Origin of the sequence: Neobacillus drentensis NBRC 102427, assembly GCF_001591445.1 — a bacterium.
Classification (GTDB): domain Bacteria; phylum Bacillota; class Bacilli; order Bacillales; family Cytobacillaceae; genus Neobacillus; species Neobacillus drentensis.
Map to the genome: position 1 here is coordinate 57672 of NZ_BCUX01000009.1, position 57671 is coordinate 115342.

General features: G+C 40.1%; 55 protein-coding genes, 1 other RNA gene and 2 other annotated features (2 of these 58 cut by a window edge). Of the genes, 7 read left to right on the top strand and 49 right to left on the bottom strand.

What is annotated here, in order from left to right; all coding sequences use genetic code 11:
- The 3 genes in view from BDR01S_RS05330 to mtnN are tightly spaced (at most 17 nt apart) and all read right to left on the bottom strand, a layout consistent with a single transcriptional unit that may run on beyond the window.
- A protein-coding gene (locus BDR01S_RS05330; protein WP_066257758.1) for a bifunctional cystathionine gamma-lyase/homocysteine desulfhydrase crosses the window boundary here: on the bottom strand, positions 1–156 show its beginning. It extends 981 nt beyond the left edge of the window; 156 of the gene's 1137 nt are visible here — the first part of the coding sequence; its start codon is at positions 154–156; its stop codon lies off the left edge, out of view.
- A gap of 1 nt (position 157) precedes the next feature.
- Positions 158–1081, bottom strand: a complete 924-nt coding sequence (locus tag BDR01S_RS05335) for a PLP-dependent cysteine synthase family protein (RefSeq protein WP_066257760.1) — start codon at positions 1079–1081, stop codon at positions 158–160.
- Between the two features lie 17 nt (positions 1082–1098).
- The gene (mtnN, locus tag BDR01S_RS05340) at positions 1099–1794 is read right to left on the bottom strand and encodes a 5'-methylthioadenosine/S-adenosylhomocysteine nucleosidase (RefSeq protein ID WP_066257762.1); all 696 of its coding nucleotides are present in this window, start codon (positions 1792–1794) and stop codon (positions 1099–1101) included.
- Positions 1795–2088: 294 nt separating this feature from the next.
- Here mtnN and BDR01S_RS05345 point away from each other — a divergent pair, with 294 nt between their 5' ends.
- The gene (locus BDR01S_RS05345; RefSeq protein WP_066257764.1) at positions 2089–2292 is read left to right on the top strand and encodes a DUF2536 family protein; all 204 of its coding nucleotides are present in this window, start codon (positions 2089–2091) and stop codon (positions 2290–2292) included.
- 60 nt (positions 2293–2352) lie between these two features.
- Here the strand turns inward: BDR01S_RS05345 and BDR01S_RS05350 are convergent, their stop codons facing one another.
- From BDR01S_RS05350 to cymR, 21 genes are all read right to left on the bottom strand, one after another.
- A complete protein-coding gene (locus tag BDR01S_RS05350; RefSeq protein ID WP_066363046.1) occupies positions 2353–3075 on the bottom strand; it encodes a YrrS family protein in 723 nt (240 codons plus the stop codon).
- Between the two features lie 116 nt (positions 3076–3191).
- Positions 3192–4952 (bottom strand): peptidoglycan D,D-transpeptidase FtsI family protein, encoded by a 1761-nt coding sequence (locus tag BDR01S_RS05355; protein WP_066257766.1) that lies wholly within the window; start codon positions 4950–4952, stop codon positions 3192–3194.
- 87 nt (positions 4953–5039) lie between these two features.
- The gene (gene greA / locus BDR01S_RS05360) at positions 5040–5516 is read right to left on the bottom strand and encodes a transcription elongation factor GreA (protein ID WP_066257768.1); all 477 of its coding nucleotides are present in this window, start codon (positions 5514–5516) and stop codon (positions 5040–5042) included.
- Between the two features lie 161 nt (positions 5517–5677).
- Positions 5678–6313, bottom strand: a complete 636-nt coding sequence (gene udk, locus BDR01S_RS05365) for a uridine kinase (protein ID WP_066257772.1) — start codon at positions 6311–6313, stop codon at positions 5678–5680.
- Between the two features lies 1 nt (position 6314).
- Complete coding sequence (locus tag BDR01S_RS05370) at positions 6315–7586, bottom strand: peptidase U32 family protein (protein WP_066257773.1); 1272 nt, start codon at positions 7584–7586, stop codon at positions 6315–6317.
- A 17-nt stretch (positions 7587–7603) separates the two neighbouring features.
- On the bottom strand, positions 7604–8533 hold the full coding sequence (locus BDR01S_RS05375; RefSeq protein WP_066257775.1) for a peptidase U32 family protein: 930 nt from the start codon (positions 8531–8533) through the stop codon (positions 7604–7606).
- Entirely contained in the window at positions 8530–9180 is a 651-nt protein-coding gene (locus BDR01S_RS05380) for an O-methyltransferase (RefSeq protein WP_066257777.1), read from the bottom strand. Before BDR01S_RS05380 ends, BDR01S_RS05375 begins: the two co-directional genes overlap by 4 nt.
- A 300-nt stretch (positions 9181–9480) precedes the next feature.
- Complete coding sequence (mltG, locus tag BDR01S_RS05385) at positions 9481–10605, bottom strand: endolytic transglycosylase MltG (protein WP_066257781.1); 1125 nt, start codon at positions 10603–10605, stop codon at positions 9481–9483.
- A 194-nt stretch (positions 10606–10799) separates the two neighbouring features.
- Positions 10800–11114, bottom strand: a complete 315-nt coding sequence (locus BDR01S_RS05390; protein ID WP_066257783.1) for a DUF1292 domain-containing protein — start codon at positions 11112–11114, stop codon at positions 10800–10802.
- A gap of 12 nt (positions 11115–11126) precedes the next feature.
- Positions 11127–11543, bottom strand: a complete 417-nt coding sequence (gene ruvX, locus BDR01S_RS05395) for a Holliday junction resolvase RuvX (RefSeq protein WP_066257785.1) — start codon at positions 11541–11543, stop codon at positions 11127–11129.
- Positions 11544–11546: 3 nt separating this feature from the next.
- On the bottom strand, positions 11547–11813 hold the full coding sequence (locus BDR01S_RS05400; protein WP_066257787.1) for an IreB family regulatory phosphoprotein: 267 nt from the start codon (positions 11811–11813) through the stop codon (positions 11547–11549).
- Positions 11814–11885: 72 nt separating this feature from the next.
- The gene (gene alaS / locus BDR01S_RS05405) at positions 11886–14522 is read right to left on the bottom strand and encodes an alanine--tRNA ligase (RefSeq protein ID WP_066257789.1); all 2637 of its coding nucleotides are present in this window, start codon (positions 14520–14522) and stop codon (positions 11886–11888) included.
- 88 nt (positions 14523–14610) lie between these two features.
- Positions 14611–14837: a binding site (T-box leader), on the bottom strand.
- Positions 14838–14886: 49 nt separating this feature from the next.
- Positions 14887–15978, bottom strand: a complete 1092-nt coding sequence (locus tag BDR01S_RS05410; protein WP_066257791.1) for an AI-2E family transporter — start codon at positions 15976–15978, stop codon at positions 14887–14889.
- 103 nt (positions 15979–16081) lie between these two features.
- Positions 16082–16216 (bottom strand): YrzQ family protein, encoded by a 135-nt coding sequence (locus tag BDR01S_RS24775; RefSeq protein WP_082797309.1) that lies wholly within the window; start codon positions 16214–16216, stop codon positions 16082–16084.
- A gap of 85 nt (positions 16217–16301) precedes the next feature.
- Positions 16302–16493: a YrzR-like zinc ribbon domain gene (locus tag BDR01S_RS05415; protein WP_066257793.1), complete on the bottom strand. Its 192-nt coding sequence runs from the start codon at positions 16491–16493 to the stop codon at positions 16302–16304.
- 11 nt (positions 16494–16504) lie between these two features.
- Positions 16505–16981, bottom strand: coding sequence for a PRC-barrel domain-containing protein (locus tag BDR01S_RS05420; protein ID WP_066257797.1), 477 nt, complete (start codon positions 16979–16981; stop codon positions 16505–16507).
- A gap of 33 nt (positions 16982–17014) precedes the next feature.
- The gene (gene recD2, locus BDR01S_RS05425) at positions 17015–19462 is read right to left on the bottom strand and encodes an SF1B family DNA helicase RecD2 (protein ID WP_066257799.1); all 2448 of its coding nucleotides are present in this window, start codon (positions 19460–19462) and stop codon (positions 17015–17017) included.
- 33 nt (positions 19463–19495) lie between these two features.
- Complete coding sequence (locus tag BDR01S_RS05430; RefSeq protein ID WP_066257802.1) at positions 19496–20149, bottom strand: tetratricopeptide repeat protein; 654 nt, start codon at positions 20147–20149, stop codon at positions 19496–19498.
- 99 nt (positions 20150–20248) lie between these two features.
- On the bottom strand, positions 20249–21367 hold the full coding sequence (mnmA, locus tag BDR01S_RS05435; RefSeq protein WP_066257805.1) for a tRNA 2-thiouridine(34) synthase MnmA: 1119 nt from the start codon (positions 21365–21367) through the stop codon (positions 20249–20251).
- Positions 21368–21407: 40 nt separating this feature from the next.
- Positions 21408–22550: a cysteine desulfurase family protein gene (locus BDR01S_RS05440; RefSeq protein ID WP_066257807.1), complete on the bottom strand. Its 1143-nt coding sequence runs from the start codon at positions 22548–22550 to the stop codon at positions 21408–21410.
- Positions 22551–22594: 44 nt separating this feature from the next.
- Positions 22595–23014 (bottom strand): cysteine metabolism transcriptional regulator CymR, encoded by a 420-nt coding sequence (cymR, locus tag BDR01S_RS05445; protein WP_066257809.1) that lies wholly within the window; start codon positions 23012–23014, stop codon positions 22595–22597.
- Positions 23015–23181: 167 nt separating this feature from the next.
- Between cymR and BDR01S_RS05450 the strand changes: the two genes are divergently transcribed.
- The gene (locus BDR01S_RS05450) at positions 23182–24453 is read left to right on the top strand and encodes a replication-associated recombination protein A (protein WP_066257810.1); all 1272 of its coding nucleotides are present in this window, start codon (positions 23182–23184) and stop codon (positions 24451–24453) included.
- Between the two features lie 54 nt (positions 24454–24507).
- Here BDR01S_RS05450 and BDR01S_RS05455 read toward each other — a convergent pair whose 3' ends face one another.
- The 7 genes from BDR01S_RS05455 to BDR01S_RS25680 all read right to left on the bottom strand — a co-directional run bounded on the left by BDR01S_RS05455 (position 24508) and on the right by BDR01S_RS25680 (position 31569).
- Positions 24508–25449, bottom strand: coding sequence for an ABC transporter permease (locus BDR01S_RS05455; RefSeq protein ID WP_066257811.1), 942 nt, complete (start codon positions 25447–25449; stop codon positions 24508–24510).
- A complete protein-coding gene (locus BDR01S_RS05460) occupies positions 25442–26371 on the bottom strand; it encodes an ABC transporter ATP-binding protein (protein ID WP_066257813.1) in 930 nt (309 codons plus the stop codon). Before BDR01S_RS05460 ends, BDR01S_RS05455 begins: the two co-directional genes overlap by 8 nt.
- A 394-nt stretch (positions 26372–26765) precedes the next feature.
- Positions 26766–27533 carry a tRNA threonylcarbamoyladenosine dehydratase gene (locus tag BDR01S_RS05465; RefSeq protein WP_066257814.1) on the bottom strand — a complete coding sequence of 256 codons (768 nt, stop codon included), beginning with the start codon at positions 27531–27533 and terminating at the stop codon, positions 26766–26768.
- A 159-nt stretch (positions 27534–27692) separates the two neighbouring features.
- Positions 27693–27889, bottom strand: a non-coding RNA gene (gene ssrS / locus BDR01S_RS05470) — 6S RNA.
- Between the two features lie 66 nt (positions 27890–27955).
- Entirely contained in the window at positions 27956–29725 is a 1770-nt protein-coding gene (aspS, locus tag BDR01S_RS05475) for an aspartate--tRNA ligase (RefSeq protein WP_066257818.1), read from the bottom strand.
- Positions 29726–29739: 14 nt separating this feature from the next.
- Complete coding sequence (gene hisS, locus BDR01S_RS05480; protein WP_066257819.1) at positions 29740–31011, bottom strand: histidine--tRNA ligase; 1272 nt, start codon at positions 31009–31011, stop codon at positions 29740–29742.
- A 78-nt stretch (positions 31012–31089) separates the two neighbouring features.
- Positions 31090–31331: a binding site (T-box leader), on the bottom strand.
- Positions 31332–31392: 61 nt separating this feature from the next.
- Positions 31393–31569 (bottom strand): hypothetical protein, encoded by a 177-nt coding sequence (locus tag BDR01S_RS25680; protein ID WP_169801412.1) that lies wholly within the window; start codon positions 31567–31569, stop codon positions 31393–31395.
- 168 nt (positions 31570–31737) lie between these two features.
- On the opposite strand from BDR01S_RS25680, the gene BDR01S_RS05485 reads away from it, so the two are divergent.
- The 3 genes from BDR01S_RS05485 to BDR01S_RS26720 all read left to right on the top strand — a co-directional run bounded on the left by BDR01S_RS05485 (position 31738) and on the right by BDR01S_RS26720 (position 36074).
- Positions 31738–33060, top strand: coding sequence for an N-acetylmuramoyl-L-alanine amidase family protein (locus BDR01S_RS05485; RefSeq protein ID WP_066257824.1), 1323 nt, complete (start codon positions 31738–31740; stop codon positions 33058–33060).
- Positions 33061–33190: 130 nt separating this feature from the next.
- Positions 33191–34474 carry an IS3 family transposase gene (locus BDR01S_RS05490; RefSeq protein WP_066363049.1) on the top strand — a complete coding sequence of 428 codons (1284 nt, stop codon included), beginning with the start codon at positions 33191–33193 and terminating at the stop codon, positions 34472–34474.
- Between the two features lie 32 nt (positions 34475–34506).
- A protein-coding gene (locus tag BDR01S_RS26720; protein ID WP_418303031.1) for an IS3 family transposase occupies positions 34507–36074 on the top strand; the annotation gives its coding sequence in 2 pieces (ribosomal slippage) (positions 34507–35158 and positions 35158–36074; 1569 coding nt in all).
- 131 nt (positions 36075–36205) lie between these two features.
- On the opposite strand, the gene dtd is transcribed toward BDR01S_RS26720, so the two are convergent.
- The 6 genes from dtd to BDR01S_RS05530 all read right to left on the bottom strand — a co-directional run bounded on the left by dtd (position 36206) and on the right by BDR01S_RS05530 (position 44708).
- Positions 36206–36649, bottom strand: coding sequence for a D-aminoacyl-tRNA deacylase (gene dtd, locus BDR01S_RS05505; protein WP_066257831.1), 444 nt, complete (start codon positions 36647–36649; stop codon positions 36206–36208).
- Between the two features lie 13 nt (positions 36650–36662).
- The gene (locus tag BDR01S_RS05510) at positions 36663–38861 is read right to left on the bottom strand and encodes a RelA/SpoT family protein (RefSeq protein WP_066363052.1); all 2199 of its coding nucleotides are present in this window, start codon (positions 38859–38861) and stop codon (positions 36663–36665) included.
- 176 nt (positions 38862–39037) lie between these two features.
- Entirely contained in the window at positions 39038–39550 is a 513-nt protein-coding gene (locus BDR01S_RS05515; protein WP_066257836.1) for an adenine phosphoribosyltransferase, read from the bottom strand.
- The gene (gene recJ / locus BDR01S_RS05520; protein ID WP_066257838.1) at positions 39541–41904 is read right to left on the bottom strand and encodes a single-stranded-DNA-specific exonuclease RecJ; all 2364 of its coding nucleotides are present in this window, start codon (positions 41902–41904) and stop codon (positions 39541–39543) included. The genes BDR01S_RS05515 and recJ overlap by 10 nt, the downstream gene beginning before the upstream one ends.
- A 97-nt stretch (positions 41905–42001) precedes the next feature.
- Positions 42002–44266 carry a protein translocase subunit SecDF gene (gene secDF / locus BDR01S_RS05525; protein WP_066257840.1) on the bottom strand — a complete coding sequence of 755 codons (2265 nt, stop codon included), beginning with the start codon at positions 44264–44266 and terminating at the stop codon, positions 42002–42004.
- 145 nt (positions 44267–44411) lie between these two features.
- Complete coding sequence (locus BDR01S_RS05530; protein ID WP_066257843.1) at positions 44412–44708, bottom strand: post-transcriptional regulator; 297 nt, start codon at positions 44706–44708, stop codon at positions 44412–44414.
- A gap of 139 nt (positions 44709–44847) precedes the next feature.
- Between BDR01S_RS05530 and spoVB the strand changes: the two genes are divergently transcribed.
- Complete coding sequence (spoVB, locus tag BDR01S_RS05535; protein ID WP_066257844.1) at positions 44848–46395, top strand: stage V sporulation protein B; 1548 nt, start codon at positions 44848–44850, stop codon at positions 46393–46395.
- Positions 46396–46437: 42 nt separating this feature from the next.
- Here the strand turns inward: spoVB and BDR01S_RS05540 are convergent, their stop codons facing one another.
- Complete coding sequence (locus BDR01S_RS05540; RefSeq protein ID WP_066257846.1) at positions 46438–47097, bottom strand: DUF421 domain-containing protein; 660 nt, start codon at positions 47095–47097, stop codon at positions 46438–46440.
- Between the two features lie 263 nt (positions 47098–47360).
- Between BDR01S_RS05540 and BDR01S_RS24785 the strand changes: the two genes are divergently transcribed.
- Positions 47361–47723: a TIGR04086 family membrane protein gene (locus BDR01S_RS24785; RefSeq protein ID WP_082797310.1), complete on the top strand. Its 363-nt coding sequence runs from the start codon at positions 47361–47363 to the stop codon at positions 47721–47723.
- Positions 47724–47814: 91 nt separating this feature from the next.
- Here the strand turns inward: BDR01S_RS24785 and yajC are convergent, their stop codons facing one another.
- From yajC to nadA, 11 genes are all read right to left on the bottom strand, one after another.
- Positions 47815–48108, bottom strand: a complete 294-nt coding sequence (yajC, locus tag BDR01S_RS05545; RefSeq protein WP_066257848.1) for a preprotein translocase subunit YajC — start codon at positions 48106–48108, stop codon at positions 47815–47817.
- Positions 48109–48138: 30 nt separating this feature from the next.
- Positions 48139–49278, bottom strand: coding sequence for a tRNA guanosine(34) transglycosylase Tgt (gene tgt, locus BDR01S_RS05550; RefSeq protein ID WP_066257850.1), 1140 nt, complete (start codon positions 49276–49278; stop codon positions 48139–48141).
- Positions 49279–49305: 27 nt separating this feature from the next.
- Positions 49306–50334, bottom strand: a complete 1029-nt coding sequence (gene queA, locus BDR01S_RS05555; protein WP_066257852.1) for a tRNA preQ1(34) S-adenosylmethionine ribosyltransferase-isomerase QueA — start codon at positions 50332–50334, stop codon at positions 49306–49308.
- A 27-nt stretch (positions 50335–50361) separates the two neighbouring features.
- Complete coding sequence (gene ruvB / locus BDR01S_RS05560; protein WP_066257853.1) at positions 50362–51363, bottom strand: Holliday junction branch migration DNA helicase RuvB; 1002 nt, start codon at positions 51361–51363, stop codon at positions 50362–50364.
- Between the two features lie 10 nt (positions 51364–51373).
- Entirely contained in the window at positions 51374–51985 is a 612-nt protein-coding gene (gene ruvA / locus BDR01S_RS05565) for a Holliday junction branch migration protein RuvA (protein WP_066257859.1), read from the bottom strand.
- A gap of 58 nt (positions 51986–52043) precedes the next feature.
- Positions 52044–52370, bottom strand: coding sequence for a hypothetical protein (locus tag BDR01S_RS05570; RefSeq protein ID WP_066257861.1), 327 nt, complete (start codon positions 52368–52370; stop codon positions 52044–52046).
- A gap of 116 nt (positions 52371–52486) precedes the next feature.
- Positions 52487–53041, bottom strand: a complete 555-nt coding sequence (locus BDR01S_RS05575; RefSeq protein ID WP_066257863.1) for an intercompartmental signaling factor BofC — start codon at positions 53039–53041, stop codon at positions 52487–52489.
- 132 nt (positions 53042–53173) lie between these two features.
- Positions 53174–53863: a YhcN/YlaJ family sporulation lipoprotein gene (locus BDR01S_RS05580; protein WP_066257864.1), complete on the bottom strand. Its 690-nt coding sequence runs from the start codon at positions 53861–53863 to the stop codon at positions 53174–53176.
- Between the two features lie 108 nt (positions 53864–53971).
- Positions 53972–54961 (bottom strand): phosphotransferase, encoded by a 990-nt coding sequence (locus BDR01S_RS05585; RefSeq protein ID WP_066257866.1) that lies wholly within the window; start codon positions 54959–54961, stop codon positions 53972–53974.
- The gene (gene safA / locus BDR01S_RS26800; RefSeq protein ID WP_066257868.1) at positions 54948–57113 is read right to left on the bottom strand and encodes a SafA/ExsA family spore coat assembly protein; all 2166 of its coding nucleotides are present in this window, start codon (positions 57111–57113) and stop codon (positions 54948–54950) included. Before safA ends, BDR01S_RS05585 begins: the two co-directional genes overlap by 14 nt.
- A 163-nt stretch (positions 57114–57276) precedes the next feature.
- A protein-coding gene (nadA, locus tag BDR01S_RS05595) for a quinolinate synthase NadA (protein ID WP_066257870.1) crosses the window boundary here: on the bottom strand, positions 57277–57671 show its final stretch. It continues 703 nt past the right edge of the window; the window shows 395 of its 1098 coding nt (coding positions 704–1098); the start codon falls outside the window, past its right edge; its stop codon occupies positions 57277–57279.

Below are 57671 nucleotides of genomic sequence, written 5' to 3' on the forward strand. Positions count from 1 at the left end.
TCTAGTCGGATTTCCCGTACGTGAATATTCAAAGCCCTTATGTCCGCCGACACCTTCTTGCTTAAACGTACTAACTTGATAAATGGGAAAAGTAACAGCGCCAGTTGCAGGGTCGTTACTAATTCCACCATGAATTAGTTGTGTTTTTCTTTTCATACTATATTCCTCCCTCAAAAATCTTCTTGCTTAAATAGCGCTCACTTCCGTCAGGAAAGATCACCACGATATTGGTGCCTGACACTGCTTCCTCTGCCTCTTTAAGAGCAGCATGAAAAGCGGCACCAGAAGAACTGCCGACCAGGAGGCCTTCCTTCTCAGCTAATTCTTTTACGAGTTTGAAAGCAGTCGCATCTGGAACAGTATGAATAGCCTCAAAGTAGTCTGTGTCCATATATCCAGGCAAGAATTCCATACCAATGCCTTCGGTTTTGTGGGGACCTGATTCTCCGCCATTTAAGATCGATCCTTCTGGTTCAACGATGACTGTTTTCACTGCTTTTTTTTGCTCCTTTAAGTAACGAGCAGTCCCCATAAAGGTTCCGCCTGTCCCTGCTCCGGCAATAAAAATATCAATTTGACCGTCCATTTGATCCCAGAGTTCAGGGCCAAGCGTCTTATAATACGTTGCTGGGTTCGCAGGGTTTGCAAATTGCTGCGGGCAGTATGCCCCTGGGTTTTCCTTAAGAAGCTCCTCAGCCTTTGCAATCGCGCCCTTCATCCCCTTTTCTGTTGGCGTGTGCACAATTTTGGCGCCTAGGGCTTTCATCAGGTCTTGCTTTTCGATGCTGAATTTTTCTGGAACACAAAATATTACCTGTATTCCTTTGTTTATCGCTGCAAGTGCTACACCAATCCCGGTATTCCCGGCAGTGGGTTCTATGACAGTACCGCCCGCCTGTAATTTCCCACTAGAAAAAGCTTCGTTTAACAGTTCGATGCCAAGACGGTCTTTTACACTTCCGCCAGGGTTCATAAATTCTAGTTTTGCAAAAATACGAACTCCTTCAGGCAAAGGAAACTGTGTAATCTCCACAATAGGTGTGTGCCCTATCAGTTCATGTACATTTTTGTAAACCTTCATTTTTCCACCTCTAAGAGCTATTTTAAAGCAGCTACCATTTTCATGACTAATGTCGCAGAATTAGTTGCCGCTTTATCGATAAATTGGTCAAAAGAAACTTCAGATTCTTTTCCGGCAATATCAGAAAGCGAGCGAATAATCACAAAAGGTACTCCAAAACGATGAGCTACTTGTGCGATTGCTGCTGCTTCCATTTCCACAGCTTGCAGGTCATTAAATTTTGACCGAACAAAGTCGACTCTCGCTGGGTCCTCCATAAAGGAATCACCCGTAACAATAAGGCCTTTCACAATTTGGAATTTTTCAAGTTCTGATGCAGCTGTTTCTGCGGTGGCAATTAATCTTTCGTCTGCTATAAATGCAGCAGGCAGTTGCGGAACCTGGCCATATTCATATCCAAAAGCTGTTACATCTACATCATGGTGTCGGACCTCTGTTGATATGACGGCATCCCCAACATTGAGCGAAGGATTGAAGCCGCCTGCAGATCCTGTGTTAATGATGCAATCAGGCTTATATTTTTCTAGCAGGATGGTGGTTGACATTGCTGCATTCACTTTACCAATTCCTGAGCGCAGCAATATCACATCGGCCCCATGCATTTTCCCAAAGGTAAATTCACATCCCGCTACAGTTTCTTGTGTTTGATTGTCAATATTGCTTCTAAGTAAAGTAACTTCTTCTTCCATTGCTCCGATGATTGCGATTTTCATAAATTGACCTCTTTCTTATATTAATAATCAATATCAGATTTACTGCTTATAATCTTCCTCGGAACCAAACATCGTATCCGCAAAGACTATTCTACCCTTTTTGAAAAAAGCATGCTACAAAGTGCAGCCGATTCTCCAATAATTACGGCCAAACAGAATCACCAATCCTATAAGTATACTATGAATTCGAAAAAAACCTGTTCCCACTAATCGTAATTAACAAATTCGTCAATAATTTCGTTGTATACAGGCCTCTAAATGTCTAAAATATTATCTATTAGAAAGGATGATACTATGAATTTTCAGTTTGAACTTATTGAGGACAAAGTAGAATTTTTCGAAGCCAATAATCTAAAAACATTGCAAAAAAAGATTGAAGCACAAATTGATGAAAATAGGGCAATTCTTCTTTCTGTTCATTCCGTTTCCCACCAAATGCATGTAAATGAAAATGGTCAAATGTATTTTTCGGCAGTGGTTCACTTTAAGAAGAAATAAATCACAGCAAAAAACCTCCCGAAAGGTCGAGAGGTTTTTTAACTATCTATCATTACTGTCCTATTTAGCTAGTTCTTCCACCTTAGTTGGTTTCCAACCTTGACCGTCAACCCATTGAATATAAACATTATACTTTTGTTGTTTATCTTTTGATGTTACCGTACTAAATGAGCCATTTGTTGTAGATTTATCTCTACCCAGCCAATACACTGTCATATTGCTTTTGTCTAAACCAGTGGCATAGGAAATGGCATTTAGCATCTCCTGCCAGTCAGCCGAAGATTTATCATAAACAGGGGTATGTTCGCCTGTTTGCGAAGTCCCTACCGGCTGCCATGCCGGATTTTCGATGGTCTTTACAGCATTCGGCGAGCCGCCCTCCGTCACTACCTCCTGAGATTTATCTGCAGCATCGGGAGTTGTAGCCTCTTCTGTTGCTGTCTCATCCTTTGGCGCTGTAACATCCTCTGGTGCTGTAACATCCTCACTTGGTTCCGCTTCTTCGGCTGTAGTATCCGTTGTATTCTCTTCACCAGCAGTAGTTGTAGTAGCTTCTTCTGCCTCTTTCTGATCTGTATTCTCTTTATTTGCCGTTTCCTTTTGCTCTGTTTTTGTGGTTTCCTTTTTTGGAGCAGCCTTGTCATTTCCAGTAGCAAAGATATTATATGCGACAAAAATTATCAGTAAGAGCACAACGATAATTAAACTATTTAAGACGATATTGGTCTTTTTTCTTTTCGTACGGTAACCTGAACGCGAATTTGAATTCAAATCATTTGTCAAATTAATTCCCTCCCAAAATAAAATACGGAAGCTCCTCAAAGGATAAGGAGCCAGACATTTATAGACTCTCAATATTCTAACATGATTTAATGAGAACTTGAAGGAAAAACCATTACCTATTGCATTCCATTATCATTTTCATACAACATTTTCACGATATCAGCAAATAATAAATTGACCCCTCCCTCTGAATCTAATACATCCAAATTCACTGCCACAAGTGCATATTTGGGATTATCATACGGGAAATAACCTGCGAACCATTTGTTATGCAGCTGCTTGCCGTCTTGATATTTTCCTGTTTCTGCCGTCCCTGATTTACCTGCTACCTCATAGGGCAATTCCTTAAACCATCTTCCCGTGCCGTCCGGGTTCAAGACAACTTCCCGCAATAACCTTTGCAACTTCATCGCAGTATAGGGTGAAATGGTATCTCCACGTAAGCTTTGCTCTTGAAAATTAACCATCGTTGTGCCATTTTTGTACTCAATTTTTGATACGGCTCTAACCATCTCCTTTTCACCACCTCTTGCTATCGTCGCCATCATATTAGCAACAGCTAAAGGCGTAGCCCGCACCTCATGTTGTCCAATTCCGGTCATTGCGGCGAAATTAGCATCCTTCTTAGCATCCTCAGACAGAAATACTCTTCCTTTATCTTCTTCCGCCAACTGTTTAAAATTATTGGTGTGGTAGATATCCCCCTGCCAGCCGACAGAACCGGTAAGAGACAATTTTTCAGCATAATCTTCTAAAAGGTTTGGATTTATTTTTTGTAATTCTGTTGCTAGTTCTCCGAACGTCCGATTACAGCTCCTTGCAAAGCTATTCGTGAAATCCAACATCCCATAATTATAGGTTAACTCTGTTTTACCATTGATTTTTTTACTGCAGTCAAACAGACGCTTCGGATCATCTAGATTATGGTCTATGGCCGCAGCAGCTACAACTGTTTTGAAAACCGAACCCATGATCTGCTGCTTCAGCATCATATTCGTCATACCAGCACCATTGTAGGGGTCATTTTTATTTATCGTTGGCCTTGATACCAGTGACAGCACACTATTATCCTTAATATTAAGGAGTACGAGTCCTCCTTTTTTAATCTGATAGTGATCAACTAACTCTTCCACTCTTTGTTGAAGTGTCTTATCCAGGGTTGTCCGAATATTGACTGGATAAAACGGATTGGCCGGATCTACATATCTTACATTAATTCCAAACAGGGGTGCACCACCGCCATCGACATGATAAACCAGCTTTGATTTACCTTCAGGGAGCAGGAATTCATCAAAGCTCTCTTCCAGCCCTGACACACCAATCAAGGTTTTCTCAGACAGTTCTTTATTTGGATATCGTTTGATTAATTCTTTAGAATTTTCTCCTGTCAGACCAATCAACTGCTCAGCTGGAACTTGAGAACGTTCAAACTTTTTTTCAATTGCAAAGACACCCGGTATTTTTAAGTGATTGATTCTTTCCATTTGTGAACTAGTCAGTTCATATGGTTCAGGTTCGCCATAGGCAAAGGGTTTTTTTGCCCCTTCAACTGCCATTTTAAGGGTACTTACTGGTATTCCAGAAATGTTTGAAACCTGGTCCGCTTCCCATTCCATTTTTTTCAAGAAGGGAAAAAGGACAAGAACTGCCACCTTTTTGTGTGTGAGCATTGCACCGCTTCGGTCAAGAAAGTTCCCTCTGCCATTATCAATAACCAGTTCTTGCGTTCTTTGTTTGACACTTTCCTCAAGTAAATTTATGTTATGTTTAGAAAAGGTCTCTGTCTCAATTAACTGAATTTGCATTAAACGTCCTAACAGCAACAACAAACCTGTAATAGAAATAATCAGCCACCCAATTGCTCTTTTTCGCCACATAAAAAACACCTCGTCAAAAGTTTTGACGAGGTTTTCTTATTTCAAACAATGAATCAAATGATAAACCAAAAATAGTTATAATTACAATTATTTAATTTTAGTAATTCTAACGCTCATTTCTCCGCCTGGAGTTTGAACGGATACTTGATCGCCTACTTTTTTACCTAAAAGGCTTTTGGCAATTGGTGAATCGTTTGAAATCTTTCCTTCAAATGGGTCGGCTTCCGCGCTTCCAACAATAGAATACGTTTCTTCATCACCATCTGGGAGCTCAATAAATGTAACAGAACTCCCTAATGTCACAGAGTCACTTGCCATAGCAGCTTCTGCAATGATTTTAGCATTGCGGACCATATTTTCTAAAGTTGTGATACGACCTTCAACAAAGGCCTGTTCTTCCTTCGCAGAATCATACTCAGAGTTTTCAGATAAGTCCCCGAAACTTCTCGCAATTTTAATTCTTTCAACCACTTCTTTACGTTTCACTGATTTTAAGTATTCTAGTTCTTGGACCAGTTTATCTTTACCTGCTTGTGTCATTGGAAATACTTTCTCTGTAGCCAAAACCCTCACTCCTTCTAGTCATTAAGAATTGTGTATGTAATTTATGTAATATTATGCCAATCGGCATAATAGATAGTAGCGCGTCCTCTTATATAAGGGCGCGCGACAAAAATATTTTTTCAATATGAAATTTCCTTTTAGATATTCCTTTTGCTATTGTTTCATAAAAATGACTTTTGTTCAAGAATTGTTTGAATTTTTGTGACCATTAAATCAATTGCGACATGATTATGGCCGCCTTCAGGGATAATAATATCTGCATATCGCTTCGTTGGCTCAATAAATTGATTATGCATCGGACGAACTACATTTAAATATTGTTCAATGACAGAATCAAATGTTCGCCCGCGATCTCTAATGTCACGAGTTAATCGGCGGATAATTCTTAAATCCGCATCCGTATCTACGTACAATTTAATGTCCATTAAATCTCGAAGCCGCTCGTCCTCAAGAACTAAAATTCCCTCCAAAATGATTACATCCTGTGGTTCAACAGGAATGACTTTGTCTGAACGCGTATGGATTGAATAATCATAAACAGGCTTTTGAATGGTCTCATAGCGTAATAGCTTTTCGATATGTTCAATCAGTAAGCCATTATCAAAGGCAAGCGGGTGATCATAGTTTGTTTTTAAACGTTCTTCAAAGGGTAAATTACTCTGGTCCTTATAATAATAATCCTGTTCAAGTACCAGAATAGAATGCTCTTTCAGACTCTCATAAATAGCTTTTGTGACACTGGTTTTTCCGGAGCCGGAGCCGCCGGTTACACCAATAACAACTGGTTTGCGCATCATGCTAGTTCTCCTTTCGCATCATGTTGTTAGGGTAGACCGGTTTGTTCAATTTAAACTGTACAATTTGAAGTGGATGTCTTGCTGCATCCAATTCATTACCTTTATCATCCCAGATTTTATCAATAACATGGGTAAAGTTTTCAATTTCAGGTCCGAAAAATTCCACTTCTTCCCCTGGTTTAAAATGATTCCGTTGTTGAAGGGTAACCATGTTAGTTTCTTCGTTATAATCAAGGACAAGGCCTACAAACTCAAAATTTGTCTTCTTGCTATGATTACCAAACATTTGCTCTTTATACCCGGGAACACCTTCAAAAAATGCTGATGCAGTTTCCCGATTGGCACATTTGTCTAGTTCCAGTAGCCAGTCTTTCTGGATCACAAAATTCTCTGGGTCTGCGCAATAAGCATCAATGACTTTCCGATAAACACTGACAACAGTTGCAATATAATGAATCGATTTCATGCGGCCTTCGATTTTTAAGCTGTCGATTCCTAGCTCGATCATTTTTGGAATGGATTGAATTAAATTTAGATCCATGGGACTCATGGCAAACGGATCGTCATTATCTCCGTGAAAGGCCACTTCATTTTGGTTATCTTCAAGCTTATATAGATCATAATTCCAACGGCATGACTGACAGCAGCCACCGCGGTTGGAATCCCGCGCTGTCATATGATTACTTAACGTACAGCGTCCGGAATAAGCGATACACATTGCACCATGAACAAAGGTTTCAATCTCAACATCGACCTTTTCCTTCATTTCTCTGATTTCTTCCGCGCCTACCTCACGGGCTAATACAACACGTTCTGCACCAGATTCCTTCCAAAACTGGGCAGTTTGCCAATTCGTAATAGATTGCTGGGTACTGATATGGATTTCAATCTCTGGTGCAAGTCGGCGGCAAGTTTCAATAATAAGTGGATCGGCGACAATAATTCCTGCAATCCCTGACTCTTTCAAGCCTTGAATGTATGTCTCTAGGCCGGCAATATTTTCATTGTGAGCAAAAATGTTTGTGGTCACATAAATTTTAGCTCCGTATTTCTTAGCAAACTCCACTCCTTCTTTCATTTCTTCGAAGGTAAAGTTATCTGCGTTTGAACGAAGGCCATATTCTTGGCCACCGATAAAAACAGCATCTGCACCATAATGGACAGCAATTTTTAATTTTTCAAGATTACCTGCGGGAGCAAGGAGTTCCGGCTTCTTGACAATGACACGTTTTCCATCGATAATTTCAGAAATCTTATCTTTAACGGTATTCACGATTTTGAACTCCTCCCTTAATATACTGTCTCTTTAAAATAGAACCCTGTATCTAATGGACGATTGGCTGGCTGGATTTCCTCAATAGCAGCTAATAATTCATCCTTTTGTTCATCATATAGATCAGGATCTTCGAAAAATAAATCAATCGCTTTGCGATAGAGTTTCGTTACAGCAAGAATATATTCTGAGCTCTTCAAGATTCCGTCAATTTTAAACGAATCAACATTAGCTTCTAACATCTCCTGAAGCTCATCAATGATGCAAATATCATTAGGACTCATAATATGTGTTCCATTTGCATCTTCAAAAACAGGATATTTATTACTGCGTTCTTTATCGTGTAAGAACATATTCTTTTGCATTTTACGATTTTCTATTTCCATGACTTTTCCTTGATACTCAAAATAGTTACCAAGCAGTGAGCGTTTTGATTGGAACATACAGCTCATTCCATGAACCTGTACCTCAATCTCCACTTCCGTATTCTCTTTTATCTCAACAATCGCATCCATGTTGATTTCACGTGCTAAAACGGATCTTTTTGCCCCTTTTTTGCCCCAATAGTTGCACGAAAACCAATTCGTACCGAGAGTTTCCGTACTCCAATGAAGCTTCATCTCCGGAGCACTTTCTCTTGCGGTCATTAAAACGGCAGGATCACCAAAGATAATGGCATCAGCATTAGCAGACGCTGCAAATTGAAGATAATCGGCGAGTTTCTCCATTTTTTCATTATGAAAAATCCCATTCATTGCCACATAAACTTTTTTCCCTTTGCTATGAGCTAACTCAATCGCCTTTTTAACATCTTCACGGTTGAATTCACCGGCAAGTCGTAATCCAAACTGCTGCTCACCGACTACGAATGCGTCAGCACCCGCTTCAGATAATGGCAAGATGTCATTGATAGTCACTGGTGTTACAAGTAATTCCGGCTTTTTCATATCCTCTCACCTCTTCGTTTACTTATCGCAACCCCATCCCCAACAGGTAGAATGACGGAGTTAAAATCTGGATGATTTAATAACCAATGGTTAAATTCATCAATCTTTTTAACGAGATTGCGGATTCTTTTTGATTCAATTATGGGTTCAGCGACAAGGCCTTTAAACAAAACATTATCGGTAATAATCATTCCATCAGTTGTTAAGTATTTTGAATAGATTTCAAAAAACTTTTTATACTGACCTTTCGCTGCATCAATAAAAATCGCATCAAAAGGGGCATGTCCACTTACGGCTTCCTCAACCTCTAGTGCATCCCCTTTGATCAACGTGATCTGATTCCTATGTTCAGAACGGCTGATAAACTGTTCAGCCACATCTATACGTTCCATATCGCGCTCGATTGTAATGATTTGGGCATTTGGGAGCGCTTCTGCCATTCGTAAAGCAGAGTAACCAATCGCGGTTCCCACCTCAAGTATTTTCTCTGATTCGTGAATTCGTAATAATTGCAGCATGGTTTCTATGCCTGCCAGCTCCATAATAGGAACATTATGAACACTTGCGTAGTTCTCCATTTCTGTTAACAATAGATTACGCTCCGAAATCAGACCTTCAATATAAGAATGCAGCTTCTCATTTAACAAGCTGCCCTCACCTCTATCCCTATTAAGAATTGCGTAAGCAGCGCACAATTCACTAAGTCAAATACTTTTATTATCTCTGTAGATCATACTATTTAGACATGAAAAAATAGCGTTCACAGTAATCTTTGGCATTAACGGTTAAAATCCGATATAATGCGTTGCAGGCAGCTGCGGCCAGGTTACCTTACTGTGAGTTACGCTATAGATCATTTTATTAAAACACTTGAACTATTTTATCATAAATCACTCTCGGATTTCAATAGAAAAACGGAGGAATGCTAACATTTCCCCCGTTAAGTATTATTTTTTGCCGGTAATATGCTTTGCTTTTTCCTTATTATGCTCTTCCAATGTTTTTGTAAAAATAACATCACCAGCAGGTGTCGCTAGGAAATAGTAATAACCAGTTTTCTCTGGCTCAAGTGATGCTTCAATCGAAGCTTTTCCAGCATTGGCGATTGGTCCTGGTGGAAGACCAGTATTTTTATAAGTGTTATATGGTGAATCAACTTCTAAATCCTCATATAATACCCTTTCCTTGTGTTTTCCTTGAGCATAGAGAACGGTTGGATCGGTTTGGAGCATCATCCCTATTTTCATCCGATTGTAAAAAACACTCGCAATCGTTTTACGATCAGCCTTTTCAGTCGCTTCCTCTTCAACCAAGGAGGCCATTGTTAACAATTGATGGACGGAAAGGTTTTTCTTCTTACTTTCTTCTGAATAAGCTGATACTACTTTTCGTGTTTGATTTAACATGGCAGTTACCATTTCCTCAACAGAGGGATTCTGTTTATAAAAAGGATAGGTTGCCGGGTATAAATAACCTTCTAGAGGATATTTTACCGATGAATTTAAGATTTCCTCTGTTAATATATCCGGATATTTAGCCATAAGGGTTTTAATAAATTCGATGTTGTTTAATTTATTAAGCACATCTTCTTGTTTTTGTTTTGTTGCTTTCGCCATCATCGCTGCAATTTCTTCGAGTTGCTTTCCTTCAGGAATGGTAAGTTTGAAACTGGCTTTTGCCAATACCTTACCCGTTTTCAAACGGCTTACGATTTCAGGAACATCCATAGAAGGGCTTAATTGATACTCCCCTGCCATAAACCCGCCTTCATTCTTTAGTTTTACATAATATTTAAATACTTTGGCACTTTTTATAATGCCATGTGATTGTAAAGTTTCACCAATCCCCGTCACTGATGAACCTATCGGTATATCCACTTTTTTTAGTGTCTTACTTTCTGCATCAACAGGTTTGAGGGCTGAATCTATGTACAAATATCCACCACCACTAATTAAGACGATTAATAATAGCAATAAAATTGAAATAACTAAAACAATCTTTCTGACAACTTTTGCTTCGTTTTGATGTTCAAGCATTTTTTTACGGATTATATCTTTTTTGTCTGTTGTCATTTGACTCCCCCTTCCCAAACGACCAATGGGACTCTCTTGTTTTGTAAACTACTAAATCAGTAAGATAAAAAAATATACATCTTAATTATTTCAGCACATAGTAAGAAAAATGTCAATTTAACAATAAATTTGTCGGATTTATTGAGTCAACTACACAAAAAAACCGGCCATTAAAAATCAGCCGGTTTCATGTTTTATTCTTCTTCTGCCTCTTGATCTTCATTGAAGGTATTGAATACTTCTTCAATCATGTCCCATTCCTCGTCGGTTTCAATTTGCATTAACGGGCCATAGCCGCCGTCTTCTGTAGGAATATAGGCATAGACATGAATATCTACATCTTCTTCCTCATCATCAAAAGAACCTACGGGATAAAAAAATACATAAGATTTTTCGAACTCATCGGAATCAAAAGTAAAAAGTACTTCATGTAATTGTTCGTTACCATTTTCATCTACTAGGGTAATAAATTGTTCTTCATCATGTTCTGTTTCGTGATCGTGTGCCATTCTTTCACCTCATTAATTTTTGCTATCCAGATAGCCTTGCAGAATCATCACTGCAGCCATCTTATCAATTACTTTCTTACGTTTCTTTCGACTTACATCAGCTTCAAGTAACACGCGCTCCGCTGCCATTGTTGTTAGACGCTCATCCCAAAGGACAGTTGGCACTGCAAATTGATTTTCAATTTCTCTTGCAAATTGCATACTCGCTTCTGCACGCGGTCCAATCGTCCCGTTCATGTTCTTAGGCAGACCAATGACAACTGTATCTACTTGATACTCTTTTATTAATTGACCAATTTCCTCAAAACCAAACACATTTTTTTCTTCATTGATTTTGAGAGTCGTGAGGCCCTGGGCAGTCCAGCCAAATTCATCGCTTAACGCAACACCGACTGTCTTACTGCCTACATCTAAACCCAATACGCGCATTCATTAACCCTCTCGCTGTTGTTTAAGATAGGATTTAACCAATTCCTCAATAATTTCATCACGTTCAAGCTTGCGAATTATATTGCGGGCATCACGATGACGAGGAATATAGGCAGGATCCCCTGATAAAAGATAACCAACGATTTGGTTGATCGGATTATAGCCCTTTTCCTGCAAAGCTTCATACACTTGAAGAAGAACATCATTTATATCGTGTTCAAATGGTTCTTCAGGAAAATTAAATCGCATCGTTTTGTCAAATGAGCTCATTGCATGCACCTCGCTTTTTATTTGAGGAAAATTATACTAATTAACTTCATTTTACACTACTTTGTCCTATTATCAAATGGATTTTACCCATTCCTCTACAAACTGAAGCGCAGCTTCCAGCTTTTCAGGATCTTTACCGCCAGCCTGAGCCATGTCAGGACGACCGCCGCCGCCGCCGCCGCAACGAGAAGCGACTTCTTTGATTAACTTGCCTGCATGATACCCTTTTTCAATTAAATCCTTGGTAACTGCTGCAATTAAATTAACCTTACCTTCATGGGCGCTACCTAGAACAATCACAACAGAGCCGAGTTTTTGCTTCAAATCATCTGCCATATTTCTCAGGTTAGTCATATCAGCACCTTGAACATTTGCCGCCAGCACTGTTACTCCATCAATTTCTTTCGCCTTTGATACGAGGTTTCCAGCTTCGATATTTCCAAGCTTCGTTGCAAGCGATTCGTTTTCTCTGTGAAGTTGTTTGATTTCTAGCATTAAACTATCAATTCGGTTAACAATTTCTTTAGGATTGGTTTTTAGTTTTTCAGCAGCATCCTTTAATAAGCTCACCTGCTCATTTAATGACTTGTAGGCCGATTCACCTGTTACTGCTTCAATCCTTCTCGTACCGGCACCAATTCCGCCTTCAGAGATAATTTTAAATAACCCAATCACAGATGTATTTGGAACATGACAGCCGCCGCAAAGTTCAAGGCTGTAGTCGCCAACTCTTACGACACGGACAATATCGCCGTATTTTTCGCCAAAAAGAGCCATTGCTCCCATTGCTTTGGCTTCAGCAATTGGCTTTAAACTAATATTGAGCTCAATATTTCTCCAAATCTTTTCATTGACGATTTTTTCAACTTGTTCAAGCTCTTCTGGTTTAATTTGACCAAAATGCGAAAAGTCAAAGCGAAGACGATCTGGTTCAACTAGTGAACCCGCTTGATTTACATGTTCGCCAAGAACATCTTTTAAAGCTTGGTGTAACAAATGGGTAGCTGTATGATTTTTAATAATCTTGACACGGTTTTCGGCATCAACTTCAGCCTTCACCTTGTCGTTTGTCTTTACTGTTCCCGATTTTATGATGACTTGATGAAGGTTTTGGCCATTTGGTGCTTTTTGAACGTCCTTAACAGTGACGCTCGTTCCAATACTTTCGATTGACCCACGGTCAGCAATTTGACCGCCGCTCTCTGCATAGAAAGGTGTCACATCTAAAATTAATTGTACTTCCTCACCAGTTGATGCCGATTCAACAAGTTCACCATTTTTAATAATAGCTGCCACAGTAGAATTAGTTTGAAGTTCGTCGTAGCCAACGAATTTACTTTCGACCTTCACATCTCGAAGGACTCCGCCTTGAACCTGCATGGAATCGACATCTTGTCTTGCGGCACGGGCACGTTCACGCTGCTGCTCCATTTCTACCTCAAAGCCTGCATGGTCCACTTTCATTCCTTCTTCTTCAGCGTATTCCTCCGTTAATTCTACAGGGAATCCGTATGTGTCATAAAGTCGGAAAATATCAGTACCCGTAATGGTATCACTGCCCATTTCTTTTTCCCTTTTGATCACATTACCAAGAATCGCTAGGCCTTCATGAAGGGTTTCATGGAAGCGTTCTTCCTCACTTTTGATCACTTTTTGAATAAAATCGGTTTTGTCCTTTACTTCCGGATAGAAATCTTCCATAATTTCGCCTACAACTGGCACGAGCTCATACATGAATGGACGGTTAATATTAATTTGTTTGGCATACCGAACAGCTCTGCGAAGGAGACGGCGAAGCACATATCCGCGCCCTTCGTTTGATGGAAGTGCTCCATCGCCGACAGCAAAGGCAACGGTACGAATATGGTCGGCAATGACTTTAAAAGCCACATCTGTTTCTTTGTTTTGACCGTATTTTTCACCGGAAATTTCTTCTGTTGCGCGAATGATTGGGATAAATAAATCTGTATCAAAATTGGTAGGGACATTTTGAACAACAGAAGCCATCCGTTCTAATCCCATTCCGGTATCTATATTTTTCTTTGGCAGCGGTGTATAGGTGCCATCTGGATTATGATTGAATTGAGAAAACACTAGGTTCCAAACTTCAAGATAACGGTCATTTTCACCACCAGGATAAAGCTCAGGGTCAGTTGGGTCGTTACCATACTCTGGACCGCGGTCATAGAAAATTTCTGTATTCGGGCCGCTTGGACCTTCCCCTATATCCCAGAAGTTCCCTTCAAGACGAATAATACGTTCTTCAGGCAGACCAATGGTGTTATGCCAAATATCATAAGCCTCATTGTCCTCAGGATGGATGGTAACTGAAAGAAGTTCTGGATTCCAGCCAATCCATTTTTCAGACGTTAAGAATTCCCATGCCCACTCAATCGCTTCCACTTTAAAATATTCACCAATCGAAAAGTTACCAAGCATTTCAAAGAATGTATGGTGACGAGCTGTTTTCCCGACATTTTCAATATCGTTGGTTCTGATGGATTTCTGTGCATTGGTAATTCTCGGATTTTCGGGAACCACCCGACCATCAAAATATTTCTTTAACGTTGCCACCCCACTGTTGATCCATAATAGTGAGGGATCATCATGCGGCACAAGTGATGCACTGGGTTCAATCGTATGACCCTTTTCTTTACTAAAAAACTCCAAAAACATCGAACGAATTTGTGAACCTGTTAAATTTTTCATAGTATTAGACCTCCCTAATTTATAAAGCGCAAGGGCGCTGGAACTAGAATGTATGTAAAAAAGCATACAAAAAAGCCCTCATCCCAAAAACAGGGACGAGAGCTTATCTCGCGGTACCACCCTGATTACGGATACAAAAACGTATCCATCTCTCATTAAACCCTTAACGCAGGCATACGGCAGTGGTTAGCTGCACTCCGGATTAGCTTTCTGCCGTCCTTCATCTAGAGCTTCTTTCAGCCGGGGAAGCTCCTCTCTTCAACGTAAATACGTTACAGATGGTCTACAACATACTTGATCCTTCAACATTTTCATACAATTATTCTATACCACGAATTATATCCACCTTAAAAAAGTTTGTCAATTAATCTTCAACTAATGTAGGTGGTTCTTTTGTTTTCCGTCGGATAAAATGACTTTTCGCGTGAACAATCGCAACTTTTATCACCACAAGGACCGGTACTGCTAAAATAAGTCCCAGGATTCCACCAACTTCTCCCCCAGTAGTTAATGCGATCATAATAATTAACGGATGCATATGAAGACTTTTTCCAACAATTAAGGGGGACAAGATGTTGCCTTCTAAAAATTGAAGGCCAAAAACAATGACTAAGGTAATCACTACTAATTTTACTGACGATGTGGCTGCAATGATTACTGCTGGAACTGCCCCAATAATCGGACCAAAATAGGGAATGACATTGGTGATCCCTACGATAAGGCCTAGTATTAACGGGTACTTTAAATGAAATAACCAAAACAGAAGCGCTGAAACACTTCCTATGATGATACAGACTAAGAGTTGTCCCCTAATATAGCTGCCTAGGGATTCATCCACATCTTTTAGGAAGAGTGTCCCCTTTTTCCGCCAATTTTTAGGTGTTATATACCAAAATGTTCGTTTAATCAATGGAAAATCCTTTAACATATAAAAGGCAATGAAGGGAATGATCATCATGATTAATGCTGAATTTAGAAGCTTCAATAATAGATTGACGATAACTGTCAAGAGGGAATCTAACTTTTTTTCAAAGGCATCAATTCCATCATCTATTTTCGTTTGTAAACCGTCAGGCCATTCTCTCGTGTTTGATTCAAGCTTAGTAATCCAACCTTTATATTGTTCTGCTAAAACGGGGGCACTGTCGGAAAGATCTTTTATTTGGTCGATCATTGCTGGAACCCCTTTATAAAGGCCAAATCCGATTCCTCCAAAGAATAAAATATAAATTAGAAAAATAGCTAGCCCCCGGTGCAGACCTTTTTGATGTAATTTTTCCACAATCGGATGAAGCAAATAGGTTATAAATCCACCAATGGCAAAGGGGAGCAAAATAATAACAACCACCCTTAAGAAAGGCAGCCATACAAAACGGATTTTCAGAAAAACATAAATGGCAATTAATAAAAGGAGTATAAAACCGATGCGGTAATACCATTTCATTCGAATTTCCACGTTCCATAGCCTCCTTCTGGTTAGTGTTAGAGACACTTGGGTGAATTATACATTTGATTATTTTGCATTAAAAATCCCCCTCAAGTTCGAGGGGGATTCTGTTTTAAAAAATCGCACGTTTTACTTTCTTTGTCATTCTTTTCATATTTCGGGCTGACATCATATTATTTCTTGAGGCCACATTATAGGCAGCCATCCCAGCACCAAAAGCAATCATCGTCGTCATCATTTTATTCATACGTTTCACCTCTTTATTAGACGTTAATTAAGTTTAAACCTATAACTTTGATAACGATCTAACTCAAGCTTGCCGCTTTTCTATGTTAAATGGTGTAACGACGCTCTTCTTCTTCAAACAAATCATCTAAGGAACTTAGTGACCCGTCTTCTTCGACTTGATGGGTATTGATTATGCCTTGGTTTACTGAAAGTTCGATAAAGCAACTCCAACAATAATATTGGTTGATACCAATCTTACCGATATCCTTGCTTTGACAATTGGGACACTTAAACATGGAAAGACACCTCACGTATTATTTACGTCAACGATAATGGCATCCTTTCCGATTGCTAAGGGCTTTTCGGATTGAATGACTTGTTTGCCTTCCGTAAGTTCCGAAAAGAAGCCATCCGTGATTTCGTACCCTATAATAGTGCCCAATTCTTCCTGGAAATATACATCTTTTAACAATCCAAGCGATTCCCCACTCTTAGAAAGCATCATCATCCCATTTAGAGAATGTTGATGTGTAAGTGTATATTCCGGATCATCTTTCAGTTTTACCAAATGGCCGTTATCCTCAATCATGATTCCATCCAAACCGAAGGAAGCCACTTTCTCGATGTCCAGAAAAAAGGATTGTTTGAAAAAAACGCCTTTTTTTATCAGTAAGCCGTTTACCTTACCGTTGCTGGAGATACATAAATCACAAACTTCACCAATTTTTTGGCCGCTTTTTGTATTAAAAACAGGCTGTCCTTTTAGTAAAGAAAATGTCCGCAAAGAGTGTCCCACCTCCTGTGAACATTTATAGTATTAGTCAATTACCATAAAATCATAAGGTGAAAGGTTTTCCATGCCAATCATTGGATCTTCATGAATGAATTGTTCCTCGTAGGATAATTCCTCGGTAGGATTTTTACTTTCCGTTGGATTAACAACGACTGATTCCTGGTGGTTTACTCCAGCCTTTGGTGGTACTGCAATCGATTCTTGGAGCTTGAGACAGAGGGTAGTTTGCCTGGAGAGTTCATCCGCTCTTTCTACGCCCATTTTAAGTGCATCGACTTCGCCGCACAGAATTAACGATTGTTTACTTCTAGTAATTGCCGTATAAATTAAATTTCTACGTAACATCCGATAATAACTTCTTGTAATCGGCAGGACAACAATCGGAAATTCACTCCCCTGAGATTTATGAACGGAACAACAATAGGCATGCGTAATTTGATTTAAGTCCTGCTTAGTGTATTCGACTTCATTTCCTTCAAAGGAAATATATATCATATCCTGCTTTTCGGTATTTTCCTTTGCATAAATAATCGAGATAATTTCTCCAATATCTCCGTTAAAGACATTACTTTCAGGTTGGTTGACAAGCTGCAGCACCTTATCACCGATGCGATATTTCACCTCTCCAAAAGCAATTTCCTTCCGCCTGCCGTCGGGGTTTGGATTAAATATTTCTTGCAGCAGTACATTTAAACGGTCAATTCCGGCAGGCCCTCTATACATCGGTGCCAATACTTGAATATCCTTAGCGGAATACCCTTTATTCTTTGCATTAAGGGCTACTTTTTCAACAACCTGGGAAACCTGAGCTGTTGAACATTTGATAAACGTCCGGTCGGCTTGCTTCATCGTAATATCCGCAGGTAAATATCCCTTTTTGATTTCATGGGCAAGTTCAATAATCGACGAACCTTCTGCCTGGCGATAAATATCAGTTAAGCGAACCGTTGGAATCCGTTCAGATTCCAGCATATCCTTTAACACCTGTCCTGGCCCTACCGACGGCAATTGATCCTCATCCCCCACCAGAATAACTTGAATATTTTCAGGGAGAGCCTTAAATAGTTGGTTGGCAAGCCAGATATCAAGCATCGAGGTTTCGTCGACAATAATAATTTTTCCCTCAAGCGGGCTGCGATCATCATGGTCAAATCCTTCCTGACCATTTAATCCAAGCAGCCGATGAATGGTTACTGCCGGAAGTCCTGTCGATTCACTCATTCTTTTAGCCGCTCTACCAGTTGGTGCAGCAAGCAAGAATGGGAATGGCTCCCCTTTTTTATGGTAATCCTTTGGCTCTAAGGAACAGCCGTGCAATTCAGCATAAAGCTCAACAATCCCTTTGATAACGGTCGTTTTCCCTGTCCCGGGTCCACCGGTTAAGATCAACATTGGCGACATTAACGCTGTTTGGATGGCTTCTCGCTGCGAGGGTGCATATTGGACCTCAAGCCGTTCCTCTAAACTGCCTAACGATAACAGAAATTCAGATTCTGGAAATTGGTCTTTATATTCGGTTTGCTCAAGAATGCGATGGATATTCGTCACAAGCCCCTTTTCAGCAAAAAATAATGAAGGCATGTAAACGCGTTTTTCTTCACCCATTAATTTGCCCTCTTCTTGGAGCTTAATGACCTCATTGGATATATCCTGATAGTCAATTTGATCACGCTTATTATCTTCTAAGAGTGCTTTTACTTGCTCCAATAAGTCCTCTGCATTGAGGTAAACATGCCCATTTTGGATGCTTTCGTTCTCAAGTATGTAAAGACAGGCTGCTTTGATCCGGTCAGGATGGTTTCCTGAAATACCGAGCTGGTAGCCAAGTTCATCGGCCCGGCCAAAACCAATTCCTTCGATATCCTCTACCAATTGATAGGGATTTTTCTGTAATATTCCGAGCGTTTCGTCTTTATAGGCTTGATAAATCCGCATCGAAATCTGCGGTCCAAATCCATATTGATTTAAGGCAACCATCACTTGCTCAAGTCCTTGATGCTCCATCAAGGTATCATAAAGTGATTTTGCTTTTTCCGGAGGGAGCTTCGGAATGGTGTCAAGCAATGACGGCTGACTGAGAATTTTAGAAATGGCATCTTCACCTAAGGTTTCGACAATACTTTCAGCCGTCTTTTTCCCAATCCCTTTAAACATTTCCCCAGACAAATAGTTGATAACCCCCTGTTTCGTTTGGGGCATGTCCTTTCGGAAATGATTGGTGTGAAATTGAAGACCAAACTTTGGGTGATCCTTGAATTCCCCGAAAAAAATATAGGTTTCTTGTTCATGTATTTTTGGAAAATAACCAGTGACCACTGCTTCTTTGTCCTCATATGGATGATTGGTTTCATCGACTCTTATTCGTAAAACAGTGTAAAGGTTTTGTTCATTGTGAAAAATAGTTACAATTGGTCTGCCCTTTACGAATTTTCCTTGTTCTTCAAATAAATCCAATGTATCTTGCTTCTCCATTTAACTCCCTCCCTTCTGAAAAAATAAGAATAGTTATTGATTACTTTCTAATAGGTTTTTTGCGTGACCTGCAAGTAAATGGTCAGGTTGAATATCGAGGGCTTTATTGAACATTTCGATTGCTTTCGCTGCGTTTTCTTGGAACGCATAGGTAACACCTAAATTATAATAGGCATCCGAATGTTCTGGGTCCAACTCAATACATTTTTCAAATTGAATCACTGCTTCCGCGATTAATTCTAACTGGGCAAGACATAATCCATACTGAAACCGTGCTTCCGCATCCGCTTCATTTAATTCGACGCTTCTTTGTAAATAGGGAAGCGCAAATTTCCCTTGGTTCAACTGAACAAGAGTCAGTCCCAACATGAAGTAATTGTCACTTGATTGCAGACCTTTTTTCATAGCTGTCTCAAACATATTCTTGGCTTCGTTGAAAAGGTCCTTACTAAATAACAAGGTTCCAATACTATAATAAGCCGCCGCAGCGTTTTCATCTATTTCAATTGCTTTTTGATAAAAATTAAGCGCCTTTTCGTCGTCGCCAACAGCAGAAAGCACATTGCCGAAATTAATATAGGCAACAGGGTCGTTTGGGTTTTCTTGAATGGCTTCATTAAAGGCTTTCGCAGCCTCCTCCAGGTTGCCATCCTGCATGTATTGCACACCTAATTGGTTTTTATCCATTTATTTCAGCTCCAATCCTAAGTGAAAGTATATCATATTTTATTTAAAAATAACCTTTAACAAAAAAACCTGACTCCACTTGAGGAATCAGGCTCACTACTATCCGACATACGTTAAACGTTCACCATTTTTAAAAACTTTATCGATAGTTCCTCCACCGAGACATTCATCGCCATTGTAAAAAACAACAGCTTGTCCTGGCGTGATGGCACGAATTGGTTCATCGAAAATAACTTCCACTTGATCATCTTCCAACAAACGAACAGTCACTTTATTGTCATCCTGACGATAGCGGAATTTTGCGGTACATTTGAATTCAGCTGGTTTTTCCCGGTCTGAAACCCAGCTAACGTCCACTGCGGTAATGGAGTCTGAATATAATTTTTCATGATGAAAACCTTGGCCTACATAAAGAACATTTCTTTCTAAGTCCTTACCGATAGCAAACCACGGTTCACCCGAACCACCAATCCCTAGTCCATGACGCTGGCCAATCGTATGATACATCAGCCCTTCGTGTTTGCCTTTAACTACACCATCGAACGTCTCCATATTCCCAGGCTGGGCTGGCAAATATTGACCTAAGAAATCTTTAAAGTTTCGTTCCCCGATAAAACAAATCCCCGTGCTATCTTTCTTTGTAGCCGTGGCAAGATTTGCTTCTTTCGCAATTTCACGCACTTTTGGTTTCTCTAGATTCCCAATCGGGAACATCACTTTACTAAGCTGTTCCTGCGATAACTGGTTCAAGAAATACGTTTGGTCCTTATTATCGTCAAGTCCGCGAAGCATTTTATATTCTCCATCACGATATTCAACTTGAGCATAGTGACCTGTTGCCAAATAGTCCGCACCTAAATTCATGGCATGTTCGAGGAACGCTTTAAATTTAATTTCCTTATTACACATGACATCTGGATTAGGGGTCCTGCCTGCTTTATATTCTTCAAGGAAATAGGTAAATACCTTGTCCCAATATTGTTTTTCAAAATTAACTGCATAGTATGGAATGCCGATTTGATTACAAACACGAATTACATCCTCATAATCTTCTGTTGCCGTACAAAAACCGGTATCGTCTGTGTCATCCCAGTTTTTCATAAAAATGCCGATGACATCGTAGCCTTGTTGCTTTAACAAAAGTGCTGCCACGGAAGAATCTACTCCCCCAGACATTCCAACAACAACCCTTGTATTTTTTGGATCTTTTCTCTCCATTGTATTTCACCTCTCTTTTGCTGCAAAAATCGTCGTCGATCTATTTTTTGAGACGGGAAACAACTCGAGCTGTTTCCTCGGCCGCCTTAATGATTTCCTCAGTTGTCGTATTAAAACCAAAGCTGAAACGAATCGAATTGGTTAATCGTTCTGAGCGTTTACCAAACATGGCAACAAGCACGTGGGAAGGTTCAATTGAGCCCGCTGTGCATGCTGAACCACTCGAAACAGCAATTCCCGCTAAATCAAGATTGACCAGCATTGCTTCCACACTTGTCCCAGGAAAGCTTAAGTTTAATACATGTGGCAATGAATATTCAAGCATTCCGTTTATGTCAAATTCTACATCTAGATCGCGGAGCTTTTCCATCATGCTTTTTTTCAAATCAAAGAATTTTGTTCGCTTAGCTTCCCGACCTTCATTTGCAATTACAACTGCTTCATGGAATCCAACAATCGCGGCAATATTTTCCGTTCCAGCACGTCGTTTTCTTTCTTGCTCACCACCGAAGGAGCGCGGAGTCAGTTTCACATTTGACTTGACATAAAGAAAACCTGTTCCTTTTGGACCATTGATTTTGTGGGCAGAGACGGATAACAAATCGATGTGACTTGCATTGACATCAATGTTTTCAACCCCGTAAGCCTGTACGGCATCCGTATGGAACTTTGCTTGATGATCTTTTAATAACTGTCCAATCTCAAGTATAGGCTGGAGTGTGCCTACCTCGTTATTACCATACATGATCGACACCAAAATGGTATCATCCCTTAAGGCAGCACGAAGTTCAGCCATGTCTATTCGACCTGTTTCATCTACAGGTAAATAAGTGACCTCAAAGCCCATTTTTTCTAACTTTTTACAAGCGTGTAGAACTGCATGATGCTCCACATCGGAGGTAATGATATGCCGGCCATTATGCTGATAGGTTTCTGCAACCCCAAATAACGCCATATTATCAGCTTCGGTTCCCCCACTTGTAAAAATAATCTCGTTATCCTTTGCACCAATGCTGTTTGCTAGCACCGAGCGCGCTAAATCAATTTGTTGTCGTGCTTCCCTGCCAAAGGAATGAATACTTGAGGGATTTCCGAACGTCGAATTCATCGCCTCGAGCATTTTTTCAATAACCCTTGGATGCATGGGAGATGTAGCAGCATGGTCGAGATAAATTCGTTCCACATTTACACCTTCTATCAAATAATTCTTCAATGTTACTTTTTACCCTAAATATAAAACATATAACCATCCGGTTCTTCATCATTACTATGATTTGCTAAATCTTCTAACGTGGTGTTATCCAAAACTTCCTTAATCGCATCCCGAATTCGAATCCACAGCCCCCGTTTGGCGGGTTCTTCGTCTTCAATACCTTCCACAGGTGTGATCGGCCCTTCTAGGACACGAATAACATCCCCTGCAGTAATTTTTGATGGAATGTCTGTTAAGATATAGCCGCCATAGGCTCCTCTAATACTTTTTACTAAACCTGCATTCCGCAATGGGGCAATTAATTGTTCTAAATAATGTTCTGATAAATCATTTGCTTGCGCAATCGTTTTTAATGAAGTCGGCCCTTCACCATGTTTCTTAGCAAGTTCAATCATGATCGTTAAACCATAGCGACCCTTTGTTGAAATTTTCATATCGCACCCTCTATTCGTATCTATATTAAAAAAAATCCTTAGTAACTTGATAGGCATTAAAAGTATATCATATTCTTCTTTAATATGCTTTTTCAAGGAAAAATGATAATGTTAAGCTATATGAGCTAAATTTCTATTAGAAAAACCTTTTTTTGGAGAGATGTCAAATGCAGCAAAAGCCTTTAGCATTTCGGATGCGGCCTCGAACGATTGATGAAGTTGTCGGACAGGAGCATCTAGTCGGTGATGGGAAAATTATTTCAAGAATGGTGAAGGCCAAACAGCTGACCTCAATGATTTTATATGGACCCCCGGGTATTGGTAAAACATCCATTGCCAGTGCGATTGCCGGCAGCACCAAGTACGCCTTTCGAACACTAAATGCGGTAACGAATAATAAAAAAGATATGGAAATTGTTGCCGCTGAAGCAAAAATGTCTGGAAAAGTGATTCTGCTCCTCGACGAAGTCCATCGTCTAGATAAAGCGAAGCAAGATTTTTTATTACCTTATTTAGAAAATGGCATGATTGTATTAATTGGTGCTACAACCAGTAATCCCTATCATGCCATTAACCCAGCAATCCGGAGCCGCTGTCAGATTTTCGAATTAAAGCCCCTATCCCCGGAGGAAGTAAAACAAGCCTTAATTCGTGCCCTAAAAGATGACGAACGCGGTTTTGGCAAAGTAAAGGTAGAGATTGAAGATGAAGCGTTAATGCATTTTGCACAAGGATCGAACGGAGATGTAAGGAGTTCTTTGAATGCACTGGAATTAGCGGTACTATCCACTGATAAAGATGGGGATGGAACTATACATATCGATGTTGAAACAGCCGAAGAATGTTTGCAAAAGAAGAGCCTTGTTGCCGATAAAGATGGAGATGGACATTACGATGTTTTGTCAGCCTTTCAAAAATCGATTCGCGGCAGTGATGTCAATGCTGCTCTCCACTATCTGGGCCGATTAATCGAAGCTGGTGACCTGCCGAGTATCAGCCGCAGATTAATTGTCATTGCCTATGAGGATATCGGGCTAGCCAACCCGCAAGCAGGTGCACGCACCTTAGCAGCGATTGAAACGGCCGAAAGAATTGGTTTTCCAGAAGCAAGGATTCCCCTTGCGAATGCTGTCATTGAACTATGTTTATCACCAAAATCCAATTCAGCTGTTCTTGCCATCCAGGCCGCGCTTGAAGACATCCAAAAAGGCATCGTCGGTGAGGTCCCGGACCATCTAAAGGATGCCCATTACAAAGGGGCAAAAGAGCTAGGTAGAGGGATAGATTACAAGTACCCGCATGATTATGAAAACGGCTGGGTACCGCAACAATATTTACCCAACAAATTAAAAAATAAACAATACTACCAACCAAAGAAAACCGGAAAATTCGAGCAGGCACTTGCCAGTGTTTATGAAAAGCTAACAAGGAAAAAATAGGGTGTCAGGCACCATGTGAAAAATTCACATGGTGCCTGACACCCTTTTCTCTATTTAGGCGGCAACGTCTCTTTTCTTGAAGACTAGGAAGGCTAGCAATTGGAAGATGACATAGTAGACGAGTAGCATGATGACTGAAAATGACATCGACATTCCTTCCATCATGGGTGTTCCGTCCACATATTGCATTAAATTTGTGTTGGCAAACAAGATATATTTAGCCCAGCTAAATCTTGAGAGCAAAAGGGTAAATTGGGACCCTGTGAATAGTAAAAATAATGAAAGGCCGATGGCTAAAGAGCTGTTCCGGAAAACGGTTGAAATCATGAATGCCATCGTCGCAAGCATTATCGTGTCAATGGAACTAAGCCCATAATAAATCATTAGATAAACAATGATATTTTGCTCGGTTACCTGCCCATTGGCATATTTCAAATACGGCACTGGATGATCTGGCGTTCCAAACAGGATAGCACCAAGAACAGCTGAGAAAGCAAACAGGATCGCCAACATCAACAACGCAAATAACAAAACAGTAAGATATTTGGATGCTAAGATCTTGCTGCGATTGATTGGCCGGATTAATAACAGCTTGATGGTACCCCAGTTGAATTCACTGGCAACAATCCCTGCCGAGATGATTATTGTAAATAATCCTGCCAAGATAATCAGTTGTGACGCATCTTTTACAAACGACCAGACATTATATTTTTCATTAAAAGGGAGATGATGCTTTATTCGGTAGTCATTAATCGCAATTTCTTCCTTGTAGTATTGCTTCTCAAGCTTTGAATTGCTTTGCTCCATTTGCTTCTTTAGTGCTACATTCTCTTGGTGTAAAGTTTGTTCCCAATTTTTATCGAGGTTGAATTGTCGTTCCTGGTATTTGTGAAAAATACCAAAAATCGAAATAATCACGATTAGTATCGCAATCATCACATACGTCCCAGGGCGTTTGAAAATTTTCATCCATTCATTTTTAATTAAATTAACCACGACTTGGCGCCCCCTTTTCAGTCGTCAGTTCCAGGAAGCGATCTTCTAACGTTTTGGCTACTTCCTTGATTGCAAAAACTTGAATATCCTCTGAAACGAATATTTTTACCAAATTCGGAATTTCTTCTTTTGGTAACTCAACTGTTATTCCATTCCTTGAACGGTGTGCACGAACATTAGGATAATGGGTCCCCAAAAGCGTCAAAGCCTTATCACTAGGGACTACCTCCATTTCATAAGTCATTTTAGATTCACCGTGGACAAGTTCATGAACAAGCTGCACATCAATCAAGCGGCCATTTTGAATAATCCCAATCCGATCACACATCATTTCCATTTCTGAAAGCAAGTGGCTAGATACAATCACGGCCAGATTTTTTTCACGGGCCAAGAGGCGGACATAGTCGCGAATTTCCCTTATTCCGGCAGGGTCTAAACCATTCGTCGGTTCGTCAAGAATTAATACCTGTGGATCATGCAAAAGACATTGGGCTAATCCTAATCGTTGCCTCATCCCCAAGGAGTAGGTTTTTACCTTGTCGTGGATTCGGTCGGTTAGTCCGACGAGTTCCACTGTTTCGGCAATTTTCTCCTTGGAAATTCCTTTTGACATTCTTGCATAGTGGATGAGATTTTGATAGCCAGTTAAAAACTTATACATCTCCGGATTTTCGACAATTGCACCGATATGGCGCACTGCGTCTTCAAAATTGCTCTTAATACTTGATCCACCAACAGTGATATCCCCTGATGTGATACCTATTAAACCGACGATCATCCGAATCGTAGTTGTTTTCCCTGCTCCATTCGGACCCAAGAAACCAAATACCTCGCCTTTGTTCACTTGAAAGCTAATATTATCTATGATGGTTCTTCCTTTAATCACTTTCGTAACATTTTTTAACTCAACGATAGTTTCCAAACTTTCTCTCCTCTCTAACTAACCTCATTAAGTTTATCTTATTGTAGAAAAAATTTCCTTAATTATTATAACCACGAAAACCTGAATGCTAAAATGCTGATTATTATTGCCAAACAATTTGTTGAATTTATCTCCTTTATGACTGGATTCGCTGATTGAATGGACAAATTCGCCGATTGCACATAAAAATTCGCCGATTGAATGGCAAAATTCGCTGATTGGACTAAGAAATTCGCTGATTGACCTGTTGTTACTACTTACCTCCCTAATAAAAACAAGGGAAATCACCCGATTTGCAGCTAGTTTTTAAGTAGAAAATGGTTAGGACAGAAATGGAACAAATAATTACAAAAAAAAGCCCTAAACAAAGAAAAGTTTAGGGCGCCACAACTATTTATTTCTCATCCGATACACGTTGAATTTTGATGCTGCTTAATAATTGGCGCACCACATAGCTTGTCATAATTAGACCAGCAGCGGATGGCACGAAGGCATTGGATGCTGGTGGCATTTGCGCTTTGCGGATGGGTGCATTTTCATTTCCAACTTCTTTTTTAATATCTTCCCGAATCACAATTGGGCTTTCATCCGAGAATACAACCGGAATCCCTTTGTGGATTCTATCCTTGCGCAGCTTCGTGCGGATAACTTTCGCAATCGGATCCGTATGAGTTTTCGAGATATCCGCAATTTTAAAACGGGTAGGGTCCATTTTATTAGCGGCTCCCATACTTGAAATAATTGGGATATTCCTCTTTAAGCATTCCTTCATTAAATGGATTTTATAAACAATCGTATCGGATGCATCAACGACAAAATCCAAATTGTGGCTAAAAATCTGTTCATATGTCTCTTCAGTATAAAACATTTTAAGTGAGATAACTTCGCAGTCTGGATTAATATCCTTAATCCGCTCCTCCATAATCTCTACCTTTGGTCTTCCGACAGTCGATAGCAGTGCAATTAGCTGGCGGTTGATATTGGTAATATCTACATCGTCTTTATCTATCAAAATTAACCGGCCAACTCCCGAACGAGCCAGTGCTTCAGCAGCAAAGGAACCCACCCCGCCGATTCCTAAAACAGCAACCGTGCTATTTTTCATTATTTCAAGGCCTTCTTTACCGATGGCCAGTTCATTACGTGAAAATTGATGTAACATAATATTCACTCCAATTTATTAAATTCGTTAGGTTTCTTTTTCCCGATTAAGAATATATCATACACGTCATTAAAAACAAGTATCTTGATAGGAATAATAAAGTAGAAAGCAAATTAAAACCTCCCGCAATCTACAGGAGGTTGATTTTAAGCAAATAGAAAGAGTCCCAATTATGCCGTCACTCTTAATTCCTTAGTTTTGATCCCGCACTCAGCAGGTGGGTGTCCTGTTCCCGAAATTGTAAGTCCCCATACCCGAAAAGGGTGAGGCATTTACGCAGTCAGGAAACTCTGGATTCCCGTATAAATAATGTTCGGTCAAAACTTCAGGCAACGTAACGAACATTTCAGGACTCTTCTTTGATGCTTTTATAATAGCATATTAAAGAGCTGGATTCAAGGATTCATGAAAGCGAATTCCTGTTATTTTTTAACATTTAGTGACAGATTTAATTCCTTCAATTGAGCCTCAGAAACTTCACCGGGAGCGTTCGTTAATAAGCAGCTCGCGCTTGCGGTTTTTGGAAAAGCAATCGTATCTCTTAAATTTGTGCTGCCGGCAAGCAGCATAACTAATCGGTCAAGACCAAGGGCAATCCCCCCGTGTGGCGGTGTTCCATATTCAAACGCATTTAACAAGAACCCAAATTGTTCCCTTGCTTCTTCAGGTGTAAATCCAAGTATGCTGAACATCTTTTCTTGGATATCACGTTCAAAAATTCGAAGTGATCCCCCGCCTAACTCATAACCATTTAAGACAATGTCATAAGCCTGGGCGCGAACTTTTGAAGGATCAGTATCTAAATACTCTAGGTCTTCTCTAAACGGCATAGTAAACGGATGATGGGCGGCATAATAGCGGCCTTCCTCTTCATCGTACTCAAGGAGCGGCCAATCTGTCACCCATAAGAAATTGAACAGGCTTGGATCAATGAGATCCAACTCTCTCGCTAGCTTTTGACGAAGGGCACCTAATGCATCGGCAACAACCTTTTTCTTATCGGCAACAAACAGTAGCAAATCTCCTGCCGAAGCTTCAAGCGTACTCGTAAGTGCCTTTGTGTCATCTTCAGAGAAGAATTTTGCAATTGGCCCCTTTAGTCCTTCTTCGTCCACTTTAAGCCAAGCAAGTCCTTTTGCTCCATAAACAGCAACAAATTCTGTTAAGGCATCAATGTCTTTACGTGAGTAGTTGTCAGCTGCACCTTTTACATTGATTGCTTTAACCTGTCCGCCATTTGCCACTGCCGAAGCGAACACTTTAAAGCCTGAGTCTTTGACGATTTCTGATAGGTCGACAAGCTCTAGTCCGAAACGGGTATCCGGTTTATCTGATCCAAACCGGCTCATTGCTTCGTCATAGGTCATGCGTGGGAAGGCAGCTGGCAGGTCTACTCCTTTTACTTCTTTCATTAACTTCGTCATCATTGTTTCCATCATGCCCATGATATCTTCTTGGCTTAGGAAGCTTGTTTCAATATCGATTTGGGTAAATTCAGGCTGACGATCAGCACGTAAGTCTTCATCACGGAAGCAGCGTGCAATTTGATAATAACGTTCAATCCCACCCACCATAAGCAATTGTTTAAAAAGCTGCGGTGATTGTGGCAGGGCATAGAACTCGCCGGGATGAACACGACTTGGAACTAAATAATCACGTGCTCCCTCTGGAGTACTTTTTGTTAAAATAGGTGTCTCAATATCTAAAAAGCCTTCACTGTCAAGGTAATCCCTGATTTGCTTTGTAACTTGATGACGCATTTTTAAGGTTTCAAAAATAACGGGACGACGGAAGTCTAGATACCGGTATTTTAAGCGGATATCTTCGGATGCATCTGTTTTGTCAGAAATTAAAAATGGCGGTGTCTTCGCTTCATTAATGATTGTTACTTTATCTGCATGGACTTCAATTTTACCAGTTTTCAAATTCTCGTTGAAGGTTGAAGCGTCACGGGCTACCACCGTACCCACAATATCTAAAACAAACTCGTTACGAATTTTTTCAGCAATTTGCAAGGCTTCCTTCGATAAATCAGGATTAAAGACAACCTGAACAATTCCAGAACGGTCGCGTAAATCGATAAATATTAATCCGCCCAGGTCACGTCTTTTTTGGACCCAGCCTTTCAAGGTTACCTTTTCGCCAACTGCCGATTCAGGAACATCCCCACAAAAATATGATCTGCCAAACATGAAATTTCCTCCCCTTATTCCTGCAACTCTTGGAATTGTTTAATAAAACTTGCTAAATCAATTTCTACTTGCTCACCTGTTGCCATATTTTTTACATTGATTTTATTATTTTTGAGCTCTTCATCGCCTAGTACAGCAACATACTTTGCTTTTAATCGATCCGCCGCTTTAAATTGAGCTTTAATTTTCCGGTCCAAATAATCTCGCTCTGCTGAAAAACCAGCCCTGCGCAACTGCTGCAACAGGCCGACAGTGTACTCCTTAGCTTCTTCACCTAGTGCAGCTAAATAGCAATCGATGCTTTCGTTAATCTCGAGCTCAATTCCTTCTGCATTAAGGGCAGCAATAAAACGTTCAATACTTAAGGCAAAGCCGATACCAGGCGCTTCGGGACCACCAATTTCTTCCGATAGACCGTTATAACGGCCCCCGCCACAAAGCGTGGTAATTGCCCCAAAGCCCTCAGCATTACTCATAATTTCGAATGCTGTGTGGTTATAATAATCCAACCCACGCACTAAGTTTGCATCCACTTCAAAGGGAATATCAAGCTGAGTTAAATAGCGCTGTAATTTTTCAAAATAGTTCTTTGAATAATCATTTAGAAACTCTAGAATAGATGGAGCTGTATTCATTAATTCATGTCCGCGGTCCACTTTACAATCCAGAATACGAAGTGGATTTTTTTCGAGACGATTTTGACAATCATGGCAAAATTCGCCGATTCTTGGTTTAAAGTGATTTACTAACGCCTCACGGTGGGCGTTCCGACTTTCCTTATCACCCAAACTATTAATGATCAGCTTCAGCTTTTTTAAACCCATTTCTTTGTATAAGTTCATTGCGAGAGAAATTACTTCGGCATCAATAGCAGGATCATTGCTGCCTAATGCTTCAATCCCGAATTGGACAAACTGTCGAAAACGTCCTGCTTGAGGGCGTTCATATCTGAACATGGGTCCCATATAGTAAAGCTTTACAGGCTGGTTAGGCAGACCAAACATTTTTTTCTCGACATAAGAGCGAACGACCGCTGCCGTTCCTTCTGGTCTAAGGGTGAGGCTTCTTTTCCCTCTGTCTTCAAATGTGTACATTTCCTTCTGAACAATATCGGTGCTATCGCCAACACCTCTGGAAAAAAGATCGGTATGTTCAAAAATCGGGGTGCGAATCTCTTTATATTGATATTTCTCACAAAGTTCACGAGCTTTTGCTTCAATCAGTTGCCACTTTTCTACCTCTCCAGGTAAAATGTCTTGCGTCCCACGAGGAATGCTTATGGACATAGTGGAAAACCTCCTTATTATGATTTTTTATGTAAGGAATCTTTTACAATACAAAAAACTCCCATCCCTTGTATGAATACAAGGGACGAGAGTTATAATAATCCCGCGGTGCCACCCTAGTTGAAGGCATAGATTTCATGCACTTCCTCTTTAACAGTTAACGCCTGCTACGTTCTTCTCCTACTAGAGTTGATGCTTTTTCAGAGAGAAGCCTACGGAGTGTTCCTTCATTAAGATTCATGTAGAAATGCTTTCAGCCTAGGGCATTTCCTCTCTTTTCATGACTGCGCTTAATTACTATGCTCCATCATTGGTTATATCACAATTTGTCATTTTATTTTATTAATATTACGGAGCATCGCTGGTAATGTCAATAGCGATTTATGATCTTTCTAAATGTTTTTTTAACTTTCTGACATCCCCAATCGTTAAACCAAATTCTGATGCAAGTTCAAACGAGTTCGTATTCTGTTCTTTTTGAATAAAATCATGAAAATCAACTCCGAAAAGTCGTCCTTCCATTGACTGGATGTTCATTCCTTTTTCACTTGCTCTCATTTCTAATCACCTCTGCCTTTTCTTCAATTACTAATATTATTTCCAACCTTAGTGAAAATCTTGCATACAGGTTAAGATTTCTCTTTAAAATGGTCAATATTGGCAATTTGGGAATGATTTTCAGCTTTCAATAAGCTAAAATTAAATAAATAGCTAAAGGAGGGTTTTATGGTCAATAGATCAAGTTTATTGCTATTATCGATTATTCTTATTTTCGGCGCCTTCCTGCCTCAAGGAAAAAGCGTGGCAGCGACCGATTCTATATCCATAAATACAGGTATCGTCAACGTAGATACCTTAAATATCAGGCAGGAACCCTCTACATCAAGCCCTGTAATCGGTAAACTAGCCCATGGCACAAGTGTAATCATTTATTCTACACAAAATAATTGGTTAGACGTTGGCTTTACAAATTTAAGAGGGTGGGTTAGTTCTGAGTTTATTGACAGCCAATCGTCAGATGCCAAGCCAGGCTCGACTCCAAAGCAGAAAAGCAGCATTACTGGAACGGTAACGGCTAACAGCCTTAGTGTAAGGTCAGGTCCCTCATTAAATACACCCCTGCTTGGTTCAGTTTCTATGGGGCAAAGTTTTACGATAGTAGACGAGCAGAATAATTGGGCAAAAATAGAATACAAGACTGGTAGTTTCGGCTGGGTAGCAGGATGGTTTCTTGAAAAAAAAACAGTGAAATCTCAATCTGGACAAGCTGTGAAAGAAAGGATAATTACAATCATCCATACCGGGACAAATATCCGAAAAGGACCAAACGTGCAATCGGCAGTCGTCGAGCGTGCCAATAAAGGCGGTAAATTTCACGTTAATACTGTAATCAATGACTGGTATGAGATAAAACTAAACAACGGAAAATTAGGTTATGTGGCTGGCTGGCTTGTTTCTATTAACGGAACAAACCCACAGATTAAAAGGCCGGGTGCCGAGGAATATCTTAAAAATAAAACCATTGTTCTCGATCCAGGGCATGGCGGCGAAGACAAAGGGGCTACTGGTGTTAGCGGAACATTTGAAAAAGAACTAACACTTAGGACAAGCCAGCTCCTGTTTGATAAATTAAAAGTGGCTGGAGCCAATGTCTATTTAACGAGAAAAAATGATTCCTACTTGCAGCTTCCCGCCCGAGTGAACATGGCACGTAATACCAATGCCGATGCTTTTATCAGCCTTCATTACGATAGCAATTTAGACCGCAGTGTTCGCGGGACGACAGGGTTTTACTATCATCCCTTTCAAAAAGCGCTCGCTGAATCTATTTTTGCATCCACAGTTGGGCAAACGAAATTGAAGAGCCGTGGGGTACGTTTTGGAGATTTCCATGTGATTCGTGAAAATAGTCAAAAAGCCGTTCTTATCGAGCTAGGATATTTAAGCAACCCGGAAGAAGAAATGACGATAAAGTCAGATGGATTCCAAGAAAATGCAGCTTCGGGTATGTACGACGGACTCGCTCGATATTTTAAAGAAAACAACTAAAAAGCATAAAAAAGGCTTAGCACTAAATAATATGGTACCTATAGATTGGACACTTGAAAAAGAGTGTTTTATCTATAGGTATTTTTTTATATACTTAAATCTTAAAGATATGGGGATTAGGGGAACGACTATGAGCAAAAAAACATTTTCGGATAAAGAAATAAAAATACTTAAAAAAAATCCAAATGTACAGCGTGTTAGCAGTCTAGCTATTACATATTCGGATGATTTTAAAAATAAATTTATGGATGAATATTTGGCAGGAAAACTCCCGAGGCAGATCTTTGAAGAGAATGGCTTTGATATAGATATTATCGGTATTGGGAGAATTACGAAGGCAGCATTTAGGTGGAATAATGCATATAAAAAAGATGGTTTGGTTGGCCTTACAGACACTCGGAAAACTTCTTCGGGCAGGCCTATGAAACGTGAACTTTCTCAAGCTGAAATTATTGAGAGGCAAGAAGCAAGAATTAAGCTGCTAGAAGGCCAGGTGGAGTTGTTAAAAAAGCTAGAAACGACAGAAAGGAGGCTGCTAAGTACCGGTCAAAACCTAGAAACAAGTAAAATATTTCAGTTGATTAATGACACAATAGAGCAAAATCAGTATAAGCAGATGACAAAGTATTTCTGTAAGCTTTTAGGGGTTTCTCGTTCTGGATATTACAGTTACCTAAAAGCAGCTGAAAGTCGATTGGTAAGCGAACAAATGGACTTAGAGGCGAAGGAAATGATTCTAAAGGCGTTTAATCGTCGTGGATATAAGAAAGGTTCACGCTCGATCAAAATGATACTAGAGAATGAATATGGTCTTGAAATTAGCAGAAAAAAGATACAAAGAATTATGAACAAATATGGGATTGTTTGCCCACACAGGAAGGCAAACCCTTATAAAAAAATAGCTAAAGCAACAAAGGAACATCAGGTCGTTCCAAACAAGCTAAACAGAGAATTTAAGCAAGGAGTTCCAGGAAAAGTATTATTAACTGACATTACATATTTACCATATAACGGAAAACATATGGCTTATTTGTCAACCGTAAAAGATGCCTCCACTAATGAGATTTTAGCTTATCATGTTTCAGACCGCATTACTTTAGATATCGCAACCACAACCATCCACAAATTAATGAATAACAAGAAAATTAGTTTAGATTCTGATGCATTTATCCATTCAGATCAAGGAAGCCATTATACAAGCCCAAGGTTTCAAAAACTTCTAAAAAAATATGAACTAGGTCAGTCAATGTCTAGGAGAGGAAACTGTTGGGATAATGCCCCTCAAGAGTCGTTTTTTGGTCATCTAAAAGATGAGGTAGATTATCAATCCTGTAAGACATTAAAAGAACTAAAGGCGAAAATAAACCATTATATGGTTTTGATATGCTCCCGATATAGTAGACAGATGAAATAAAAAAATCTGTTTACTTTATCGGGGGTTTTTTTATGGCAAAAAATACTTTTAATGCACAAGAAAAGTATGAGTTAATAGTCGATTTTGAGGAAAGACAAACTTCGGTTTCCAATTTCTGTAGTCAATATAATATATCTAAAGAAACCATCAAAAAATGGACTTATCTCTTTCAGACTTATGGAATGGATGGACTTCAAAATTCAAATGGATGGAAACGATACTCTAAAGAGGTGAAAACGGCCGCCGTTCTCGATTACCTTTCAGGAAACCATTCTATGACTGAGATCGTACGTAAGTATGAAATATCCGGCAAATCAGTATTGGAGAAATGGATAAAGAATTATAATGATCATAGAGAATTAAAAGCGACGCAAAGGATGAGTAACTCTATGATTAAAGGTCGGTCTACCACGCTTGAAGAACGTTTGGAAATTGTTATGCACTGTCTACAGCACGAAAAAAATTATCACGAGGCAGCGGAGCTTTTTAAAGTCTCTTATCAACAGGTGTATCAATGGGTCAAGAAGTATGTGAAGGAAGGAGAAGACGGTCTACAAGATAAACGGGGTCGGGGTAAGTCAGAGCCTGAATTAACTCCTGAGGAGAAGTTCCAGCGCGAAATGAAGCGGTTGGAGCGGGAAAATGAACGTCTTCGGGCAGAAAATGAATTCTTAAAAAAGTTGGAGGAACTCGAAAGGAGGCGATTAAAGAAGCATCTCTAAGTCAGACTCGATTAACCGATAAATATGTAGCTATTCAGGAACTGCATAAGCACCAAAATTTCTCCATTGTGCTATTATGTGAGATTGCAGGAATTTCACGTTCAGCCTATTATAAGTGGCTAGATCGCAGCCCTTCAAAAAATGAAAATTTGAATGAGGAAATACTAAAGGAAATTATCGACTTATATAATAAGGTGGATGGAATCTATGGATATCGCCGGATTACGATGAACCTGAACCGTAACCGATTAAAGTCGATAAACCATAAACGCGTATATCGACTGATGAGGATTGCCGGGATCCAGTCAGTTATCCGACGAAAGCGCAAAAAGTATAAACCTAGCACTCCCCAACATGTGGCCGAGAATGTATTAAACAGAAATTTCAAAGCAGAAAAGCCAAATGAAAAATGGCTGACAGATGTGACTGAAATGAAATACGGATCCTCACAGAAGGCGTATTTAAGTGCGATTTTAGATTTGCATGACGGTTCAATTGTAAGCTATGTGTTAGGCACTTCCAATAATAATCCATTGGTGTTTAAAACCGTCGATTTGGCATTGGAGGCCAACCAGGGTGCCACTCCCCTCCTCCACAGTGACCGGGGATTTCAGTACACCTCTCCAACATTTAAAATAAAAATTGATAAAGCAAAAATAGTACAAAGTATGTCAAGGGTAGGAAGGTGTATAGATAATGGACCCATGGAAGCATTTTGGGGAACATTGAAAAGTGAGAAGTATTATCTAAATAAATACAGTACATTAGAAGAGTTGAAGAAGGACATTGATGAATACATACATTTTTATAATTATGAGCGATTACAAAAAAGATTAAACGGCCTTAGCCCCTTAGAATACAGGACTAAAGCCGCTTAGTGTCATTTATTTATTTCCGCTGTCTACTTGACGGGTGCTAGTTCACAATATAGGAATCATCTTCTAGCTTCTTAAGTCTTTTTTTCATGTGTCCTTGACATAGGTGCCAGTTCAAAAGTGCCAAGCCTTTTTTATACTTTACTTTCTAGAATCAATGTCACGGGACCATCATTAATGAGTTCAACATCCATCATCGCACCGAAGATGCCGGTTTCTACACGGATGCCTTTTTCGCGCAGCAAGCTGTTAAAAAAATCATAAAGCTGAACGGCTTGGTCTGGCCGAGCGGCATCCATGAAATTTGGCCTCCTGCCCTTGCGGCAATCCCCATAAAGGGTAAATTGCGAAACTGACAGAATTTCACCGCCAACATCTACTAATGACAGGTTCATCTTTTCATTCTCATCTTCAAAAATACGGAGGTTAGCAATTTTATCGGCTAAATAGACGGCATCCTCTTCCTTGTCAGCATGGGTAACACCAACAAGTAAAACGAACCCCTTTGATATTTGACCAGTTACTTCCCCGCCAACGGTCACGCTGGCAGCTTTACTTCGTTGAACAACTACACGCATGTTTTGAAACTCCTTAATTCATCATTCGTCGTACTGAATAGATATCTGGGATCTGTTTAATCCGTTCAACCACCTTTTGCAAGTGGGCTACATTGTGGATGGCTATCGACATGTTAATCGTTGCCATTTTATTTCGATCCGTTTTACCGGAAACGGCAGAAATATTTGTTTTCGTTTCATTTACCGCTTGAAGCACCTCATTCAGAACCCCACGACGGTCATATCCACTAATTTCAATATCGACATTATATTCTTTCCGGTCATTTAAAGAAGATTCCCATTCAACTGGGATTAACCTTTGCTGCGCATCATTCGAGTCAATATTCGTACAGTCCGAACGATGAACGGATACCCCGCGGCCCTTAGTAATAAAACCAACAATCTCATCACCTGGAACTGGATTGCAGCACCTTGATAACCGAATCAGTAAATTATCAATACCGGAAACTCGAACACCTGATTCACGTCTTTTTGTGGATGGAAAGGTTTTGAGATCCGTTATGGCATTCGAAATATTCGAACTTTGGTCTTGATCTCTCTTTTTACGCCATTTTTCGGTTAAACGGTTTGCCACCTGCAAGGCGGTTACACCATTGTAACCAACCGCTGCATACATATCCTCTTCACTGGAAAAATTAAACTTTTCGGCAACTTTTTTCAAATTCTCTGAGGTCAATATTTCTTTAATATCGAATTCCATATTACGAATTTCTTTTTCAACCATCTCTTTGCCCTTAACAACATTTTCATCACGGCGCTGCTTCTTAAAGAAAGCCCTGATTTTGTTTTTCGCTTGGGATGTTTGCGCTAGCTTCAACCAGTCCTGACTTGGACCGTAAGAATGTTTCGATGTAAGGATTTCAATGATATCACCAGTTTTAAGCCGATAATCTAGCGTCACCATTTTGCCATTCACTTTTGCACCTATTGTCTTATTGCCAATTTCGGAATGGATTCGATAAGCAAAATCAATAGGAACTGAACCAGACGGCAATTCAATAACATCACCTTTTGGTGTAAATACAAAAACCATATCGGAAAATAAGTCGATCTTTAACGACTCCATAAACTCTTCCGCATTGGCAGTATCATTTTGAAACTCAAGAATTTCCCTGAACCAGGTCAATTTTTGTTCGAAAGAAGTACTTTCATTTAGTGCTTCTTTACCTTCTTTATATGCCCAGTGTGCTGCAACCCCGAATTCTGCGATTCGATGCATCTCATAGGTTCTAATTTGAACCTCAAGCGGGTCCCCTTTTGGACCGATGACGGTTGTATGCAAGGATTGATACATATTAGGCTTCGGCATCGCGATATAATCCTTGAAACGGCCCGGCATAGGCTTCCAGCAAGTGTGAATAATTCCTAGGACTGCATAGCAATCCTTAATGCTATTTACGACAATTCGTACAGCTAATAAATCATATATTTCGCTAAACTGCTTGTTTTGCAAAGCCATTTTTCGATAAATGCTATAAATATGCTTCGGACGTCCGGAAAGTTCCGCTTTAATGGACACTTCTCCCATTCGGTGCTTTACTTCTTCAATGACATCTACTAAATATTGCTCGCGTTCGGCACGCTTCTTTTTCATTAAGTTAACAATCCGGTAATATTGCTGCGGATTTAAATATCTTAAAGCTGTATCTTCCAATTCCCATTTAATCTTAGAAATACCAAGACGATGTGCCAAAGGTGCGAAAATTTCAAGTGTTTCATTTGAAATCCGACGCTGCTTTTCTAAAGGAAGATGTTTAAGTGTCCGCATATTATGCAAACGGTCGGCAAGCTTAATAAGAATGACCCGGATATCCTGAGCCATTGCCACAAACATTTTCCGGTGGTTTTCTGCTTGCTGTTCCTCGTGAGATTTATATTTAATTTTCCCTAATTTTGTTACGCCGTCGACAAGCATCGCCACTTCGTCATTAAAAGAGGTCTCGATATCTTTTAAAGATATACTCGTATCTTCAACGACGTCATGAAGAAAACCTGCTGCAACCGTAGCAGGATCCATCTCCAAATCAGCTAGGATTCCAGCCACCTGGATTGGGTGAATAATGTACGGTTCGCCCGATTTTCGGTATTGTTCACGATGAGCATTTTTTGCAAATTCGTATGCTTTCTCCACTAATTCTACATGCTCATCATTTAAATAATTCCGAGTCTTGTCGATGACTTGGTCGGCTGTTAACACTTGATCATTCGCCATGAAATCACCTTTATTTTCGTCTCATTTTATTTATATAAATGTCATTCGTTAAAAATTGTTCATTAATAAGTAGGATTGTTACTATTATCGAAAAAAATAGCCAAGATGTAAAGAGATTGAGATATTTTTTATTATATAAAGAGAGCACTCGGCTCTCGAGTGCCCTCTTAAATGGTTTAATAATGCATTAATGTTAAAACATCATAACCATCAAGCTTTTTTCTACCCTCTAAATAACTTAACTCAACTAAGAATGCAATCCCGGCAACAACGCCGCCAAGCTGCTCCACTAATTGAATCGTCGCATCAATGGTTCCCCCGGTAGCTAACAAGTCATCCGTAATTAGAACTCGCTGCCCTGGTTGAATAGCATCCTTATGGATGGTTAATACATCTTTCCCATATTCAAGTCCATAACCAACTTTAATGGTTTCCCTTGGGAGCTTCCCTTCTTTACGAACGGGAGCAAAACCTATACCTAAGGCATATGAGACAGGACAGCCGATAATGAATCCACGGGCTTCCGGTCCAACGATAAGATCAATCTGTCTCTCTTTCGCGTATGCTACGATTTGGTCTGTAGCATATTTATATGCTTCACCATTATTCATTAATGGGGTAATATCCTTAAATTTAATTCCTTCTTTTGGCCAGTCTGGCACGATTGTAATATAATCCTTTAAATCCATTCTGAAATTGCCTCCTCAGTTTCAACCGACTCTTGAATTACTAGATCGAACCAGCTCTTTAAGTCCTGAAAGGACGAAAACAATAATTCCCTTTCAAGTTCGTATTGCGCTTGTTTTATTTGATAGGTTCGAGAGTCCGTTAAGTCACGCTTTTGCGCTCCGGTTTTCAAAGTTATAAAGCCATTGTTTATTGTAACAAAATCTAGGTCAGAAAACACCTTAGACATAAAGTTTATCGTTTCTTGCGACCAGCCGCGCTGCTTCGCCAGGTCGTCTCCGTGACGTTTTAGATCCATCGGCCCTTTTTTTAACAGAAAAGCATAAAACCATTTGAAATGGTCACGGGTCGGAATGGTACTAAAGAAATCACTGGATTCTTTATAAAAATAAGCATAAATTCTTGCTGGCTGTGTGCCGTTTAACAAAACCTTGAGGATCTCTTTAGATGATGGAAAGTCAACCAGAACAATATTTACCTTGTTCCCTTTGAAAGCCTTTGCCGCTTCCATATCTTTTATTAAAATAGTATCAGCCATCAGATTCGGGTTTATTTTTTCAAGATGTTCTTGATTAAATATGATAAATTTCCTGTTTTCAACTGGTACAGCCTTTGAAAGGCTGTTGATCCGCTTCTGTCCGCGATAGTCAAATAATTGCCATGACTCTACTGCAATATCGTGGATAAAAATTTGCGGTTTACGTATATTGTTCCATTCATTAACAGATAATTCTCCAATTAACGAAATTTTTGATGCTGGTGAGATATGATCCACTAAATGTCCTAAACCAAAGCCTACCCCATCAAGGTTTGCACCCTTCTCATTCACTAATACCTTTAAATGGTTTTGCTCACTGCCAATTTTCCTAATACTCGTAATATCCACATGGTTTATTAAAACTTTTGGCTTCGGGTTGTCTACACCAAAAGGAGCAAGAAGACTCATTTCATCTAATGATGAAAGATTCACATTTTGTAGTTGGATTTCCTCATCAAGATACGTTACGGGAATTAAATCCTTAGCAGTAAGCTGTTGTTCTGCCAGTGCATTTAACCTTGAGCGAAGTTCCGTAACATTCTCTAAGTTTAAGGTCATCCCAGCTGCCATTGGGTGTCCGCCAAAATGCGGCAAAATATCACGGCAGGTTGATAAATTCTTAAATAAGTCAAATCCTGCAATACTGCGGGCCGAACCCTTTGCCACTCCCTTTTCTGGGTCAAAATTCAAGACGATTGTGGGCCGGTAATACTTTTCAACCAGCCTTGAGGCAACAATTCCAATAACCCCGGCGTTCCAGCCTTCCTTGCCAATGACTAATACTTTGTTAGAAGCGATTGGGAAATTCTTTTCAACCTCTTCCATCGCTTCAGCCGTAATCGTATTAACAATCGATTGTCTTGACTTATTGAGGGCATCCATTTCCGCTGCAAGACTTTCAGCTTCGAGTGGATCATCCGTTAAGATAAGCTGAACTGCTAAGTCAGCGTCTTCTAACCGACCGACGGCATTAATCCTTGGCGCAAGGGTAAAGCCTATCGTTTCTTCATTTATCGACATGGGGTCAACCCCTGCCAGTTTTAAAATGGCTTTAAGCCCTATATTCTTTGTTGTTTTTAGCCTTTCAAGTCCTTTTTTGGCAATCAGGCGATTTTCATCTGTTAGTGAGACTAAATCAGCAATGGTCCCAATCACAGCAATTTCTAACAAATGCTCTGGAACCTCTCCGTAGAGGGCCTGGGCAAGTTTAAAGGCTACACCCACACCTGCTAATTCACGAAACGGGTAAATACTGTCAGGAAGCTTTGGATGAATGATCGCAAGCGCTTCTGGCAAGATTGGACCTGGTTCATGGTGATCAGTAATGATTAAATCTATTCCAAGCTCTTTGGCAATGGTTGCTTCATGGGTAGCTGATATTCCAGTATCCACCGTAATAATTAAATTTATTCCATTATCTGCTGCCTTCCGAAATGCAGCTTCATTCGGGCCATATCCTTCAGTAAAACGATTGGGGATGTAAAATTGGACATTTGCACCAAGATCACGAAGCGTAATCATTAATACAGAAGTGCTGCTCACTCCATCTGCATCGTAGTCACCGAAAATGAGAATCGGCTCTTGGTTTTCGATGGCTTCACGAATTCTCTTAACTGCAATATCCATTCCTTTTAAAAGAAACGGATCGTGGAATTCTTCTTTTCCAAATAAAAAATACCGTGCAGACTCAACGGTACTAATGCCACGGTTAACTAGCAGTGAAGCGACAAGAGGTGTAATTTTTAATTCAGTTTCCAGCATTTTGATAAGTTGCTCATCGGATTTACGAACAATCCATCTTGTTTTCGAACTTAACATGTGTATGTTCACCCCTCAGACCTTCTTATTATACAGGAGTGTGAATCAGGATTCAAACAAAAGAAAAAACCGCAAAGAGTCTGCGGTCTTCAAAAATTTACACTTGTGGCTGATCAGAGTATTTCCTTTTCTCTTTTACCGTTTTAATAACGCCTTTCTTCTTTAGCTCTTTACATTTCATAACATACCATAAAGAACCTGCTACAAAGACGGAGGAATAAACACCGACAATTAATCCAACGAATAAGGCAATGGAGAAATTCCTAATTGACGGGCTTCCAAAAATCATTAAACAAACTACCGTTATGAGTACTGTTAAAACGGTGTTAAATGATCGAGTTAATGTTTGGCGAATACTTACATTTACCACATCAGCAATATCCTGAACTGTTTTAAGTCGTTTTTTCTTTTGCATATTCTCACGAACTCTATCGAAAGTAACGATCGTATCATGGTTTGAGTAACCAATAATGGTCAAAATCGCGGCGATAAAGTTTAAATCAACTTCAAGTCTTGTAATGCTAAAAATAGCAATCATGAAAAAGGCATCATGAAGGATGGACGCAACTGCTGCGATTGCCATATATGCTTCAAATCGAACGGAAACGTAAAGAATGATACCAATTGATGCAAACAAGACAGCAAAAAAGGCATTTTTCGCTAACTCTTTTCCAATCGTCGGAGAAACTGTGCTGACATTCGGCTCATAGCCAAATTGATTTTTAAAATCTGCTTTTAAAGTAGAGATTTCATTTTTTGACAGTACCCCAATCATTCGGACTGCCCCAATTTGCTTTTTCTCGCCAGAAATGACAACATCATCCGGAGTTAAATGAAGTTTGGTAAAAGCATTTTCAACCTGGGTAGTGGTTAAAGGTGTTTTTGATTGAACCTCTACACGTGTTCCACTAGAAAAATCAATTCCTAAATTCATTCGGAAAATAGCAATAGCGATAACACCCGCAAAAAGGAGAACTCCCGATAGGATGAATATTTTATTCCTTAGTTTCACAAAATCAATTTTATCAAATCGAGTTGGTAGATCGATTGTATCTACATTATCGTTAATGGAGTGAATTTGGGACTTGCGTACAGAAAACCATCCTTGTTTATTGTTGAGTAACCCACTGTGGACCCATAATCCGAGCAATAGTCTTGCACCATAAACATTGGTAAGAAAGCTCATAAGTACACTCACGATTAACATAGTCGCAAACCCTTTTACAGAGCTAGTCCCGTAAAAGAATAACACGGATGCTGTTAAAATCGTAGTTAAGTTGGCGTCAAGAATGGCGGTAAAAGCATGCTGTTCACCAGTTTGGAACGCTGATTTAATGGTTCTGCCAACCTTTAGTTCTTCTCTAATCCGTTCATACGTAATTATATTGGCGTCGACTGCCATACCGATCCCGAGAATAATTGCGGCAATTCCCGGCAAGGTTAGGACCCCATTCATCCAATCGAAAATTAATAAGACCAGATAAATATAAATGGATAATGTAACCGTAGCAATAAGACCTGGAAAACGATAATAGAAAATCATAAATAAATAAATAATGATGACACCAATGATTCCTGCGAATACCGTATCATGTAATGCTTGTTCCCCGAACTTAGCTCCGACCGAAGTAGAATACACTTCTTTTAACTTAACCGGTAATGAACCAGCATTAAGGAGCGAAGACAAGGTTTGAGCTTCTTTAGCAGTGAAACTTCCAACAATCGAAACTGTATTTTGATTAAATATTTGTTTTACAGTTGGAGCTGATAAAAATTTAGGGTTTGCTTTTGTTACTTCCTCTTTAAAAGAGTCTTTTCCTTCTTCAAAATCAAGCCAAATAACAAGAACATTATTTGGTGCCATATTCATAATTTGTTCGGACACCTTACGAAATTTATCGGCACTCTTTAATGTTAAAGAGACACTCGGTGCTCCATTTTCATCAAAGGTTTGTTTAGCGCCGCCTTGTTTTAAGTCAGAACCATCCATCATCAATTTGTCGTTGGCATCTCGGAAAGTTAGATTTGCCTGTGTAGAGAGAATCTCGCGAGCTTTATTCTGGTCAGTAACCCCAGCAAGCTGAACACGAACTCGGTTCTTTCCTTCAATTTGAATACTCGGCTCACTTACACCAAGGACATTTATACGCTTATCAAGTGCCTCAGCTGTACTTGCCAGTACCTCTTTGTCAATCTTTTGACCCTTCTTAGCTTCCTTAACATCATACAAGACCTCAAATCCACCCTGCAGATCTAGCCCGAGCTTCATATTGTTCAAGATATTCTTTGTTGTTGCTCCCATTGTACTTCCGATAATTAGGACGACAAGAAAGAAAGCAACGATTCTACTGCGCTTTACCATTATGTATTGTTCCTCCTTAGTGCATGTGCCTTAGCACTGTTACGTATAATCCTTATTTAAAAATAACAAAAAAGTCACTTCCTTCATTATGAAAGAAGTTGGAATGACTGTCAATTTACAATAATATGAATAAAAACGGCTTTTTTTATTTTAATAGCTCTTTTAATTCATCTTCATCTTTGAAGGAGAATTCAGTCGATTTATATTCCTCAATCGTTGCAAAACTAATATAATCACTTGCCTTTACAGACAGTATTTCTTGGATAATTTCGTACAGTTTCATTTCATCCTTTATCTTTTTCCACTTTTTCTTTATTAAAAAATCCCAAAGCTCCTTCTCCGTTACGGAATCAATCCCTAGCAGCTGAAACTCTGCAAGCTTACTTTCTAATGCTGGTTGAACCTGGGTGCGGAAATGCTCGAATCTATGACTATTATCCATTATGACTGCCTCCTTGGGGAAATATCCCACCTGAATTGAACCTTGCAAAAAGCTTTTACTACTTGTCATGCTTTGTCCACCCTTAGGCATATAGTTAATTGTATATGAATTCTTCTTATTTGAGAAGGTGGGAACCTAAATGTCGAAGTTTTTAAAGGGGACTTTTATCCTTTTAATCGCAGGTCTTGTAACAAGGGTCCTTGGCTTTATTAATCGGATTGTAATAGCAAGAAGTATTGGGGAAGAAGGCGTTGGCCTATACATGATGGCGTTTCCTACATTCATCCTTGTCGTGACGCTTACCCAATTAGGGCTGCCTGTTGCTATTTCAAAAAATGTGGCTGAGGCGGAAGCTAAAGGAAATTTTGCTGAAGTTAAAAAAATTCTTGTCGTATCCCTAGCGACAACTATTTCTTTATCAATTATTTTCACCCCGGCATTAATCTTACTTGCACCTATTTTATCTAAGACATTGTTTACTGACCCAAGAACCTTTTATCCATTAATCGCCATAGCTCCTGTTGTTCCAGTGATTGCAATTTCTTCGGTGCTAAGAGGCTATTTTCAAGGCAGACAAAACATGCGGCCATCAGCTATCTCACAAATTTTAGAACAATTTGTGCGAATTACCTTGATAGCGGTAATGACCAAAGCGTTCCTTCCTTATGGAATTGAATATGCAGCTGCTGCGGCAATGGTTTCCTCGGTAATTGGGGAACTTGTTTCACTCGTCTACTTAATGACGGCTTTTAAGTTAAAAAAACGTTTTCGACTGAGGAAAAATTTCTTTCAATTTGTTCACAGCGGGAAACAAACCTTCAAAGATTTGATGGATATCGCTATACCAACAATGGGGAGCAGAATGATCGGCTCTGTGGCCTGGTTTTTTGAACCAATTGTGGTCGTTCATAGTTTAGCGCTTGCGGGTGTCATCACTGTTGAAGCTACTAAACAATATGGTGCCTTAACTGGATTTGCGATGCCACTATTGATGTTACCGTCTTTCATCACTTTTTCTTTAGCTACATCACTTGTTCCGGCGATTAGCGAAGCCAATACGCAAAACAACAAAACATTAATTGAACACCGATTGCAGCAAGCATTGCGCTTTGCCTTCATTTCAGGTGGACTAGCCGTTGTCATTTTATATGTGTTAGCTGACCCATTGATGGAGCTCATGTATGGCTCTGCGAAGGGCTCTTATTTTATTAGACTAATGGCACCCTTCTTCTTATTCTATTACTATCAAGGACCGTTACAAGCTGTTCTTCAAGCATTAAATCTGGCACGAGCAGCAATGATAAATAGTCTGATTGGGGCCATCGTTAAAACAGCTGTGATATTTTTACTGGCATCACAACCACAATTTGGAATAAACGGGGTGGCCTTAGGAATTATGGTGGGCTTTGTTTTGGTCACCATTCTTCATTTTGCTACAGTATTAAAAAAGATTTCTTTCTCATTTTACGTTCGTGATTATTTGAAGGGATTTCTGGTCATGGGAGCTTCAGGTTGGTTAGGCTATTGGTTATTTGCGCACACCTTACTCAATGAACCGTTAACGATTAGGGTATTATTTTCATTAGCAGCCATGTCCGCTTCCTATCTCGTGATGATTATTGTGTTAGGGCTTATTAAAAAGGATGAGCTGAAACGGATCCCTTGGCTTCGGAACTTGTTCGCCTAAAGAATTAACAAATAAGACACGCAATCTTAGCGTGTCCTTTGTTCATTCATCCTGTAAATCGATAAAAAATTTTCCATTTTCATAACTGCAAAATGAGATTTTTTTTACATCGCGGTAGCCCTTTTTTTTCAATTCTTGCCGAAGCCAAAGATTTGTTTTGTTAATTCTCGTCAAATTTTCCTCTTCAATATTTCCGTCCAGTATTAATGGGATGGTAATATCCCCCTGTTGGGGCTCCTCATTTTTATCCTTTAATTTTTCGATGACAGACAGGCTTCCAGAGGATTCTAATATCGCAAACTCCACATCAGCAATACTGCGAATGTTCTTTTCACGGAGCTGGGTCATGAGATCGTCAAAGTTGTAGCGCTGCTTCCGCATGGCATTCTCATCAATTTTCCCCCTGTTAATAATGATGCTAGGCTGCCCATCAACCAGATTACGAAATTTTTTACTTTTTAACGAAAAAACAGCTAGGGATATTTGAATCAGCATGAGTAATACCATTGGGACAACAGTATGGGACAAGGGGGTATTCACTCTTTCAATCGCTACAACTGCCATCTCACCAATCATAATAAAAACGACTAAATCTAGAATACTTAATTCACCAATTTCCCTTTTCCCCATTAATCGAAAAATGACTAGAATAACTGCATATAAAAAAACCGTTCGAAACATAATCGTTAAATAGTCTTCCACAATCGTCGCCCCTTTTTTTACGTTCAACGATATTGTTTGCATTATGGCGGGAAAAATTAGCGGAATAAAATACCAAACTGCTTTACCTTTGGAAAAATTAAAGAAAGTTTATTCTACTTTTCACCTTTTACGAATACGCTTGTACTAGGAATGAAACTTGTATCTAGGGTCTGGCACAACTTTATGTTTAAGTAAATTGCCAACCTATAGGCAACTGAAGGGGGAGAGTTAAAATCGAATCGAAAAGCTTTGGCACTTCAATTATTTACGGATTAATTTTTATTCTAGTTTTTGCCGTGATATGCAGCCTTATTTTTGCGTTTATTCTCAAGTTTACGTCTGCTCGTGAAGTATCACTACAATACGTCATCACGGCCTTATCCTTCATCGGGCTATTCGGAGGCGGTTTTTTATCAGGCGGGAAAAGAAAAGAAAAGGGCTGGCTAATTGGCGGATTAACGGGGCTTATTTACTCGTTGGTTGTCTTTTTATTCCAATACCTAGGATATGATCGCCTATTTAACGCTGAACAAGTAATTTATCATACTTGCTACACCTTAATTGCAATGATGGGTGGAATATTAGGGGTAAACATCTCAACCAACAATTCTAGGAGATCGGCTTAATATAAAAAAGCTCCGGTGCCCGTGGGCGCTTGAGCTAGGCAATTAATAGTAAAAGGAAGCCATCCAGGACGGCTTCCTTTTTCGTTTGTTCTTATTTTGTAAGATTGACGCTTCCTTCACTTGCATCCGCAGTGACTTCACGAATGGCATTACGATCAAATGTTAGACGGCTTCCGTCTCCACATTTAATTACGGCTTTATTGTCATCAATTGAATCTACAAAACCGTGTAATCCACCAATCGTGACGATTTTATCACCCTTTTTTAAATCACTTTGCATTTTCTGAACCGCTTTTTGACGCTTTTGCTGCGGGCGAATTAATAGGAAATAAAATAACACAAACATTAATATTAATGGAATGATTGTACCAATTCCTCCAGACATATTGTTTCCCTCCTTTCAATGTAACATCTATTAGAAATTTTTCGCATTCGGTTTGTTAAAACCATATTGCTCAAAAAATTCTTCTCTGAAATCACCAAGCCGGTCTTCCATGATGGCTTGTCTGACTTTCTCCATTAATCTTAACAGAAAATAGAGATTATGGTAAGACGTTAAGCGAATTCCAAATGTTTCGTCACATTTAATTAAGTGACGAATGTAGGCACGGCTGTAATTTCGGCAAGTATAGCAATCACAATTTTCATCCAATGGACCAAAATCTCTCGTAAATTGTGCATTTTTTACAACAAGACGTCCATTGCTGGTCATCAATGTCCCATTTCTGGCAATACGTGTCGGTAACACACAGTCGAACATATCAATTCCACGAATCGAGCCATCAATTAATGAATCCGGTGACCCGACACCCATTAAATACCTCGGTTTATTTGTCGGTAAAAGTGGAGTTGTGTATTCAAGCATGCGATTCATAATGTCCTTTGGTTCACCGACTGACAAACCACCCACCGCATAGCCAGGAAAGTCTAACGAAACAAGGTCCTTCGCACTCTGCTTACGCAGTTCCTCATATTCTCCGCCCTGGATAATCCCAAATAAGCCTTGGTCGTTCGGACGCCCGTGGGCATTTAAACAACGTTCCGCCCATCGTGATGTTCTCTCAACAGACTTCTGCATATATTCATAGGTGGCAGGATATGGCGGGCACTCATCAAAGGCCATCATAATATCGGAACCGAGGGCATTTTGAATTTCCATCGCCTTTTCTGGTGATAAAAATAATTTTTCACCACTCATATGATTACGGAAATGAACGCCTTCTTCCTCAATTTTACGGAATTCGCTTAAACTAAATACTTGGAATCCGCCCGAATCAGTAAGGATGGCCCGGTCCCAGTTCATAAATTTATGTAGTCCACCGGCTTCCTTAATAATTTCGTGCCCTGGCCGGAGCCAAAGGTGATAGGTATTACTGAGGATAATCCCCGCTCCCATTTCTTTTAAATCTTCGGGGGACATGGTTTTCACCGTTGCCAGCGTTCCTACCGGCATAAATGCCGGGGTATCAAACGAACCGTGCGGAGTATGGACTCTGCCAAGCCGCGCCCCCGTTTGTTTACATGTCTTGATTAATTCATAACGAATTGCAGTCAATATTTTGTCTCCTTCCTTGGGTAAAACCTAGATGATCAACATCGCATCGCCAAAGCTAAAAAAACGATACCGCTCAGTAACGGCTGTTTGATAGGCATGCAGCACATGTTCTCTGCCTGCTAATGCACTGACGAGCATAATCAAAGTTGATTTTGGTAAATGAAAGTTTGTAATCATGCCATCAATCGCTTTAAATTCATAGCCTGGATAAATAAAAATATTGGTCCAGCCGCTGCCCTCGATAAAACGTCCGTCATTAGCAGCGGCAATCGTTTCAAGGGTTCGTGTGGAGGTCGTCCCAACTGTAATAATTCTTCCACCTTTGTTCCTTACCTCGTTGAGCAAACGTGCTGTCCCCTCTGTAACAATATAAAATTCGGAGTGCATATCGTGTTCCAAGACATCATCAACACTTACAGGACGGAAGGTTCCCAGTCCTACATGAAGGGTGATAAAGGCAATATGAACACCTTTTTCTTTAATCGCCTTAAGTAAGCTGTCTGTAAAATGAAGACCTGCTGTTGGTGCTGCTGCTGAACCGGGCTCACGGGCATACACTGTCTGATACCTATCCCGGTCTTCGAGCTGCTCTTTAATGTATGGCGGCAGCGGCATTTCACCTAATTGGTCAAGAACTTCATAAAAAATGCCCTCATATTTAAAATCTAATATTCTCCCGCCATGGTCCGAGGTCCCCGTGCAAACTGCCGTAAGGAGACCCTCACCGAAAACAATTTCGGTTCCTTCTTTGACTCTTTTTGCAGGTTTGATCAGTGTCTCCCATTGATCACCTTCTAGCTGCTTCAAAAGTAATACTTCGATTTTGGCACCTGTATCTTTTTTGACACCAAAAAGACGTGCAGGAAGCACCTTTGTATCATTTAAGACAAGGCAATCTCCTTCACGCAAGTATTCAATCACATGTTTAAAAACTTCATGCTTTATTTCGCCCGAATCCTTATCTAGGACCATTAATCTGCTGTCCGTCCGGTTTTGAAGCGGAACTTGTGCAATTAATTCCTCAGGCAAATGAAAATCAAACAAATCTACCTTCATATTATGACACCCTTTTTTTATAAAAAATCAATTGGTCGGAAACTCCATCCCAAAATGCTGATAAACCAACGGGGTTACCACCCTGCCCCGTGGAGTTCTTTGCAAAAAGCCAATTTGTAATAAATATGGTTCATATACATCTTCAATCGTTTCGGATTCTTCCCCGATCGATGCGGCAATTGTATCGAGGCCGACTGGGCCGCCGCGGAATCTTTCGATAATTCCCCTCAGCAATTTATGGTCGATATGGTCTAAACCAAGCCTATCTACTTGAAGGAGTTCGAGCGCTTCTCGTGCAAGGGCAAGCTCAATCGTCCCATTTCCTCTTACTTGGGCAAAATCCCTCACCCGGCGGAGGAGACGGTTCGCGATTCTCGGGGTTCCCCTTGATCTTCTGGCGATTTCAGAAGCTGAAAGGTCATCGATTTCTGTCCCGAATACTTCCGCTGTTCGAAGCACAATATTTTTTAATTGATTCTCTTTATAATACTCGAGTCGACTCAAAACTCCAAACCTGTCTCTAAGTGGGGCTGATAGGGAGCCTGCCCTTGTTGTCGCTCCGACTAGCGTAAACGGCGGGAGGTCGAGGCGGACTGATCTTGCACTTGGACCTTTACCAATGACAATATCGAGGCAGAAATCCTCCATTGCCGGGTAAAGCACCTCTTCAATGGTCCTTTGCAAGCGGTGAATTTCATCAATAAATAATACGTCGCCAGGCTCGAGTGCGGTAAGTATCGCCGCTAAATCACCCGGCCTTTCAATCGCCGGCCCTGAAGTGGTACGGATGTTTACGCCCATTTCATTGGCGATAATCACCGCAAGTGTCGTTTTCCCCAATCCGGGTGGACCATAAAGGAGCACATGGTCTAAAGTTTCCTTACGCATTCTGGCAGCCTTAATATAAATATCCAGGTTTTCCTTTACTTGATCCTGTCCGATGTATTGGCTTAAGGTTTGCGGCCTAAGGCTTTGTTCTATGCTGATCTCGCTCTCATTCACTTCACTAGAAATAATTCGGTCATCCATGAATCATCACCTATTTTAAAAGCCGCTGCAGGGCCTTTTTAATGTATTGGTCTGTTGACATTTGTTCTTTTCTTAATTCAGGTGAAATCTTTTTGATTTCTTTCTCGGAGTAACCTAATGCTTTTAGTGCAAGCATTGCTTCTTCAAGGTTTGAGTTACCTGTTTGTGTATGTAGGTGAAGTTGGTCGCTATTAAATAAATTAGGGAAGTAGTCAGGAACGATATCCTGCAATTTTCCTTTCAGGTCAAGAATCATCTGCCGAGCTGTTTTTTTACCCACTCCCGGAAATTTGACGAGGAAGCTTTCATCTTCATTTTCAACGGCGGTAACTACTTGTTGGACTTCGCCGGAAGCGAGGATGGCCAGCGCACCTTTCGGACCAATTCCTGATACATTTAGTAATTTTGTAAAAAGCTTTTTCTCTTCTCTTGTTTCAAAGCCGTACAGGGCGATTGTATCCTCCCGCACGTAGTGATAGGTGTATACTGTTACCATTGTTTCCATTTTACTTGCATAAATAAACGGATTGGGTGTGGATATTTGGTAGCCAATCCCGTTGTTCTCAACAACTATATATTCCGGCCCGACAAATTCGACGGTCCCTTTAATAAATTCGTACACTTAAATTCTCTCCCCCAGTTTTCACTGTATTTCATTCTACCATACAATTTTAAGTTAGTTATAGAAAATAGAACGGGAGATGAAACATCGAACTATTCGGAATTCGAGAATTCGCTGATTGATTGTTGGAATTCGCTGATTGGATGGTGGTATTCGCTGATTGAATGGTGGGATTCGCTGATTGAAGCTTGGGATCCGCTGATAGGAGATGAATCACAACTAAAAATTTAGATTCGCCAATAGAACCTCTGAATTCGCCAATAGAACCTCTGAATTCGCCAATAGAACCTCTGAATCCGCCAATAGAACTGTGAAATCCGCCAATAGAACTGTGAAATTCTCCAATAGGAGATAAAATCACAACTAAAAATTTGGATTCGCTCATTAATCTCCATTATCCAACGACAACCAATTAAGATTCACAAATTACGATTTCCCCAACAAGGATTCCATAAAAAAACCAGGCTGAAATGGCGGCATCAGTCTGATTTGTTGATCATTCTATTCTTTTTTTAAAGAATACGGCTTAAATGTTTCTAAAACTTCAACGTAGCGATCCTTTGTTTTGATTGGAATGCCTTGAATTAATTCTTCTTGCTTAGAACTCTCCAACTTCTTAATATCTATTTGGAAAAAAGATTGAATAATTCTTAATTGGTCTGGTCTTCCATTAAAAATAGTCAAAACACCATCTTCTGTTACCCCAAAAAAGCCATTTGCTTTAAGCAATGGTGATATATCATTGACCTGCTTTCGGAAAACCATTGTCGAATCATCCATATCAGTCAGCTGCCATTGGTCATATTTGGCCCAGAAGTTTTCCATTGACCAGCAGGTCTCGTGGACGACCTCTTGACTTATTTCCCCATCTAAATAGACCCTTTCCAAAATAACCGTGATGTTTAACGGTTCGGTCTTTTCTTGTGGATGCGGACTATCAATTTGTGAAGCGGCGCCAACCATGGTGATTCCATCGGCATTAATAATAAACATGAAGAGAAGAACAGCGAATCCGGCAAGACTATACCGACACCAAGCTATCCAATTAAACCTCATGCTACTCACCTCTTATTGTTAAAAATTAAACAATCTATGCAGTACTAGTTTAGCCTTATTTTGCCTTTTTATCCTCGACTTAATATTAAAAGGACAAAGCCCGTAAGCTTTGTCCTCCATACCAAGAAGGAATTATCTTCCTCCCCTTTCTTGCTGGCTGTCATTGTATCTGTTGCGATCCCGGCCAATGGCTCCTTCATCGGTTATGACTGTTACCGTTCGTCCGTTTGCATATGGCATCACGGCTCTCTTAATTGCCCTTTTTGTAGCGGATGCTTTGTCTTGATCAATTAATACCACAGAAACAATGACAGTATTCCCGTACGCGACGGATCTTACAGTCTGAACATTCGGTATTGCTTCTACTTTGTACTTGACCTTTTTCGTAAAATTATCCTGGAAATCAGGGTCCGTTACCACGCCGTTATTTCCATTTTTTACATTTAGATGACCATGATAGTTCATATCGCTTGTACTAAATCGATTATCACGTTGGAAAAAATTACGGTCCTTTGAAGCCAAAGGTGTTGTTGGATTTTTCGGATTTCCGTTTTCGTCTCTTGATTGAAGCTGCCTTCTTTTATTTGCGTTTGTAACTTGATCTTCATCCCCAAGAGAATGATCCATTATATCCGTAATTGCCCCATCATTATCTCTCAATAAATTGTTATCCGAGGTTGGGTGGTTTTCATTGGAATAATACCCAACAGGGTTTAGCGAATTGTTATTATTAACACTGGCACGATTATTATCACCTGTACATCCAGCCAGCGCGAACATCATTGTGGCTGAAAGAGGAATCATCCACTGTTTCTTGTTCAAGCGAAAAACCCCCTTCATTAACATCCTGAGCATGCTTACCATCTCATGCTCATTAATAGGGTGTTATTTTCGGGGGGATTTCATTCAGACGGATAATTCCAACGCTTCTCAGTCCACTAACACCTTTAGGTGATCAATAAATTTTTTCCTAGCATTAAACTGACGAATTGATAAGTCCATTAACTGTTTATATTTTGTATGATCTGTGTATGATTTTTCGCGGATCGTTCGATTCCATTCCCTGAAAATATCAGCAGGATAAGCCAAAGCAAATAAAAAGGCTTCTTCGTGTAAATATTTCCTAATCTGTTTAAGACTCTCCAGTCTCTCAAATGACCAGTCGATGAATGGCAAAATCCGGTTTGCATATTGTAAATAATCAAATGATGCGGGCCCAATACTAATTAAATCAAAATCAATGAGATTTAACTGGCCCTCTGTATCCCTTAAAAAGTTATGATGGGCTACGTCTCCATGTAATATAACTGATGATTCTTTTTGAAAAAAAATACGTTTTTCCCCCATCCCCTCCAATGACCATTTTGCCCAAGACAACATTTCTGAGAGGAATGATTCATTTATAAAATACCCAATATAGGGCAGGTTATTTGAAAAAACATTTAATCGTTCTTTCCATTTTTCAATCAGATGTCCTTTTGGAAGTAATGTCCGATAACGTGATTCGAACGTTGCCGTGGTTTGGTGGAATTGTTCTAATAAGTCAATTCCTTCTTGACGATTTTTATGAGTATGAAAAGTAAATACGTTTCTATTTGGCGGGATGTACTCCATACATCCGAAATAAGTTCCCTCAAAAAAAAGCTGTTCTCTCACTGGGGATGGTAAAAAAAGATACGTCTTTTTAAATCCTTCTTTTTTCAGAGTGGCTGTAAAGGCTTCCTGGAGTCTTAGTCTGCTGTTGGTATGATACCCTTTTACGACGTAATTATTTTTGTCTGTTCGTAGAAAGATAACGGTTGACCGAATTGGAACCATTTGAATGATTCTTTCAGTGAACTGAGATTGAAAATAAGAGAGGAGACGATCAAAATAATCATCGTCTCCCTTTTTGTTATTTATTGTATTAAAGACTCTCATCTTGGTAACCCGGCATACCGTAAGGACTTGTGCCAACCGGACCCATACCATAAGGATTCATATACGGAGGATGTGCTGCGTTAACAGGTCCTGTATATGGTGCGCTATAGATTGGCGGCGTAGGCGGTACAAAATTTTGCGGCATGGCTGCTTGCTGCGGCATCGCTGTTTGTCCAGGCATTCCTACCGGTTCAGCTCCACAGCCGCAATCACCCATCGCTCCGCTTCCTACTGGTAAACCCTGCGAAGGATTGGTTGGCTGCATGTATGGACCAGGTTCTGCCATTTCTCCATAGCCTACAGGTGCCCCCATTGGCCCACTCATCTGCGGATATCCGTATGGCCTTTGGACATATGGTGCTCCCATTCCATACGGATTTGCCATCCCGGGATTTCCGAACGGGTTTCCAGGCATGACTGGAAGTGCACCAAGGTTAATACCTTGTGACGACTCAAATCCTGGAGGGCTTTCCATTGGGTAACCTGTCGGCATTTGTCCGTATCCTGCTGGTACTTGCTGACCGTAACCCTGTGGCATTTGTCCATATCCTGCTGGCACCTGCTGACCGTAACCCTGTGGCATTTGTCCGTATCCTGCTGGTACCTGCTGGCCATAACCCTGTGGCATTTGTCCGTACCCTGCTGGTACTTGCTGACCATAATCTTGTGGCATTTGTCCGTATTCTACTGGCGGTTGCTGGCCAAAGCCTGCTGTCATTTGACCGTAGCCTGCTGGCGGTCGTTGACCAAAACCTTGTGGCATTTGACCATATCCCGCTGGTGCTTGCTGACCATAGTCGACAGGCATTTGTCCATATCCCGCTGGTGCTTGCTGGCCATAGTCGACAGGCATTTGTCCATAGCCTGCCGGCGGTTGCTGGCCGTAACCTTGTGGCATTTGACCAAAAGCTGCCGGGTCCATGTATGGGTTGCCCATTGGCTGCTGTGGTGATTGCGCACCCATTACAGCACCCGGATTATAGGCTGGGTTCATAACTGGAAGCTGTGGCATAAAGGATGACGATTCATCATGGAACTGCGGCGCTGCAAACGATGTGCCTGCAACTGATGGAGCACCACTAGGATATCCGGCAAACCCACTAGGCATTACTGGAGCTTGAGCCATTGGCATCGTCATGCCACCATCTTGCATTTGCTGATAAGGCATTGGCATACCACCGTCCTGCATTTGCTGGTAAGCCATTGGCATACCACCGTCCTGCATTTGCTGGTAAGCCATTGGCATACCACCGTCCTGCATTTGCTGGTAAGGCATTGGCATACCACAGTCCTGCATTTGCGGAAAGCCCATTGGTATCCCCCCACCTTGCATTTGCGGATTCATTTGCATTGGGAAACCTCCTCCAAATGGCGGACAGAATCCCGGTCCAGGCATAATCGGCGTAACTGGAACGCAATAATCTTGCTGCGGTGCTACTTCTACAGGTGCTTCCATTACTGGTGGCGGTGCTGGAATAAAATTCGCTTTTATTGGAACTTCTTTGATCGGCATTTCTTTGATTGGCATTTCTTTGATCGGCATTTCTTTAATTGGCATTTCTTTGATCGGCATCTCTTTGATCGGCATTTCTTTGATTGGCATTTCTTTGATCGGCATTTCTTTGATCGGCATTTCTTTGATTGGCATTTCTTTGATTGGCATTTCTTTTTTCGGGACTTCTTTTATCTCTGGAAGTACATTGGCTTTAGGGGGCTGCTGTACAGTCATATTTTGCATGTTCATCGTATAATAATTGTTAATATCTATTTCTGGGACTATTTGTAGAGGCATTTTTGGAGTATAAGGTACTTTGGGTACTTCTTTAATTGGCATTTCCTTTATTGGAGCGGCCTTAATCGGAACTTCTTTAATCGGTGCTTCTTTTACGGGTTTCTCTTTGACCAACGGTTGCTCAGCAAGCGGATGTTCTTTCTTAACTCCTAAGTTGATTTTAGTACCGGATTTAGTTCCCATCGGTGCTTCTTTCTTTATCGTTCCACCTGAAGTTGGGACCTTTATTTTCATACCGGGCATAATCATATCAGGGTTGCTGAGCTGTGAATTCATCTTTTTCAGCTCTTCAAAATTCACTCCGTACTTCTTGGCAATCTTCCAAAGAGTATCCCCTTTCTGTACGATATGGATCTTCACTCTGATTTCCCCTCCTATGGCATAAGTCCATATAGTCTATGTGAAAATGGGCAAAGTGCTATCCTTCTTCACAAAAACTTATGCTTTTTTTCAAAGGAATATGAATCTCCGCTGAAATATAAAAAGATGCAATCAGGAAAATTGCATCTTTTTTAACAGTTATTTAAGAATGTATTAACATCCGCTCCAACGCTAATTTCGCATTTTTAGCTATTTCTGGACTTACTTTGATGATATTATTTGTTTCCTCTAATGTATCGAGGCTCCAAACTAAATGCGGCAGGTCAATCCTGTTCATGGTCAAACACGGACACATATGCGGATTTAATGAGATAATCTTTTTATCCGGATGATTTTGAATTAAGCGGTTGACCAGATTCATCTCTGTTCCAATCGCCCAAGCCGTGCCAGGCTCAGCCTTTTCAATTGCGTTTATAATATAACTCGTTGACCCTGCCATATCCGCTAATTCCACCACTTCACGGCGGCACTCTGGATGAACAATAATTTTCATATCTGGATATTGACTGCTTGTATCGTGAACATTCTGAACGGTGA

Bases quoted from the DNA above. Each gene is read 5' to 3' on its own strand.
- BDR01S_RS05335 (WP_066257760.1), bottom strand. From the start codon at position 1,081: ATGAAGGTTTACAAAAATGTACATGAACTGATAGGGCACACACCTATT.
- mtnN (WP_066257762.1), bottom strand. From the start codon at position 1,794: ATGAAAATCGCAATCATCGGAGCAATGGAAGAAGAAGTTACTTTACTT.
- BDR01S_RS05345 (WP_066257764.1), top strand. From the start codon at position 2,089: ATGAATTTTCAGTTTGAACTTATTGAGGACAAAGTAGAATTTTTCGAA.
- BDR01S_RS05355 (WP_066257766.1), bottom strand. From the start codon at position 4,952: ATGTGGCGAAAAAGAGCAATTGGGTGGCTGATTATTTCTATTACAGGT.
- udk (WP_066257772.1), bottom strand. From the start codon at position 6,313: ATGATGCGCAAACCAGTTGTTATTGGTGTAACCGGCGGCTCCGGCTCC.
- BDR01S_RS05375 (WP_066257775.1), bottom strand. From the start codon at position 8,533: ATGAAAAAGCCGGAATTACTTGTAACACCAGTGACTATCAATGACATC.
- mltG (WP_066257781.1), bottom strand. From the start codon at position 10,605: ATGACAACAGACAAAAAAGATATAATCCGTAAAAAAATGCTTGAACAT.
- BDR01S_RS05390 (WP_066257783.1), bottom strand. From the start codon at position 11,114: ATGGCACACGATCACGAAACAGAACATGATGAAGAACAATTTATTACC.
- ruvX (WP_066257785.1), bottom strand. From the start codon at position 11,543: ATGCGCGTATTGGGTTTAGATGTAGGCAGTAAGACAGTCGGTGTTGCG.
- BDR01S_RS05400 (WP_066257787.1), bottom strand. From the start codon at position 11,813: ATGAGCTCATTTGACAAAACGATGCGATTTAATTTTCCTGAAGAACCA.
- alaS (WP_066257789.1), bottom strand. From the start codon at position 14,522: ATGAAAAATTTAACAGGTTCACAAATTCGTTCGATGTTTTTGGAGTTT.
- BDR01S_RS24775 (WP_082797309.1), bottom strand. From the start codon at position 16,216: ATGAATAAAATGATGACGACGATGATTGCTTTTGGTGCTGGGATGGCT.
- BDR01S_RS05415 (WP_066257793.1), bottom strand. From the start codon at position 16,493: ATGTTTAAGTGTCCCAATTGTCAAAGCAAGGATATCGGTAAGATTGGT.
- recD2 (WP_066257799.1), bottom strand. From the start codon at position 19,462: ATGGAGAAGCAAGATACATTGGATTTATTTGAAGAACAAGGAAAATTC.
- BDR01S_RS05430 (WP_066257802.1), bottom strand. From the start codon at position 20,149: ATGGATAAAAACCAATTAGGTGTGCAATACATGCAGGATGGCAACCTG.
- mnmA (WP_066257805.1), bottom strand. From the start codon at position 21,367: ATGGAGAGAAAAGATCCAAAAAATACAAGGGTTGTTGTTGGAATGTCT.
- cymR (WP_066257809.1), bottom strand. From the start codon at position 23,014: ATGAAAATTTCAACAAAGGGTCGCTATGGTTTAACGATCATGATTGAA.
- BDR01S_RS05450 (WP_066257810.1), top strand. From the start codon at position 23,182: ATGCAGCAAAAGCCTTTAGCATTTCGGATGCGGCCTCGAACGATTGAT.
- BDR01S_RS05465 (WP_066257814.1), bottom strand. From the start codon at position 27,533: ATGTTACATCAATTTTCACGTAATGAACTGGCCATCGGTAAAGAAGGC.
- aspS (WP_066257818.1), bottom strand. From the start codon at position 29,725: ATGTTTGGCAGATCATATTTTTGTGGGGATGTTCCTGAATCGGCAGTT.
- hisS (WP_066257819.1), bottom strand. From the start codon at position 31,011: ATGTCCATAAGCATTCCTCGTGGGACGCAAGACATTTTACCTGGAGAG.
- BDR01S_RS25680 (WP_169801412.1), bottom strand. From the start codon at position 31,569: ATGAGAGCAAGTGAAAAAGGAATGAACATCCAGTCAATGGAAGGACGA.
- BDR01S_RS05485 (WP_066257824.1), top strand. From the start codon at position 31,738: ATGGTCAATAGATCAAGTTTATTGCTATTATCGATTATTCTTATTTTC.
- BDR01S_RS05490 (WP_066363049.1), top strand. From the start codon at position 33,191: ATGAGCAAAAAAACATTTTCGGATAAAGAAATAAAAATACTTAAAAAA.
- dtd (WP_066257831.1), bottom strand. From the start codon at position 36,649: ATGCGTGTAGTTGTTCAACGAAGTAAAGCTGCCAGCGTGACCGTTGGC.
- BDR01S_RS05510 (WP_066363052.1), bottom strand. From the start codon at position 38,861: ATGGCGAATGATCAAGTGTTAACAGCCGACCAAGTCATCGACAAGACT.
- BDR01S_RS05515 (WP_066257836.1), bottom strand. From the start codon at position 39,550: ATGGATTTAAAGGATTATATTACAATCGTGCCAGACTGGCCAAAAGAA.
- recJ (WP_066257838.1), bottom strand. From the start codon at position 41,904: ATGTTAAGTTCGAAAACAAGATGGATTGTTCGTAAATCCGATGAGCAA.
- secDF (WP_066257840.1), bottom strand. From the start codon at position 44,266: ATGGTAAAGCGCAGTAGAATCGTTGCTTTCTTTCTTGTCGTCCTAATT.
- BDR01S_RS05530 (WP_066257843.1), bottom strand. From the start codon at position 44,708: ATGGATAATAGTCATAGATTCGAGCATTTCCGCACCCAGGTTCAACCA.
- spoVB (WP_066257844.1), top strand. From the start codon at position 44,848: ATGTCGAAGTTTTTAAAGGGGACTTTTATCCTTTTAATCGCAGGTCTT.
- yajC (WP_066257848.1), bottom strand. From the start codon at position 48,108: ATGTCTGGAGGAATTGGTACAATCATTCCATTAATATTAATGTTTGTG.
- queA (WP_066257852.1), bottom strand. From the start codon at position 50,334: ATGAAGGTAGATTTGTTTGATTTTCATTTGCCTGAGGAATTAATTGCA.
- ruvB (WP_066257853.1), bottom strand. From the start codon at position 51,363: ATGGATGACCGAATTATTTCTAGTGAAGTGAATGAGAGCGAGATCAGC.
- BDR01S_RS05570 (WP_066257861.1), bottom strand. From the start codon at position 52,370: ATGAGCGAATCCAAATTTTTAGTTGTGATTTTATCTCCTATTGGAGAA.
- BDR01S_RS05575 (WP_066257863.1), bottom strand. From the start codon at position 53,041: ATGAGGTTTAATTGGATAGCTTGGTGTCGGTATAGTCTTGCCGGATTC.
- BDR01S_RS05585 (WP_066257866.1), bottom strand. From the start codon at position 54,961: ATGAGAGTCTTTAATACAATAAATAACAAAAAGGGAGACGATGATTAT.